This window comes from Pseudomonas sp. GW821-FHT01D09, assembly GCF_059422465.1.
Genome location: NZ_JBWKWY010000016.1, coordinates 57,672 through 115,342, shown reverse-complemented (window position 1 = coordinate 115,342; position 57,671 = coordinate 57,672). Strand labels below are relative to the sequence as shown.

The following is a 57,671-nucleotide window of genomic DNA, read 5'->3' as shown; positions in this document are numbered from 1 at the left end:
AGAGCTGCGCCTGCTGCCCGGTGACGGCAAGGCCATGCTGCCCCGCACCTACGTATTGCCGGGGGAAACCCTGAGTGTGCCGGCCACCGGCGGTCCCGCCAGCAAGGTCCGGCTGCAACCGGCGACGGTGTATGGCTTTGCCGTGGCCGCCTATGAAGCGCCTATCACCTGACAAACCACACGAAGTCCCCGGCCAGACACTGACCTGTGGTGAGGGGACGAGCCCCCTCGCCACAGATGCCCATCATTCGAGTGCCTTGCGTGAAAACAGTATTGAATGACCGTGACGGCGAAGCCGTACCCGATACACCCACCCGCTGCGCCTTGCTCGCGATACTGCTGGCGTGCGCCCTGCTGCCGGCCAAGACCTGGGCCGAAGAGCGGCCCGGCTTCGACGCCACCACCCTGCAGCAGCGTGGCATCGACCCGCAGTTGGCCAGCTTGCTGCTGGACGCCCCGCGCTATGCCGCCGGACGGCACGCGGTGAGCCTGCGGGTCAATGGTCAACGCCGGGGGCGGCTGGAGGTGGGGTTCGACCCACAAGGCCACCTGTGTTTTGACCAGGCATTACTGGACGCCGCCAACCTGGTGAGGCCCGAAGACAGCGGCCCCTGCCATGACTTTCTCGCGCAATACCCGCAAAGCCTGGTGGAGCCGGACCCCGCCAGCCTCACCGTGTCGCTGGTGGTGCCGACCGAGGCGTTACGCCCGTTGCCACAGGACATCTCGAGCTACGAGACCGGTGGGGTTGCCGGCCTGCTCAATTACGACCTCACCGGTTTCTACAACCGCTTCGGCGACGATAACAGTCGGTTCGGTTCGGCCAACACCGAGGTGGGTTTCAACGCCGGTGACTGGATCGTGCGCAGCCGCCAGGTACAGACCTGGCAGGATGGCCTGTCGCGCAGCACCCATCTGGAAGCCTACGCCCAACGCACCTTTGCCCGGCATCAGGCGGTGCTGCAGGCCGGGCAGATCAACCTCTATAACCCGGTGTTGTCCGGCGCGCAGATCACCGGGGTGCAGGTCCTGACCGAACAGGCCCTTCAAGAACAAGGCCAGGGCGCGACCATCGACGGTATCGCCAACAGCCCGGCCCAGGTCGAGGTGCGGCAGAACGGTGCGTTGATTCATTCCACCGTGGTGCCGGCCGGGCCGTTCTCCCTGACGGATGTGCGGCGCCTGAGCTCACGCTCGGACGTCGAAGTCACGGTCAAGGAAAGCAGCGGCGGCGAGCGCCGTTTCACCGTTCCCGCCGCCATGCTTGGCCTGGGGCTGGCGGCGCCGGGGTACTCGGTGGCGGCGGGCCGCGTGCGCAATATCGGCGATGCCCAGGGCGACGATCCGTGGGTGGTCAGCGCCGGTTGGACCGGTGCCGTGCACCCGCAATTGTCCCTGGGCAGCGGTGTGCTGGCGTCCAGTGAATACCGGGCGGCAGGGGTGAGCCTGGGTTGGCTGCCGTGGCTCGATAGCCAGGTGCAACTGGCCACCCAGGTCGCCGACACTCAGGCACGGGACAAGGTGCGTGGGGTGCAGACCGACCTGTCATGGTCCCAGCGCCTGAATGAGCAATGGTCGTTCAGCGTGGCCAACTCCTGGCGCACCCCAGGCTATCGGGAGCTGGAAGAAGCCACCTACGAACCCGAGACCACCCAGCAACGGCGCTCCCGCTATCGCGAGCAACAAAGCGCTACGTTGGGCTGGTCCCACCCATGGCTGGGAGCGTTCAGCGCCGGGGTGTCGCGCTCCAGCAGCTTTGATGGCGACAGCAGCAGCCGCGGCCTGGCGTCCTGGGGCACCAGCGTCGCAGGCGTGTCGTTGTCGGCCAGCGCCGAGTGGCAAATGGGCGGGCGCCAGCAACAGGACAACGCGGTGTACCTGAATGTCAGCCTGCCCCTGGGTGAGAGCCGGCGCATGCGCGCCTGGGTACGCAACTCGGGCGGGGAACATCGCACGGGGCTGGGGCTGAACGAACAGCTCGACGATCAACTGAGCTATCGCGTGAGTGCCGAACATGACACCCGCGACCAACAAGTAGAGACCACCCTCGGCCTATCGGCCCTGCCACGCTACAGCCAACTCGATGTCAGCTATAGCCGCTCCGATGCCGAGCACTCGAGCTATCAGGGCAGCGCCCGGGGCGGCGTGGTGGTGCACAGCGACGGTGTCACCTTCTCGCCCTACCCGGTGCGCGACACCTTCGCTGTGGTCTCGGTGGGTGATATGGGCGGCATCAAGCTGAGCACCCCCAGCGGCCCGGTGTGGACCGACTGGCAAGGCCAGGCCGTGGTGCCCCAGGTGAGTGCCTATGGCCGCAGCCCGGTGGAAGTGCAGACCCGTTCGCTGCCGCGCAATGCCGATATCAACAACGGCCTGGCGATGATCTCGGCCGGACGCGGGGCGGTGGATCGGGTCGAGTTCGGAGTGACGTTGACGCGCCGGGTCTTGCTCACCGCGCGCACCGAACAAGGCGCACTGCTGCCCCGTGGCGCCTCCGTCAGCACCGCCGACGGCGAGTTCGTGACCCTGGTGCAGGACGGCGGCCAGGTGTTTCTGCCCAATGTGCTGGAGCAGTCCGGGTTGTGGGTCAGCGCGCCAGGCCTGACCCGCTGCCGGCTGCAGTTCGAGCTGCCGGCCAAGGGCGATCCCCAGGTGTATTTCGAAACCACGCCCGCGCGCTGCAACCCCTTATGAGGAAAATCACCATGCCCCTTCTGCGCGCCCTGCGGTGCCTGATCGCTGGATTGCTTAGCATCGGCCTTGCCGGCAACGCCCTGGCCAATGACGAGTGCCAGTTGAATATCAGTGAGTCGCTGCTGGACTTCGGCCTGATGAGCCGCCTTGCACAAAACGACAGCGCCCCCCAGCGCCTGCTCGGCGAGCGCCGCTTGAGCCTGAACCTCAATTGCCCGCACCCGGCGGACATGAGCGTGTTCTACAGTGCCCTGGCGGCGAACGCGCATCGCCTGCAATTTACCGAGCACGGCAGCTATGCCCTGCACGTCAGCGATGGCGTGCTGGATGGCCAGGCCGTGGAGCTGGGGTTGTTGCCGGGCGCCGGCCAGCCACCCGCCAGCATCGGTACGACATTGAGTTGGCGTCCAGGCCATGGCGTCGCGCCGGTGCAAGGTGGCAGCGTGGTACAGGGCCGCCAGCTTTCCCTGCAACTGAGCCTCAGTGCCTGGGCCGACGTGGCCGCCACCCATGTGCGCGAGGCAACCACCTGGGAAGTATCCGGGCTATTCGACGCACGCCAGAGCGGCCGCTACCGGGAACTGACCCTACGCGCGCACTTCGCCCCCGCCGCCTGCACGCCGCAGTTGTCCAACGGCGGCCTGGTGGACTACGGCACCTTGCTGGCCAAGGACCTGAGCGCCACCCACGAAACGCCACTGCCCACCCGCACCTTGCAGTTCTCCGTGAGCTGCGATGCACCCGCGCACTTTGCCTTGCTGATGCATGACAACCGTTTCGGCTCGGCCACCGGCGGCACCGATGAAACCGCCTACGGCCTGGACCTGGACGCCAGCCGCAACAAGATCGGGCGCTACTACCTGAACATCGACCCGGCGGACTTCAGCGCCGATAGTTTCGGCACGCTTTATCGCACCGACTCCACCAGCAACGGCCGGGCGTGGAGCAGCTCCAGTGCCCGGCAGATCCCCATCGCCGCCAACAGCCTGATGGGCTTCACCAACAGCCTCGGCAACACCCAGGGCCCGATTGCCATCCAGCACCTGGCCGGCACCGTGCGCATCAAGGCCTACCTGGCCCCCACCCAGTCCCTGGACCTGCGCAATGTAGTGCAGATCAATGGTTCCGGCACCCTCGAAATCATCTACCTCTGACCTCAGGAACCCGTCTTATGAATCAGTACTGCCTGGTTTTTTCCTCCCTGCTGCTGTGCTCGGCCCTGCCGGCACTGGCGGCCTCGACCGTGGACCTGAGCGTCAGGGGCAAGATCACCCCCACGGCCTGCACCCCGCTGCTGTCCAGTGGCGGGCTGATCGACTACGGCAAGATTTCCCAACAGGACCTCAACCTTGACCGTGGCACGCGCCTGCCGGTCAAGCAGTTGCAAGTCAGTATCGACTGCAATGCCCCCAGCCGCTTCGCCCTGCGCATGCGCGACAATCGCGATGGCACGGCCACGGTCAACAGTGAGATCTACTACGGGCTGGGGCTGGACAACAGCGGCAATCGCCTGGGCCTCTACTCCATGACTTTCGACCCCCGCCACACCCTGGTGGACAGCACGGCCACGGTCTATGGCACCGAATCCACCACCGGCGGCACGGCCTGGCGCACGGCCAACCTCAACCCCATTGATATCGGCGCCAACAGTTACCTGGGGTTCACCGACACCCAAGGCAGCGTTGCCGGGCCGTCGGCGATCCAGGAGTTGATCAGCACGGTCAAGGTCGAGGCGGTGATCAATGCCCGACAGAACCTGGACCTGAGCAGCGACACCCTGCTCGACGGCTCGGCGACCCTGGAGGTGCTGTATCTCTAGAGTTTTTCGCTGGTGACCTGCGCATACCGCGCACGCCCCGCGCCCAGCCCGGCGACGATTGCCCCGAGGCCGAGCAGCGCGAAAATCCAGCCGATGGCCGTCCAGCCTCCGGTCCAGTCATGCACCAGGCCGACCGCGAGCGGGCCGAGGGACGCCAGGGTGTAGCCGATGCCCTGGGCCATGCCCGACAGGTTGGCGGCCACGTGGGCGTCACGCGAGCGCAGCACGATCAGGGTCAGCGCCAGGCTGAACGTACCGCCCTGCCCCAGGCCCAGCAGGATCGCCCAGCCCCACAAACCGTCCAGCGGTGCATACAGGCACCCGAACAGGCCGCCGAGGGTCAACAGCATCACCACCACAATGGCCAGGCGCTGGTCCTTGCCACGGGTGGCCAACCAGGGGGCGGCCAGGGAACTGGCCAACTGCACGATGATCGAGCCGGACAGGACCAGCCCGGCTTGCGTGGCACTCAGGCCACGGCCGATAAGGATCGACGGCAACCAGCCGAACACAATGTAGGCCAGGGACGATTGCAGGCCCATGTACAGGGTCACCTGCCAGGCCAGCGGATCACGCAGCAGCCCCTTGACCCGATAAGCGACCTGGTGCGCACCGTGCCGCTGCCCGACTTGCGGCAACCAGCACAGCGCCGCCACCAGCGCCGGCAACATCCAGAAGCCCAGGCCGATGTTCCAGCTGTGGGCAAAGGAGTGACTCAACGGCACAGTGGCGCCCGCCGCCAACGCCGCCCCCAGGCACAGGGCCATGGTGTAGACGCCGGTCATGGTCCCGGCCTGTTTGGCAAAGTCACGCTTGACGATACCCGGCAACAACACCCCGATAATGCCGATACTGGCCCCGGCCAGTAGGCTGCCGGCGAACAGGCCGACCTCACCCAGCAAGCTGCGCAGCATGATCCCGGCCGCCAGGGTCAGCAGGATGCCCAACACCACCCGTTCAGCGCCAAAACGCCGGGCCAGGATCGGCGCCATGGGCGCAAACAGGCCCAGGCACAGCACCGGCAAGGTGGTCAGCAGGCCGGCCCGGGCCGCCGACAACCCCAGGCTGGCGGACACGTCGCCGAGCAGCGGCGCCATGCTCGCCAGCGCCGGGCGCAGGTTCAACGCCACCAGGACCAGGCCCAGCAGCAACAACCACGGGCGATGCACCACGGGGGGGCTGTGCTGGACCACCTCGTCATCGACCTCGGCGTCGATCAGCAATTCTTCAAGGGCGTTTTCAGGGCGGGGCATGGTGTTCTCAGGTTCAAGGTTCATTGATCAACTGCCGGCACAGGGCTTTGGCGCGCTGCGGGTCCTGCTGTTCCACGGCAGCGAGCAGTGCGACATGCAGGTCGAATACCGCCTGGCGGCGTGGCTTGAGATTCAGGGCCAGGCGTAACTGGGCGCCGACGATGCTGGAAAAGTATTGGTACAGCTCGCTCAAGGCCGGATTGTGGGCGGCGTCCACCAGGCGTTTGTGGAACACCAGGTCGCACTGGATGTAGTGCTCCAGGTCGCCATGGTAGTGCTCGCCGCTGGCCTGCAACGCTTGGTGCAGGCGCTGCAGATCCTCAGGGGTGCGGCGCAAGGCCGCCAGGCCAATGGCCTCGACTTCGAGAATCTGCCGCGTCTCCTGCGCCTGCTCTAGGGTGCACTGGGACATGGCGTTCATCACCCCCAGCGGATCGGTCATCGAACGCAGGTAGCTGCCGTCGCCCTGGCGGATCTCGATCAACCCGGAAAACGCCAGCACCCGCATGGCCTCGCGCACGGTATTGCGGCTGATGCCCAGCTCGGCAGACAACTCCGGCTCGGTGGGCAGGCGTTCGCCAATCGCCCATTTGCCCTGGGCGATGCGCTGGCGCAGTTGGTCCAGGGCCTGGTCAACCAGGGAGCGTTTGATCAGCGGGGCGATGTCTGGCATGGGCTTGGTACTTTCGTCCAATCATAGGATGAATTTTCGTACAGCCTATTCGGAGTTGCCTACAGAAGCAACGCACGAGGTCATTCCAGCGGCTATCCCACAGGCAGTGCTCACTGATAGTGTTACCGCCCAGATAGTTCTGACATCGACCGACATAGCAAGACAGTCCGCCTTGCGACATCTTGTCAACTGAGCCACCTTGCACACACCGCCCCCGAAGCCTTCCCTCGGCGTGCACGCACATTTATGGAGCAAACATGAGCGAACCCTTGATTCTTCAGCCCGCCAAGCCCGCAGATGCCTGCGTAATCTGGTTGCATGGCCTGGGTGCCGATCGCTATGACTTCTTGCCCGTGGCCGAAGCCCTGCAGGAAACCTTGCTGTCCACCCGCTTTGTATTACCCCAGGCGCCGACCCGTGCGGTGAGCATCAATGGCGGCTACGAGATGCCAAGCTGGTACGACATATTGGCCATGACCCCGGCACGGGCCATCAGCCGCGAACAGCTGGATGAGTCAGCAAAACGGGTCACTGATTTGATCGAGCAACAAAAAGCCAACGGAATAGACGCCTCGCGCATTTTCCTCGCCGGCTTTTCCCAGGGGGGCGCCGTGGTCCTGCACGCTGCGTTTGTGCAATGGCAGGGCGCCCTGGGTGGCGTGCTTGCCCTCTCCACCTATGCGCCAACGTTCAGCGATGAACTGGAACTGTCCGCCAGCCAGCAGCGCATTCCGGCCCTGTGCCTGCATGGCCAGTACGATGAAGTGGTGCAGAACGCCATGGGCCGTAGCGCCTATGAGCATTTAAAGCAGCGCGGTGTCACCGTGGCATGGCAGGAATACCCAATGGGTCACGAAGTGTTGCCCGAAGAGATCCGCGACATCGGCGCCTGGTTGAGCGGCCGCCTGGGCGGAAAACCAGCCATTGTGTAGCCGCATGTCCAACGCACTACGCCGCGCCCGATTCTTGCATTACACTGGCCGGCGTACATTCCTTAACCAATTGATGAGATGACCGTGCTCAAAGCACTCAAGAAGATGTTCGGTAAAAGCGAGGCTGAACCACTCGCCCCTGTTCCCAGCGCCCCTGTCCACGCTTCCGGCAGCCGCAATGACGGTAAACAGCCTGGCCGAACCACGCCTGTTGCCTCGCCAAAACCGTCGCCCGCAACGCCTGCCGCCCCGGCTCCAGCCGCCCAGCCCGCAGAAGAACCACCGCGCGTGGAAAAACCGCGCCGCGAACGCGCGCCAAAACCTGTGGTAAAGCCGTGGAAACTGGAAGACTTCGTGGTCGAGCCCCAAGAGGGCAAGACCCGCTTTCACGACTTCAAGCTGGCCCCGGAACTGATGCACGCCATCCAGGACCTGGGCTTTCCGTACTGCACGCCGATCCAGGCCCAGGTCCTGGGCTTTACCCTGGCCGGCAAAGACGCCATCGGCCGCGCCCAGACCGGCACCGGCAAGACCGCTGCGTTCCTGATCTCGATCATTACCCAGCTGCTGCAAACCCCGCCGCCCAAAGAGCGCTACATGGGCGAGCCACGGGCCCTGATCATCGCCCCAACCCGGGAGCTGGTGGTGCAGATCGCCAAGGACGCCGCCGACCTGACCAAGTACACCGGCCTCAACGTCATGACGTTTGTGGGCGGCATGGACTTCGACAAACAGCTCAAGCACCTGGAAGCGCGGCACTGCGACATCCTGGTCGCCACGCCGGGCCGTTTGCTGGACTTCAACCAGCGCGGCGACGTGCACCTGGACATGGTTGAAGTGATGGTGCTGGACGAAGCCGACCGGATGCTCGACATGGGTTTTATCCCACAAGTGCGCCAGATCATTCGCCAGACCCCACCGAAAAACGAACGCCAGACCCTGCTGTTCTCCGCGACCTTCACCGAAGACGTGATGAACCTTGCCAAACAGTGGACCACCGACCCGTCCATCGTCGAGATCGAGGCGCTGAACGTCGCCAGCGAAAACGTCGAACAGCATATCTATGCAGTGGCCGGTGCCGACAAATACAAGCTGCTCTACAACCTGGTCAACGACAATGGCTGGGAGCGGGTCATGGTGTTTGCCAACCGCAAGGACGAAGTGCGGCGCATTGAAGAACGCCTGGTACGCGATGGCGTCAACGCCGCGCAACTGTCGGGCGATGTGCCGCAGCACAAGCGCATCAAGACCCTGGAAGGCTTTCGCGAAGGCAAGATCCGTGTGCTGGTGGCCACCGATGTGGCAGGCCGCGGGATTCATATCGACGGCATCAGCCACGTGATCAACTTCACCCTGCCGGAAGTGCCGGACGACTACGTACACCGCATCGGCCGTACCGGCCGGGCGGGCGCTGCCGGTGTGTCGATCAGCTTTGCCGGGGAAGACGACTCGTACCAGTTGCCGTCGATCGAAACCCTGCTGGGCCGCAAGATCAGCTGTGAAACGCCGCCGACGCACTTGCTGCGCCCCGTAGAGCGTAAACGCCCTTAAGCTGGAATGCGGTAAACCTGTGGGTGCCCGCTTGTGTGGGGCTTGTGTGGGAGCGAGCTTGCTCGCGAAAGCAGTGGGTCAGTCAACATCAATGTTTGCTGGGCCGACGTCATCGCGAGCAAGCCCGCTCCCACATTTGATCTTCGCTGCTTTGAGCATTGCGTTCGCTTAACTGAACGGCATTAGGGCAAGCCCGCTCCCACACAAGCCCACATTGGCTTTCAGCGCTTGCACATTCAAGGAGGAGCCCATGAACCAGGCCGACTACCTCATCATCGGCGGCGGCATTGCCGGTGCCTCCACCGGTTACTGGCTGTCCCGACACGCCCGCGTCATCGTGCTGGAGCGTGAGTCCATGCCGGGTTATCACTCCACCGGCCGTTCCGCCGCCCTGTATATCGCCGCCTATGGCACGCCACAAGTGCGCGCCCTGACCCTGGGCAGCCGCGACTTCTTCGACCACCCGCCCGCAGGCTTTACCGAACACCCCTTGCTCACGCCCCGTGGCGAATTGCTGGTGGACCTGGTGGGCGATCCTGACGAGTTGCAGCGCCAATACCTGAGTGCCAAGGCCCTGGTGCCCGAGACGCAGTTGCTGAGTGCCGAGGAGGCGCTGCACAGGCTGCCGATCCTGCGCGCGGAAAAAGTCCACGGGGCGATCTACGATCCGACCGTCTGCGATATCGATACCGACGCGCTGTACCAGGGCTACTTGCGCGGCATTCGGCGCAATGGCGGGGTAATCCACACCGACCATGAGGTGCAGAAACTGACCCGTGACGATCAGGGCCAATGGCAGGTTCGCACCGCGCAACAACGCTTCAGCGCCCCGGTGCTTATCAACGCCGCCGGAGCCTGGGCCGATGCCGTCGCGCAACTGGCCGGCGCAGAAAAAATCGGCCTGCAACCCAAGCGCCGCAGTGCCTTTATCTTCGCCCCGCCCGCCGATATGAATATCCACGCCTGGCCGGAACTGGCCGCCCTCGACGGCTCGTTCTATATGAAGCCCGACGCCGGTATGTTCCTCGGTTCACCGGCCAATGCCGACCCGGTGGAGCCCCACGATGTACAGCCCGAAGAGCTGGATATTGCCACGGGTATCTATCACATCGAACAGGCCACCACCCTGACCATCCGCCGCCCTACGCGCACCTGGGCCGGGCTGCGCAGTTTTGTCAGCGATGGCGACCTGGTGTGTGGCTTCGATCCCCAGGTAGAGGGCTTGTTCTGGGTTGCGGCCCAGGGTGGCTACGGCATCCAGACCTCACCCGCCATGGGCCATGCCAGCGCGGCGCTGGTGCGCGGGCTGGCGTTACCCGAGGCGCTGGTAGATGCGGGCTTGACCGAGGCGATGTTGTCGCCCCGGCGCCTGGGTTGAGGCGGCGTATGCCAGGGCTACCCTCGATACAATTCCCCCAGGATGGGTTGGCGAATGCGCGAGGCTTCGTCTCTGAATAACTGGTAGTAGCCGGTGCTGCTGCTGGGCATATCGGTCACTCGACTGACAATGGGTTGCGACTGAGGTTGGGCTGGAGTAGAACCGCCACCCTCCGGTCGGGGTATGGCGGGTGATTTGCTTCTGGCTTCGATTGAGCGGCCAAGGTTGGTAAATCTCAACACAGCCCGTGTAACTCCAAAAGCCTGGCTGTATGGGGTGATGCCCCATTTTTCCTTGAATTTATAGGTCAACCCCGCCATGCGTTTGGCCCCCGCGATTAGCCCCGCAGCGCCTGGGCTTTCCATCAGTTTTCCGGCCCCGGCAGCCTTGGAGACCGCAGAGGTGTAGGCCATATGCGCCGAGGTATAAGCCCCCCCAATACCCACTACTAACGAGGCAATTGAAAACCCGAGGGATGCCCACCCCAGACGACTGATAATGCGCGAACGGTCCCAGCCCATTGCTTTATCGACCTCGGCAATAGCCAGCCCCCCGACACTCAACGTTCCGCTTACAACACCGAGCCCCGCGCCGACGGTGATCGCTGCCTTGGAGGCAATGAGCCACGCTCCGGTGGCTGCGATAGTCGTAGCGACAGTCGCAGCCGCAGCGACTGCCGTGCTCGCCAACGCTCCCATAGCGGCTGGCACCGTCACCGCTGCCATCACCGCTACCGTCGTGGCTAGCCCCGCAGCAATTGTCGGAGCCGTCGCCCCGAGTGCTGCCGCAAGAGCGGGTGCCCCAAACCCAAACGTTACCACCGACAACACCAGTGCTACCCCGGTCAACGCCCACTTGAACCAGTTCGGCCACATCCCACTGGGGTCCGTCAGGTTGACCGGATTACCGGCACAATAGGCATAACTGTTGATCCCCCCCTTATCAAATGGGCTCAACGGATCAGCCTGCAAGAACATCCTCAGATAAGGACTGTAGGCCCGCAGACCGTTACCGAGGAAATACAGATTGCTCGCCACATCCAACCGCTCGCCATTGAACGCCGGCAGTTGCAGGTCGGCCATGCTGCGGACCTTGCCATCATCCAGGGGGATATGGGCATCGCCGTAGGGCGTGTAGTGCCGACGGACATGGGGCTGCCCGGGCGCCGATACACCGCGCACACTGCCGCTGGCATCGTTCATATGCAGTTGCGGGCCGTCCACCCCCCCACTGCGCGCCATCACCTCATCCCCACCGTCGGCGAAGCGGATCTTTTTACTGCCTTCAACCAGTAGCTCAAGACGCTCGCCGGTGTACGCCAGCATCACGGGCGGCTCATTGCCCCGGGATGCAAGGACCTGGCGCGCCTCGGCGTCATATTGGTAGCTGTACTTGAAGGGGCCGGCCTGCACCGTCGTCAACTGCTCAAAGCCATTGTACGTATAGGCGTGGCCCTCCGGGCTCGCCTGCAAATTGCCTGCCGCATCATAGGTGAGGGTGAAATTCTGCGCCGGGCGGGTGTGGGTCAGGCGGGTCAACTGGGTTGGGTCGGCGCCGGTGAAATAGCGCTTGCAGGTATCCTGGGAGCCATCGGCAAAGGTGGTGATGACCTGGGTAATGTTATTGAGGCTGTCGAAGGTGAACTCCTCCCCGGTAATACCCCGGCCCAGGTGATCCTTGGGGTGCTCAAGCCCGGTACAGCGGTAGGTTTTGAGCCGCAGGTAGGCGTCGTAGGTAAAGGTCTCGCCAATCACCACCTGTGAACCCGCATCCTTCAGCACCCGTGTCGCCAACATACCGTTGACGTGATACGTGCTGGCCAATACCTGAAACAGCGCACCGTTTTGCTCAAAGCGACGCTCGGCTTCCCGCCCCAGCGAATCGTAGGACACCTTGGTAATAACCCGCGTACTGTCGTAGGCCGTGGTCAAGTTCTGCGGCCGGCCCAAGGTATCGTAAGTCTGCTCGATAACCATGGAGCCGGTGGTCATCCTGGCAAACCGCCCATGGGTATCGTAGGCAAGTTCACTGCGCTGGCCATCGGCGGAGGTCTGGTGCAGCAGGCGCCCTGCCGGGGAGTAGCCATACTGCGTGGTCAGGGAAGTACCGTTGGCAGTTTGAACGTCCTTCATGGGATGGCCATTGGCATCCTGGAAAAACTCATGAATCAGGCCATTGGTCTCCGAGCGCGTCAATGCGCCGCCCAACGGGTCATGCCGATAGGTGCTCACCGGGAGCCCTGTCATCTCAATTCGGGTCGGCACATCGAGTTGTTTGTCATAGGTCATGACCTGGCGACCACCACTTGGGGAAACCATGGCAACCGGTTCCGCCCATTCTGCCTCGTACTCCCAGGTCGTGGCCGGCCCCGTCCCGCGCGCCTGGCTGGTCATCCGGCCCAGGCTGTCGTAAGTACGCGCGCCCAGCAGCTTGCTGTCGACCGTGATAGCACTGACCGACTCACTAGCGGTGCCAGGGGCATAGTCCGTTTTACTCAGCCGCTGTGGGGTACCGTCAACCGGTTTTTGAAGGGTCGTCACCAGCCGGTCAAACCCGTCGTAGGTAAACTCGGTGACGGTCTTATTGATATCCACTGCCGTCAGGCATCGGCCCAGACCATCGTACGTACGTGATTCCAGTTCAACCTTATTGTTGTTGTCGTCCAGGCGCTCCACCTTGATCGGCTGGTTATGCGCATTGAAATAGGTGATCAGCCGCTCCCCACCCACAACGCCTTCCTCCGTCAGATTGAGCAGCGGGTCGTACTCATTGATCTCGACACGACCATCGCCGTAGGTGACACGGCTAGGATTACCCCAGCGGCTGTAGGTATGGGTGCTTTTCAATAAGCGCTGCCCGTCGGTCACGTAGTCCATATTGACCACTTCCACGGTTTGCCCAAGCGCGTCATAACGCCAGGTACAGGTGGCTCGCTCCTGATTGGAGCCCAGACACTGTGCTTCGGACACCTGGCGTCCAGCGCCATCGTAGTAGGTAATGGCCTTGTTACCTTGCGCATCGGTAGTGATCAGATGGGCGCACTTGCCCTGTTCCGCAAAATGGTAGGCATATTGCCGCGTGGCTTTCTGCGGCGTGCCGGGAGCAGCCGTTTCCATGATTAACCGGCCATTGATATCAAATGCCAGATCCAGCGTGCTGCCGCCATCTCGCGTCATTGACAACAGGCGTCGATTGACCAGCGAAAGCGTGCGTTTGGCCTCAAGCCATTGCTTTCCTTGCTCTTCGCGCCCTTTCAGCCGCCGGGTTTCGATAAGGTTATCGCCCTGAATGACATAGCTGAAATCACTGGTCAACGCCTGCCCACCAACCGTACTGGTGGTGCTTTTCAACCGTCCAGCCAGTTCGATAGGGGTTTCGTAGTAAGTCTGCTGCACGGCCAACACACCGGCCTGGCTGCTCGATTGCTGTAGCACAAAATAACTGCTGCCCGTTTGCGGCACGCGGGTATGGGTATATTCCGTGAGTCGCGCGGCAGGTGTGCCTCCTGCGGGCACCAGTCGCTCTTGTTTGAGGTAGCGCGGGAACAACCCATGGGGGTCGGCCGGGCATTTGCCGCTTTCACCGGCAATCGGGTAATAGCTGTATTCGGTGCGGATACCGGAAGGCTCGGTGCGGCTGAGTTCGTTGCCATAGTCATCCGTTTCGATCTGCTGGACCTCTTCCCTCGGGGGGCCACCCGCCATCAGTTCATAACGTTTGGTGATGGTCTTGGGCAGTTGGAGGTTGGCCGGCTGGGCGGGGAACAGGCCAGGGACCGTGTTGTAGGTGATGCTCGTTTTAGTCAGCGTCCCCTCGCGCCGAACCAGTTCTTCGGTCAACAGGTGAAACTTGTTGTAGGTGGTTTTGGTGACGCTCAGCACCTCATTATTAGCGCCCCGGCTGGTTTCCTCGGTCCAGTAGTCATAATCGCTGCCTACCAGGTACAGGTTGTCTTCGCCTTCACGAAAACCGCCGGAGAACGGATAACCGGTAAAACTCTTGCCCGAACTGTAGGCATAAGTCCGGCTCATATCGGGCTGGCTGGCCCCCGGTGTCTGCACCCAGTTGATGACCCGTGGAATATATTGGTTGTTGCCGTACTGATGCCCATTCTCCGCATAAGTAATCAGTTCCTGCCCGCCCATCGGCGACCGCACTTGCATGAGCGCAACCAGCCCGTTGCGAAATGGCGGCCAGTACTCAAACACATAAGCCGCAGTGCCCGGCGGTTCACTACGATCGTAGGGGGCCGTCACCCCCGTCAGGCGGCCATTGCTGTAAGTAAACCGAACGCGGGCATAACGACCACCCTCGACCCGCGCATCAGCGGTCAGCAGCCGCTGACCCGAATAGGCCAACACCAGCAGTTCTTCCTGCTTGTGATTGAGGATACGATCCAAAAAACCTGTTTTCTCATAGTCGAAGGTCAGGCGCTCACCGTTCTCGAACAGCATGGCAACGATGCGGTATGGCACAGTACTGCCAGTGCGCTGTAACACTTCTATGGTGCCGTCTTTGTAGATCACATTCAGCGTAGTGGAATTAGGCCGCTCGACGACCAAATCCCTCAGTTTGCGGTCCCTGATGACCATCCTTCCGTTTACAGGAGGTAAGGCCTGGGCCTTAAACTGCTCACCGCTGATCAGCGTCAGGCGATTGGTACTGATATCAAACTCAGTATTGCTGAGGCGCCAGCCCAACCCATAGCCCGACGATAAGGTATTCATCATCGAGAACGCCAGAGTAATGTCCCTGCCCACCTCAAGGGCACCTTGCGGATATAGGGTTACCAACCGAATCTGGCTGGAATATTGGCCTGTACGTGCATCGACTGAACCGCTGAGGTAAGAGCTGAAATTGAATGCATTAGAGTAGACATTCATAAGGACCTCTCCTTGCCTTGATAAAAAATCAATAAGTATCGAGCTAGTCAGTCAATTTCAAATCAGACGTCCAATTCAGTTCCAAACGATACCTATGTTCGCATCCGAAGTTATCCAACAGAGTCCAATGCCCTGTGTCCCTGTCAGCCGTCGGGGGTACTCCGCCCTGAAGCATTATTGCGCGCATCACTGTAAAATGCCGCCGATACTCAATCTCTGGGCCATCCCCCTGATAAATCCCTTGTTGTACATCTGCCATGAACAGCGGTTGCTCAAAAGAATCCCTACCAACAAGAATCCCGGCTTTCCTGTCAACTCCACCTATCGAAATATCCGAAGTTTTAAAAAGCCGTCCCTCATTTTTTACACTCAACGGGTTAGTGATCCCTAAATTCTGAAAAAAAATTATTCCTTGTGGCGGCCTCCAATAATGGACATAAACAGAAATACGATTGACTTTATCTTCATAAGCTTTGGTATCAATGTAGCGAACAAGATCAGCCACCCTCAAGACATAAGGACGTTCTGGCTGAATTTCCACCCAGGAATGAAACGACGAATCTTCATCAGTGTAATTTGTCGTATACACCTTCCCTGCCACTTGGATACGAGCCATAAATCGTTGTATTTGAATAGGCTGAGTAGCATCAACCCGCATATACCGTTCCAACATTTCCAATGGGCGATTAGTTAAAGGAGGCTTCGCAGCTACCGAAAAAAAATCTACCTTTTCTCTCTTGCTTCCCCCTCTGCTCCAAAGCCCAGAATCATATATATTTTTCTCAGTATCACAGTACCATCCGGCGGGGAGGGGAACACCAGGGGTCGGTGAATATCGAGTCACAGTCAGACTATTACGCTCTGCCGCAGTCAACTCTTTAAACTGCGGGTTTCCTAATTCATCTTCTATAATCTTGGTAATCAGCACCACAAGCTTGCATTGATGGCGACCATTGGCATACAGCGCTTTGGTGGTCGCCCCTCCCGTTTCAGTCTGAATTTCAAAGTGCTCTAGCCGTACATTACCCGCTTTCATTTAGACTCTCCCTAAAAATAACAGTTCTACGTCTAGCAAGGCTCACCCAGTCAGCTCCAAACTGCCCACCAAAGGAAGAAAGGACAAACGATACCGATGTTCACATCCAAAGTTATCCCTCAAAGTCCAGTAACTAAATACTGATGCTGCCTCTCCGGGGACAGGCCCTACAAACTCTATAGCCCGCATAATCGTGCTGCGCTTATTAAATTCGATAAGCGGATTTTTGTTTGCATATACACCTCGCTGGACATCCCTCATATAAATCAACTGCCCGACTCCATCTCGCCCGACAACCACCCCAATTTTTACCCGACCAAACTCATGAGAAAAAACGGCAGTATTGAAATGCTCCCCCTCATTAATTATAGGAGTAGGATTACTCAGACCCAAGTTATCAAAAAATGAAAGCCCGATTGGAGGCATCCAATAATAAACACGCACATAAACACCAGCATCACTGTCATAATACGCCCTTCTCTCTAGGTGTCTTGTTAGCTCACTAACACCAAGAACATAAGGACGAACGGGTGAAACAGCTATCCAGGAAATAGGAGTACCAATACCCTCAACTGAATTAGTGGTATATATTTTGCCTCTTATCGTGATGCTGGCCATAAAGCGCTGCGTTTGTAAGGGGCCTGGAGCAACACGTAAAAAACGCGCCAGAACCTCTTGCTGAACCACCTCCGAAGCAACATCGTCGAAATCCGTCGTGACACCAGAGTTCCAGAGACCCAAGTCATACTTGTTTTTTTCCTGATCACAACTCCAACCAGCAGGAAGTGACTGCTGGGGATTAGCTGAAAACTTAGTCAAAGTAACGCTTTTTCTCTGAGTCGCAGTCAGCGGTACCCGCTCCCACTGCCCATCGATTTTTTTTGTTCAAGGATCACTTCAATATTGACTTGGCATTGATGATTATTATTAGCGTAAAGAGCATTAGTAAAATCCTGACCGTTAGGGAGATCTACAAAAAATCTCACAACCCGAAACTCTGGCTCAAGCTCGCCCCTGCTCTCTATTATGATACTTCCATTCCCTGCCAAACTTAAAAAATAACGATGCTCACTGCCAAAATTATCTACCAACCGCCATAAACCATCACCCTTGCTCGGGACCGGAAAGACCGTAGATATAAGCCTCACCGCTCGCATGAGCGTAGGCCTCTCATAAAATCTTATAACTGGGTTTGGCACCGATGTTGGAAGATTTTTATGGATATCATCCGTGCGCAGCAATAACCCAGGATTATCTTTATTAATCACAACACCTATCTTTAGGCCTAGATCCCCAAACCCATAATTAAAGACTTCGATAGTTTTAAAATTATCACCCTCATCGGGTATCGTAACGGGCTTATCAATCCCCTTATTTTCAACAATCCACATCCCCCTAGGCAGCACCCAATAATAAACAGCCACTAGCGTAAACCCATCTGCAAAGGCGCCTGTATCAGCATAAGCCTCAAGGCTCTCGACAGGCAGCCCGTAAGGGGCAACTGACTTGATGATGACAGACGACCCAGAACTTGACTTAGCATTCAACAAGGCCGTTGTGTAAGTCTCCCCCTCCAAACACATAACAGCCATAAATTCTACTTCGTCATGCACGCCCACCCCATCTACGCGCAAGTAGCGAACAATATTGTCTACATGGGGATCAAGATAACTGATTAATTTTTTAGCCCCTACCCCAGGCTGATAGAGTCCAACACTGTATATGTTTTTTTCATTATCACAGCTCCATCCTTCCGGCAGGCCCTGGATAGCCTGCTCTGAAAACTTACAGACCGTTACACTAGCGCATTCCTCGTCGGTCAGGGCTGCACGCTCCCACTGCCCAGATGCTGTAAAAACCTCTTTAACAACCTGAATAATGATCCCGCATTGGTGACGACCATTGGCATATAGCGAATCGTTTTTTGAATAAGAGTTGGCTAGCCCGATTTTAAAAAGTGCAAGCCGGCAACTACCAGTCTTCCGGGCCATAACGCTCTCCTTTGGACATTGAAATCAATCAATTAGAGAAGTCACAGGCACATCCCAGACATTTGTTATTTGCCTGTGCCTTAGAGAGCATTAGAAACACAATAAAGAAGGACAACAACTGTCAGAACTGACAGTTGTTCAAATCAAAACGAAATAACTTCAGGCTTTTAAATTCACTACTCACCTATGAAATGCACATCCTATGCATTTACACCTTCCACCGCCCCGCCGCCCGATGATCACTCTCCCGCCCCTCCACCCACCGCGCCCCTTCACTGGTATTTTCCTTCTTCCAGAACGGCGCCCGGGTCTTGAGGTAGTCCATCACAAACGCACACGCCTCAAACGCCGCCTGACGATGGGCGCTGGCGGCGGCGACGAATACGATGGGTTCGCCGGGCTCCAGGGTGCCGATGCGGTGCAGCACTTCGAGCTTGAGCAGCGGCCAGCGCTGTTCGGCTTCGGTGGCGATCTTGGCCAGGGCCTTTTCGGTCATGCCGGGGTAGTGTTCGAGGAACATCCCCGCCACATCGAGGCCGTCGTTGAAATCGCGTACATAACCGACAAAGCTCACCACCGCGCCCACGCCCACGTTGGCGGCGTGCATGGCGTTGACTTCGGCGCCGGGGTCAAAGGGTTGGGCTTGCACACGAATGGCCATGGTCAGCCTCCGGTCACGGGCGGGAAGAAGGCCACTTCATCACCGGCTTGCAACGGCTCGTCGAGGGCACACAGATCCTGGTTGCGCGCGCACATCAGGCTGGCTTCGTTAAGCACCTCGAAGCCCGGGTCAGCGGCCAGTGCCTGGCGCACGGCATCGACCGTGGCGAAGTCGCCTTCGACCTCCAGGGAGTCCAGGCCTACGGCCTCGCTGTAGCGTGCAAAAAACAGTACGTGGATGCTCATGCCTGGTCCGCCTTGAAATGCCCGCTTTTGCCGCCGAGCTTTTCCAGCAGGCGGATGTACTCGATGGTCATGCCGCGATCCACTGCCTTGCACATGTCGTAGATAGTCAACGCGGCGACGCTGGCGGCCGTCAGCGCTTCCATTTCCACGCCGGTCTGCCCGGACAGTTTGCAGCGGGCGATGATGTGCACGGTATTTTCCCCTTCGGCGGCCAGTTCAACCTTGACGCCCGTCAACATCAGCGGATGGCACAGGGGGATCAGGTCGCTGGTCTTCTTGGCCGCCTGGATCCCGGCGATGCGCGCCACGGCGAACACATCGCCCTTGGGGTGGGCGCCGTCGACGATCATTTGCAGGGTCTGGGGCAGCATGCGCACCCGTGCTTCGGCCACGGCTTCGCGGAACGTCACGGTTTTGTCGGTGACGTCGACCATATGGGCACGGCCCTGGGAATCGAGATGGGTCAGCACGGGGATACTCCTGATCAGAAGCCCCGATTGTAAACCCAACGCAGATCAAAAGGTGGGAGCGGGCTTGCCTGCGATAGCGGCGCGTCAGTCAACTTATCATCGACTGACCCACCGCTATCGCGGCGATGCGGCGACCCGACAAGCCCGCTCCCACACTGGGCGGTTATAGATGGGATTCGGCGTATTCGGCCAGAATCGAGCGAGGAACGCCCTGCAAGGCGATGTGCACGCCGTTCGGGAAGTCCTTGAAGCGTTCTGTCAGGTAGGTCAGCCCGGAGCTGGTCGCGGACAGGTAAGGGGTGTCGATCTGTGCCAGGTTGCCCAGGCACACCACTTTGGAACCGGCGCCGGCACGGGTGATGATGGTTTTCATCTGGTGCGGCGTAAGGTTCTGGCATTCATCGATCAGAATCAGACTCTGTTGGAAGCTGCGCCCCCGGATGTAGTTGAGGGATTTGAACTGCAACGGCACTTTGCTGAGGATGTAGTCGACGCTGCCATGGGTGTTTTCGTCATCCATGTGCAAGGCTTCGAGGTTGTCGGTGATCGCCCCCAGCCATGGCTCCATTTTTTCTGCTTCGGTGCCGGGCAAAAAGCCGATTTCCTGGTCCAGGCCCTGCACGCTGCGGGTGGCGATGATGCGCCGATAACGCTTGGTGACCATGGTCTGCTCGATGGCCGCCGCCAGGGCGAGGATGGTCTTGCCCGAACCCGCCGCGCCGGTCAGGTTGACCAGGTGGATGTCCGGGTCGAGCAGCGCGTACAGCGCCAGGCTCTGGTAGATATCACGCGGTTTCAGGCCCCAGGCTTCCTGGTGCAACAGGGGCTCCTGATGCAGGTCGAGGATCAGCAGCTTGTCGACCTGGATCTCTTTGATCCAGCCCACGAAGCCCTGCTCGTCGACGATGAATTCATTGATATGTACGGCCGGCAGGTTGTCGATCAGTTGCACCTGGTGCCAGGTGCGGCCATGGTCCTGGCGGGTCTCGACCTTGCTCACGCGGTCCCAGAACGAGCCGGTCATCATGTGATAACCACGGGACAGCATCGACACGTCGTCGACCAGTTGGTCGGTGCTGTAGTCCTCGGCAGCGATCCCACACGCTCGTGCCTTGAGGCGCATATTGATGTCTTTGGTCACCAGCACCAGGCGCAGGTCCTTGTCGCGCGCGTGCAGGTCGATCAGTTGGTTGATGATCTTGTTGTCGTTGAGGTTTTCCGGCAGCAGGCTGTTGGGTTCGCTGCGCTTGCTCATCAGGATCGACAGCAAGCCCTTGGGCCCGCTCTTGCCGCGCTGGATCGGTACGCCGACTTCCACATCCTCGGGCGAGGCTTCGCCCAGGGTCTTGTCGATCAGGCGGATCGCCTGGCGGCATTCGGCGGCCACGCTGTGGTGCCCGCTTTTGAGTTTGTCGAGCTCCTCAAGCACGATCATCGGGATGGCGACGTGGTGTTCTTCAAAATTGAGCAACGCGTTTGGATCGTGGATCAATACATTGGTATCAAGCACATAAAGGATTGGCTGGTCGGAAGAAGGGTTACGTCCATGATCATCCATACTCGGTCACCTTTGTGGGAGCCAGTCGACGCAATACCACAACAGTGCTGCGCCTCGATTCGACCACCGAATACACCACAAAGGGAGTCTGGGAAGACGCCACCTGTGTTGCAGGTTTCGGCGATCTGCCTTCGTAATACCGCAAAACCCATGACAGGAAAAAGCACTTTGACGCTTTTTTGAAGTTTATTTTTCAGGATGACGAATAGCACTGGCGGGCCGCCACGCACACCGCTAAAGTCGGAAGTCCGCCTGCATCGAAATGTCGCAGCAAATCACCCCGAAACCCCCTCATCCCCAACAGGGCCGGGCCTTTGCGCTTGTCAGCGAAACGCCTCCCGACAGTCCTGCCAACCCAGCCCACTTTGCGCCGTTGCCTGAAGCAATAAGGGCAATGCGACCCGCGCCTTATCCTGGGTGTCGTGGAACACAATCACCCCTTTGCGCCACAACAACATCAGCGTCAGCACGCGCTGGGCCGATTCGTCGGCCTTGAGCAGGCCGGGCTCATCCTGGGAGTCGATATCCCACAGCGCCACCTGCAGGCCCTGGCCCTGGAAGAAGCCCTGGCTGTCCGCCCGGCGCTGGCCATAGGGCGGGCGGAACAGCGGCACGTAGTTTTCCGGCAGCAGGTTCTGGGTCAGCGAGGCACTGCGGGTGATGGAGCTTTGCCAGTCGACCCAATGGCTGTGGGAGCGGTATTGCCAACCCTGGATGCCCACGCACTGGCCCTGGTACAAGGCCTGTACATCGGCGGCCGAGGTCTTTTCCAGACGGGTTTGCAGGCTGTTGCCCAAGGCAAAGAAGATTGCCGTCATTTTTTGCTTGCGCAGGTAGTCGGCCAGCCAGTCGGTGTTGCCGTTGAGCGGTGCCGGGCCGCCATCGAAGGTCAGTAAAAACAGGCGGTCGTTGAGCTCATCGCCATTGCGCTCGAAATCGCCATAACGCGCCACCTCGCTGCCGATCTGCGGGAACAGCGCGGCCTTGCGCAACAGCTCGTCCAGATAGCGCTGGTGAAACACGCGGCTGGGGCCGGCCCAGCCTATATAGAAGGACTGCTCGCTCACCTCGAACTTGCCGGCCTGCTCGCGCAGGTCGTCCATGTTGTCCACCAGGTAGCAGAATGAGGCGTCCTGTTCGCAGCTTTGCTGGGCGAATGTGTAGTTTTCCAGCAGCCGTTGCCAGAGGTGGCGGCGCAGGTCGTCAATGGCGCCCTGGTTGATGATCTTCAGCCCCAGGCGCTGCTTCAGCGCAGGTTCATCCAGGGCCTCGCTGGCCAGCAGGGTATTGGCGAACATAAGGATTTCGGCGCGTGATGCCACATCAAACAGCGCCGGGCTGCTGAGTTTTTCCGGCCAGGTGCCACGGTCCAGGGTCGCGACATCCACACTGGCCGCCTGGGCGCCCAGGCACGTCAGCCAGGCGCACACTAAAAGCGCAATTCGCACAACAGGTCTCCCCCTCCTGATTCGTCGGCCACTATAGCCGATCACTATCCTCCCACAGGGATAACCGTATGGCAGCTATTGGCGTGATAGGTGGAGTCCAACGCCCCAACCCCCTAGAATCCCCCGACGATTACAGGAGACGACTTCATGCTGACGGTGATTTCCCCCGCCAAAACCCTCGATTTCGAGACCCCGCCTGCGACCCAGCGCGTAACCCAGCCGCAATACCTCGACCACTCCCAGGTGTTGATCGAGCAACTGCGCGAGCTGAGCCCGGCGCAGATCAGCGAGCTGATGCATGTTTCCGACAAGATCGGCGGCCTCAACGCCGCACGTTTCGGCAGCTGGACCCCGGCCTTCACCCCGGCCAATGCCAAGCAGGCGCTGCTGGCCTTCAAGGGCGATGTCTACACCGGCCTCAATGCCCAGACCTTCAGCGACGCCGACTTTACCTACGCCCAAAACCACCTGCGCATGCTCTCGGGCCTGTACGGCCTGCTGCGCCCGCTGGACCTGATGATGCCGTACCGCCTGGAGATGGGCACCAAGCTGGCCAATGCCCGTGGCAAGGACCTGTACGCCTTCTGGGGCACGCGCATCAGCGAATGGCTCAACGAGGCCCTGGCCGAGCAAGGCGATGATGTGCTGCTGAACCTGGCGTCCAACGAGTACTTCTCGGCGGTCAAGCGCCCGGCCCTGAACGCACGGATCATCAACACCGAGTTCAAGGACCTGAAGAACGGCCAGTACAAGATCATCAGTTTCTACGCCAAGAAGGCCCGCGGCATGATGAGCCGCTTTGTCATCCAAGAGCGCATCAACGACCCGGCCAAGCTCAAGCAGTTCGATGTGCAGGGTTATCGCTTCAGTGCCGAGCAGTCCAAGCCGGATAAGCTGGTGTTTTTGCGCGATCACGCACCGGAGTAGGTCGACAGCACAGCGCGAGTCCAATGTGGGAGCTGGCTTGCCTGCGATAGCGGTGGGTCAGCAACACATTTGGCAACTGGCAGACCGCTATCGCAGGCAAGCCAGCTCCCACACTTCATCTGCATTTCCCCAATGAAATCGTCATTACTTTGACGCCAATAATATTTCTTCAGAATTACTAACGTTTCTTTCACTCGACATTCGTCAGTTTTTTTCGTAGTGGCACCACTTTTTTCAAACAGTAGTGGCATAAAACTATATCCCCGCGCCAACTCCCTATATCTACTAGCCCAATCCGCAAGTGCTATCAATATAGTACTAGTGCCATCTTTGCCAATATCTCAAGAAATTCCTAGAAACAGGATGAGCGGCCCGGAACTATGTCTCCCAGCGCCGCTCATACCACCGGTAACGATTATCTCTGTTCTTGTGCGATATGACTTACACAGTGACCAACGAAAGTAGCAAAGTTGTCATATATAACTTTGCCTCTTCGGTCTGATTATCAACTGTTTAGTTGAGGGCGGGCGATAAGGTTGCATAACCATCCCCTACAAGGCCAAGGCTGAGCCAGCCCAAGGCATTGATAGATAAGGGCTTAAAGCCCATATCAAGACCTTGCGGCACTGCCGCCAGCCCCTTCTTTGCGAAGGCTGGCTGCATTTCAGGGCAAGCCCCAACAACAAGGCCAAGTTGCGCACAACTTGAGTGCATTAGTTAGTCACTCGACTTTTAACATGCCTGTACGTGGCAGTGCTGTGTCTATTCACCGCATTCCCTAGTGCATGAGTGACGCTTGAAAACATGAACTCCGGCCATCTAATGGCGTGATAAAGATAGAGGTAAATGCGATGCGCATCAGCATATTTGGTTTGGGTTACGTGGGCGCAGTCTGTGCCGGTTGCCTGTCTGCACGGGGCCATGAAGTGGTCGGCGTAGACATTTCCAAGGATAAGATCGACCTGATCAACGCGGGCAAATCCCCCATTGTTGAACCGGGCCTGGGCGAACTGTTGAGCCAGGGCATTGCCAGCGGCCGGTTGCGCGGTACCACCGACTTCGCCGACGCCATCCGCGATACCGACCTGTCGATGATCTGTGTCGGCACGCCGAGCAAGAAGAACGGTGACCTGGAACTCAACTACATCGAGGCGGTATGCCGCGAGATCGGTTTTGTCCTGCGTGACAAGACCACCCGCCACACCATCGTGGTGCGCAGCACGGTGTTGCCCGGCACCGTGGCCAACGTGGTGATCCCGATCCTCGAAGACTGCTCCGGCAAAAAAGCCGGGGTCGACTTCGGTGTCGCGGTCAACCCGGAGTTCCTGCGCGAATCCACCGCCATCGCCGACTACGACCAGCCACCGATGACGGTGATCGGCGAGCTGGACAAAGCCTCGGGCGATGTCCTGCAGTCGCTGTACGAAGAGCTCGACGCACCGATCATCCGCAAGGACATCGCCGTTGCCGAGATGATCAAGTACACCTGCAACGTGTGGCACGCCACCAAAGTGACCTTCGCCAACGAAATCGGCAACATCGCCAAGGCCGTAGGCGTGGATGGTCGCGAAGTGATGGAAGTGGTCTGCCAGGACAAGACCCTCAACCTGTCCCAGTACTACATGCGCCCCGGCTTTGCCTTCGGCGGCTCGTGCCTGCCCAAGGACGTGCGCGCCCTGACCTACCGCGCCAGCGCCCTGGATGTGGAAGCGCCGCTGCTCAACTCGCTGATGCGCAGCAACGAGTCCCAGGTGCAGAACGCCTTCGACATCGTCTCCAGCCACGACAAGCGCAAGGTCGCCCTGTTGGGCCTGAGCTTCAAGGCCGGCACCGATGACCTGCGCGAAAGCCCGCTGGTGGAACTGGCGGAAATGCTGATCGGCAAGGGCTTTGACCTGAGCATCTACGACAGCAACGTCGAGTACGCCCGTGTGCATGGGGCGAACAAGGACTACATCGAAGGCAAGATCCCCCACGTGTCGTCCCTGCTCAACTCGGACTTCGACGATGTGATCAACAACAGCGACGTGATCATCCTCGGCAACCGCGACGAGAAATTCCGTGCCCTGGCCCAGCAAGCGCCGCACGGCAAGCAAGTGGTCGACCTGGTGGGCTTTATGGCCCAGGCCACCAGCGTCAGTGGCCGTACCGAAGGCATTTGCTGGTAACAGCAACGGCAAGTTTCAAGCTGCAAGTGTCCTGATCCCCAGCGCTTGCAGCTTGAAGCCTTCTTCACCTTCGGATGACGCTTATGTCCACGTTAAAACACGTACTACTGCAATCCACCGGCTGGCTGTTCTTTCTGAGCCTGCTGATGGGTCTCGCCCTGCTGCTGCCGGCGAGTACGTTCGACTCCGAGTCGAAGAATTTCATTTTCCTGATTGGCGCCGTAGGCATCTGGCGCTACTCGATGGGGGCTACGCATTTCTTTCGCGGCATGCTGTTTTTGTACGTGGTCTACCCGCACCTGCGGCGCAAAGTGCGCAAGCTGGGCAAGGCGGCGGACCCGTCCCACGTGTTCCTGATGGTCACCAGTTTTCGGATCGACGCGTTGACCACCGCCCAGGTTTACAGCTCGGTGATTCGCGAGGCCATCGAGTGTGGTTTCCCCACCACCGTGGTCTGCTCGCTGGTGGAAATGTCCGATGAGCTGCTGGTCAAGAGCCTCTGGGAAAAGATGAACCCACCGGCTCACGTCAAGCTCGACTTCGTGCGGATCGCCGGCACCGGCAAGCGCGACGGCCTGGCCTTCGGTTTCCGCGCGATATCCCGCCACCTGCCGGACGAGCGCGCCGTGGTGGCCGTGATCGATGGCGACACCGTGCTCGCCGAAGGCGTAGTGCGCAAGACCGTGCCGTGGTTCCAGCTGTTCGGCAATGTCGGCGGCCTGACCACCAACGAGTTCTGCGAAGTGCGCGGCGGCTACATCATGAGCGAGTGGCACAAACTGCGCTTCGCCCAGCGCCACATCAACATGTGTTCCATGGCCCTGTCCAAGCGCGTGCTGACCATGACCGGACGCATGTCGGTGTTCCGCGCCAGCGTGGTCACCGACCCCGGCTTTATCGCCGATGTGGAAAGCGACTCGCTGCAACACTGGCGCCTGGGCCGCTTCAAGTTCCTGACCGGCGATGACAAATCCAGCTGGTTCAGCCTGATGCGCCTGGGCTACGACACCTTCTACGTGCCGGATGCGGCGATCAACACCGTCGAGCACCCACCGGAAAAGAGCTTTATCAAGGCCAGCCGCAAGCTGATGTTCCGCTGGTACGGCAATAACCTGCGCCAGAACTCCCGGGCCCTGGGCCTGGGTATGCAGCGGCTGGGCCTGTTCACCAGCGTGGTGCTGTTCGACCAGCGCGTATCGATGTGGACCTCGCTGCTGGGCCTGACCGTGGCGATCATCGCCACCTTCAAGTACGGCGGGGCGTTCATCCTCGTTTACCTGCTGTGGATCGGCATCACCCGCCTGATCCTGACTCTGTTGCTGGCGTGCTCGGGGCACAAGATCGGCCCCGCCTACCCGATGATTCTCTATTACAACCAGATCATGGGCGCGCTGGTGAAGATCTACGTGTTCTTCCGCCTCGATCAACAATCCTGGACCCGCCAGGACACCAAACTGACCCGTGATTTGGAAAGCGCACAGCGTTGGTTCAACACCTGGTCGTCTCGGACCATGACCTTCTCCGCCGGCAGCATTTTCGTCGCCGTGTTGCTGATGATGGTCTGACCCTGCCAAGCCTGAATTAACTTAAGGAAATGCCCTGATGAACAGTCAAGTAAACGCCAATGTTGTCCACGAATCCGAAGCCCAGCGCCAACACGCCCGGGTGAAAATCCCGGCCAAGCTGCGCTTCTTCGGTGCCGACCGCACCCCCATGGAAGTACGGGTCATCGACCTGTCCGCCGGCGGCCTGGCCTTCAATGCCGCCCAACAACCGCTGAAGGTCGGCGAGGTGCACAAGGGCCGCCTGCAATTTGTCATCGACAACCTCGGCCTGGCGATGGACGTGGAGCTGATGGTGCGCTCCCACGACCGCCAGACCGGCCGCACCGGCTGCCAGTTCCAGAACCTGGATGCCCGGGATATTTCCACACTGCGTCACCTGATCACTTCGCACCTGTCCGGCGATATCGTGACCATGGGCGACGTGCTGGCGACCCTGCAGCGCGACAACTTCACCAAGGCACGCAAGGTCAAGGACAGCGGCAGCGGCATGAGCGCCTTTGGCCGCCTGCGCGCCGTGACCTTCAGCCTGGCGATCTTCCTGGTGGGCCTGGCGGCGTTCGGTTTTGTGTTCAAGTCGGTGTATGGCATGTACTTCGTCAGCCACGCCCAGGCCGGCCTGGTCAGCGTGCCGGGGATGAACGTGACCATGCCCCGCGACGGCACCGTGCAAAGCCTGATCAAGGACAACGGGGTTGCCGCCAAAGGCGCGCCACTGGCGACCTTCAGCACCAGCATGCTGGATGTGCTTAAGGGCCACCTGGACGAAGACCAACTGCAACCGGCCAAGGTCGAAGAGCTGTTCGGCAAGCAAATGACCGGCACCCTGACCTCGCCCTGCGACTGCATCGTCGCCCAGCAGTTGGTGGCCGACGGCCAATACGCGAGCAAGGGTGATGTGATCTTCCAACTGGTGCCGCGTGGCAGCCAGGCGAATGTCGAGGCGCGGTTCTCCTATCGCCAGTTCGCTGATGTGCGCCCTGGCACCCGCGTGAACTTCCAGGTGGCCGATGAGGAACAAGTGCGCACCGGCACCATCGTCAGCAGCACCAGCCTCAACAGCGCCGACCTGTCCTCGGATATCCGCGTGCAGATCAAGCCCGATACGCCGCTGGACAGCGCCTACGCCGGCCGCCCGGTAGAAGTGACCAGCGACCGCGGCCCATCCCTGAACTGGCTGATCGATAAAGCCATGGCTGCGGGTCTGTAACCATGACGACTCTAAAAACACTGCAATCGCTGTGGGAGCCCACTTCTGTGGGAGCCGGGCTTGCCCGCGATAGCATCGACTCGGTGCAGCAGGCAAACCGAGTCGCGCGCATCGCAGGCAAGCCAGCTCCCACAAAAGCTCGCCCGCACATGCGTCCTGTGGCGCTGCTGGCCTTGGCCGTCACACTGGCCGGTTGCGCCGGCCTGCCCGACCAGCGCCTGGCCAATGAAGCCCTCAAGCGTGGCGACACCGCCACCGCCGCGCAGAACTACCAGCAACTGGCCGAGCTGGGCTACAGCGAAGCCCAGGTCGGCCTGGCGGATATCCAGGTGGGCAGCCGCGACCCGGCGCAGATCAAGCAGGCCGAAGCCACCTACCGCGCAGCGGCTGATACATCGCCCCGCGCCCAGGCCCGTCTCGGTCGCCTGCTGGTGGCCAAGCCCGGCGCCACCGAAGCCGAGCATCGCGAAGCCGAAGGCCTGCTGAAAAAAGCCTTTGCCAATGGCGAAGGCAACACCCTGATCCCGCTGGCCATGCTGTACCTGCAATACCCCCATGATTTCCCCAGCGTCAACGCGCAGCAGCAGATCGATACCTGGCGCACCGCCGGCTACCCGGAAGCGGGCCTGGCGCAGGTGCTGCTGTATCGCACCCAGGGCACCTACGACCAGCACCTCGATGACGTGGAAAAAATCTGCCAGGCCGCGCTCAGCAGCACCGATATCTGCTACGTCGAACTCGCCACTGTCTACCAGAAGCGCGGGCAGCCGGAGCAACAGGCCGAACTGCTCAAGCAGCTGCAAGCCGACTACAGCCGTGGCACCGTCAGTGCCCAGCGGGTCGACAGTGTGGCCCGGGTGCTGGGCGATGCCTCACTGGGCAAGACCGACGAAAAGACCGCCCAGGCCCTGCTGGAAAAAATCGCCCCTGGCTACCCCGCGTCCTGGGTCAGCCTTGCGCAGTTGCTCTACGACTTCCCGGAACTGGGCGACGTCGAGCAGATGATGCAGTACCTGGACAACGGCCGCGCCGCCGACCAGCCCCGCGCCGAATTGCTGCTGGGCAAGCTGTACTACGAAGGCAAGTGGGTGCCGGCCGATGCCAAGGCCGCGCAAGCGCACTTCCAGAAAGCCCAGGGCCAGGAAGTGGCCGCCGATTACTACCTCGGGCAGATTTACCGCCGTGGCTACCTGGGCCAGGTCTACCCGCAAAAGGCCCTGGATCACTTGCTGACCGCCGCGCGCAACGGCCAGAACAGCGCCGACTTTGCTATCGCCCAACTGTTTTCCCAAGGCAAGGGCACCCAGCCCAACCCGCTCAACGCCTACGTGTTCAGCCAACTGGCGAAGATCCAAAACACCCCGCAAGCCAATGAACTGGCCGCGCAACTCGAACAACAACTGCCGCCTGCCCAACGCGCCGAAGGCCAGCGCCTGCTGCAACAAGAGCTGGCCGCCCGTGGCGCCTTGAGCCAAAGCACGCTGCAACTGCACGCCCTGCAAGAAGAAGACGGCGAGGAATCCCTATGAAACTCAATCCATTCGTCAAGGCCGGCATTGGCCTGTCCTTCGCCCTGCTGTGGTCATGCCCGACCCTGGCCGCGCTGACCGAAGACCAGAACTTCGGCCTGGAAGTGAAAATCACCGGCCAGTCCGAAGATGACCGCGACCTCGGCACCCAGCGCGGCGGCGACGTCAACGGTATCGGCCTGGATGTGCGCCCGTGGATCTACGGTGAACGCGGCGCCTGGAGCGCCTACGCCATGGGCCAGGCGGTGACGTCCAGCGACATCATCGAGACCGACACCCTGCAACAGTCCGATGGCGACACCACCGAGCAATCGAGCAACAACGACCGCAAGAGCAAAAAGAACTACCTGGCCCTGCGCGAGTTCTGGGTCGGCTACAGCGGCTTCACGCCCTACCCTGGCGAGATCCTCAAGTTGGGTCGCCAGCGCCTGCGCAATAACGACGGGCAATGGCGCGATACCAATATCGAAGCGCTGAACTGGACCTTCGACACCACCCTGCTCAAGGCCAATGTCGGCGTCGCCGAGCGTTTCAGCGAATACCGCACCGACCTCAAGGAGCTGTCCCCCGAAGACAAGGACCGCCGGCATTTCTACGCCGACGCGGCCTACCAGTGGACCCCGGGGCATTGGGTCGGCGTGCGCGGCCATCACACCCGTGATGACGGCAAGCTCGACTACCCGCAACCGGGCGTGGCCACCGACTCGCTGGACAAGCGCCAGAACGGCGACCTGACCTGGCTCGGCCTGGAAGCCAACAGCGACGCCTACAACTGGCGCAACACCAACACCGTCAACTACTGGGCCAGCGTCACCGGCATGCAGGGCGAGCGCAGCAATGTCAACGCCCTGAACGCCGACGGTAGCCGCCCGGCCAGCGCCAAGCGCAACACCGATGTCGATGGCTGGGCCACCGACCTCGGCGTGCGCCTGCGCCTCGACCCGCAGTGGCAAGTGGGGGCGGCCTATGCCCGCGCCAGCGCCGACTACGAACAGAACGGCCTGCAAAGCAACCGCTCGAACTTCACCGGCACGCAATCGCGGGTGCATCGTTTTGGCGAGGCGTTTCGCGGCGAAATGAACAATATGCAGTCCATGAGCCTGTTCGGTTCCTGGCAGTTGCGCGACGACTACGACGCCAGCCTGGTCTACCACAAGTTCTGGCGCGTGGACGGCAACCAGCCGGTGGGCAGCAATGGCATCGATGCGGTGCAGAACAACTACGACGATGTCACCGGCGCCGTGCTGTCCAGCGCCTCCCTGCCTCTGCAAGACGGTCAGAAAGACCTCGGCCAGGAGATGGACCTGGTGGTCACCAAGTACTTCAAGAAGGGCCTGCTGCCCGCCGCTCTCAGCCAGTCAATCGACGAACCGTCGGCCCTGGTGCGCTTTCGTGGTGGCGTGTTCAAGCCGGGCGATGCCTATGGCAAGCAAGTCGACTCGTACATGCACCGCGCCTTTGTCGACGTAGTCTGGCGCTTCTGATGGGAGCCTGCGCAATGAATCCTCACGCCCTCAAAGGCTCGGCCCTGCTCGCGGCGGCAATGCTGCTGGCGTGCGCCCCGGCCTTTGCCAATGTCGAGCCGCAGGTCAAGGCGCCCACCATCGCCAAGGAACTGCAACAGGCCAAGACCTACACCATCACCAGCCCGCCCACCGCGCCGCTGGAGCTGGCCAAGCCGGCGCTGCCGGACCTGTCGGGCTACACCGCACAAGCTGTGGCGAAAAAAATCGTACGCAACAAGGCCGGCAAGGTCAGCGTGCGCCGGATGATGCAGGAAAACGCCCTCAAGGACTTTATCGGCGGCGACAACAAGATGGCCGAATGGGTGGTGCGCCAGCACGGCATCCCCCAGGCGATCTTTATCGACGACGGCTACATGAACCTCAAGGACTTGCTCCAGAAGGTGCCCAAGCAGTACCTGAGCGAAACCTCGCCCGGCGTATTCCTGGCCAGGCTGCCGATTGTGGTCGGCGAAAAAGGCATCCTCGAAATCGACAGGCAGACCCAGGAATTGCGCCTGTCCCAGGAGGCCGGCGCGTTCCTGGTCAACGACGGCCAGCTGTTTGTGCGCGACACCAAGATCACCGGCTGGCGCGAGAAGAGCAACGGCCCGGCGACCTTCCGCTCACCCACGGAATTCCGCCCGTTCCTGCTGGCCTGGGGCGGCACCCAGACCTATATCGTCAACAGCAAGATGGCCAGCTTCGGCTATGCCAACAGCAAGTCCTACGGCGTGAGTATTTCCCAGTACACGCCGAACATGGCCAAGGTCCTCAAGCGCCCGGAGCCCACCGGCTGGATTGTCGATTCCGAGTTCTCGGACATGTGGTACGGCTTCTACTGCTACGAAACCACAGGTTTTGTGATCAAGGGCAGCACCTACAAAGACAATATCGTCTACGGCATCGACCCCCACGACCGTTCCCACGGCCTGATCATTGCCGACAATACCGTGTACGGCACCAAGAAGAAGCACGGCATCATCATTTCCCGTGAGGTCAACGACAGCTTCATCTTCAACAACCGCAGCTACGACAACAAGCTGTCGGGCCTGGTGATCGACCGTAACAGCGTGAACAACCTGATCGCCGACAACGAGATCTACCGCAACCACACCGACGGCATCACCCTCTATGAGAGCGGCGACAACCTGTTGTGGGGCAACAAAGTGATCAGCAACCGGCGCCACGGGATCCGCGTGCGCAACAGCGTGAATATCCGCCTGTACGAAAACATCGCCATGGCCAACGGCCTGACCGGGGTCTACGGGCACATCAAGGACTTGACCGACACCGACCGCGATATCGCCCTCGACCCGTTCGACGCCCAGGTCTCGCTGATCGTGGTCGGCGGCGAGCTGGCGGCCAATGGCAGCGGGCCTTTGTCCATCGACTCGCCCTTGAGCATCGAGCTGTTTCGCGTGTCGATGCTCGCCCCGACCAAATCCAGTGGCATCAGCTTCTCGGGGATTCTCGGCGAGCGCCAGGATGAAATTCTCGACCTGCTGGTGCGCCAACAGAAAGCCGTGCTGATCGACCCTGTCGAACGCCAGACCCAACTGCAGGACTGAGGATGACCTTTATGCACCCACACATGATCAAGCTGCTCAGCCTCTCGGGTTTGACCCTCGGCATCCTGGCCGCCAGCAGTGGCGCGCGCGCCGATGAAGCCAAGGCGCCGAGCTTTACCGCCGAGCCGTGCTGCAACCTGTGCCCCGCCGCTCACGACGCCAAGAACTACACCACCCGCTACCAGCAGAACTTCACCACCCTGGTACAGGCCCAGGGCGACTGGCTGTTCCGTACCCAGGAAGACCTGCGCACCGAATTCGACACCACCCCGGCCGGCTACAAACGCATGCAGCAACTGCACGATGCGTTCAAGAGCAAGGGCGTGGAACTGGTGCTGGTCTACCAGCCGACCCGTGGCCTGGTGAACCGCAACAAACTCAACCCGGCGGAAAAAGCCCGCTTTGACTTCGACAAGGCCCTGGGCAACTACAAGAACATGCTCGGGCGTTTTGCCAAGATGGGCTATGTGGTGCCGGACCTGTCGCCGCTGGCCAATGAGCAATTGCCCGACGAACTGCCGGCCCACGACTTCTACTTCCGTGGCGACCAGCACTGGACCCCATATGGCGCCCAACGCACCGCGAAAATCGTCGGCGCCAAGGTACGCGCCATGCCCGAGTTCGCCGGGATCCCCCAGCGCGAGTTCGAGACCAAGAAATCCGGGCGCATGGGCAAGACCGGCACCCTGCACAACATGGCCGGGCAGCTGTGTGGCACCAGCTACGCGATCCAGTACATGGACCAGTTCAGCACCGAGCCCAAGGGCGAAGCGGCGGATGGCGACCTGTTCGGCGATTCCGGCAACCCGCAGATCACCCTGGTGGGCACCAGCCACAGTGGCAAGAACTACAACTTCGCCGGGTTCCTGGAACAGGAAATCGGCGCCGATATCCTGAACGTCGCCTTCCCCGGCGGCGGCCTGGAAGGCTCGATGATCCAGTACCTGGGCAGCGAAGAGTTCCAGAAAAGCCCGCCGAAGATTCTGATCTGGGAATTCTCGCCGCTGTATCGCCTCGACCAGGAAACCACCTACCGCCAGATGATGGCCCTGCTCGACAACGGCTGCGAGGGCAAGCCGGCGCAGATGAGCGCCAGCACCACCCTCAAGCCGGGCAAGAACGAGTTGATGGTCAACAGCAAGAACATGGACCTGCGCAACAGCCGTCATCAGGTCGACATTCGCTTCGCCGATCCCTCGGTGAAAACCCTGCAAGCCACCCTCTGGTACATGAACGGGCGCCACGAGGACATCAAGATCGACAAGCCCGAAACAGCCGAGACCGACGGGCGTTTCGCCTTTGAACTGCGCACCGATGAAGACTGGGCCTCGCAGAACCTGCTGGCCGTGGAAGTGCAGGGCCCCGAAGCGGGTGCTGCGGCGCAGAAAGTCGAAGCGAAAATTTGCACACGCAACGTATTCCCAAGCGGCAGTCAGCAGACCGCGCAACTTGGGCAATGAGGTTACCTATGCAGAAGTTATTGATTCCCACGTTGCTGGGCCTGGCGATGTTTGCAGGTCACGTCAACGCCGCCGCGCCGCTGCGCCCGCCCCAGGGTTATTTCGCACCGATTGAAGCGTTCAAGACCGGCGACTTCAAGAATGACTGCGAAGCCATGCCGGCGCCCTATACCGGCTCGCTGCAGTTTCGCAGCAAGTACGAAGGCTCCGATAAAGCCCGTTCAACCCTGAATGTGCAGTCGGAAAAAGCCTTTCGCGACAGCACTGCCGATATCACCAAGCTGGAAAAAGACACCAGCAAGCGGGTGATGCAGTTCATGCGCGACGGGCGCCCAGAGCAATTGCAATGCACCCTGGACTGGCTGGCGAGCTGGGCCAAGGCCGATGCGTTGCTGTCCAAGGACTTCAACCACACCGGCAAGTCGATGCGCAAATGGGCGCTGGGCAGCATGGCGTCGGCCTATGTACGCCTGAAGTTTTCCGAGTCGCAACCGCTGGCCAAGTACCCGCAGCAATCGCAGCTGATCGAAGCCTGGTTCAACAAACTGGCCGAGCAAGTGGTCAGCGACTGGGACAACCTGCCCCTGGAAAAAACCAACAACCACTCGTACTGGGCCGCCTGGTCGGTGATGGCCACGTCCGTGGCCACCAACCGGCGCGATCTGTTCGATTGGGCAGTCAAGGAATACAAGGTCGGGGTCAACCAGGTGGATGACCAGGGCTACCTGCCCAACGAACTGAAGCGCCAGCAACGGGCCCTGGCCTATCACAACTACGCCCTGCCGCCACTGGCGATGATCGCCAGTTTCGCCCTGGTCAATGGTGTGGATGTGCGCGGTGAGAATAACGGCGCGCTCAAGCGCCTGGGCGACAAGGTGCTGGCCGGGGCCAAGGATCCAGAGCTCTTCGAGCAAAAGAACGGCCAGGAGCAGGACATGCAGGACCTGGAGCAGGACGCGAAATTCGCCTGGCTCGAACCGTTCTGCACCCTCTACACCTGCGCCCCGGACGTACTGGAGCGCAAGCATGAGATGCAGCCGTTCAAGACCTTCCGCCTGGGTGGCGACCTGACCAAGGTCTACGACCCGGCGTATGGCCGCTGATCGTTCCCACGCTCCGCGTGGGAATGCAGCACGGGACGCTCTGCGTCCCACAGCGTGACGCAGAGCGTCACAAGAGGCATTCCCACGCAGAGCGTGGGAACGATCGCCCTCCCCGTTTGTTCGTGGGGGGTTTGGGGGGGCCGTTGGCCCTTGACTGTTGGTTAAACATGGAGAGATCGGGATGGTTTTCTCGTCCAATGTGTTCCTGTTTCTGTTCTTGCCGATCTTTCTCGGCTTGTACTATTTGAGCGGGCAACGCTATCGCAATCTGCTGCTGCTGATTGCCAGCTATGTGTTCTACGCCTGGTGGCGGGTGGACTTCCTGGCGCTGTTCGCCGCCGTGACCCTGTGGAACTACTGGATCGGCCTCAAGGTCGGTGCCGCAGGCGTGCGCACCAAGCCGGCCCAGCGCTGGCTGCTGCTCGGCGTGGCGGTCGACCTGTGCATCCTCGGCTACTTCAAGTACGCCAACTTCGGCGTCGACAGCATCAACCTGATGATGAAATCGGCGGGCCTGGAGCCATTTATCCTGACCCACGTACTGTTGCCGATCGGGATCTCGTTCTACATCTTCGAGTCCATCAGCTACATCATCGATGTGTACCGCGGCGACACCCCGGCCACCCGCAACCTCATCGATTTTGCGGCGTTCGTGGCGATCTTCCCGCACCTGATTGCCGGCCCCGTGCTGCGCTTTCGCGACCTGGCCGACCAGTTCAACAACCGCACCCACACCCTGGATAAATTCTCCGAGGGCTGCACGCGGTTCATGCAGGGCTTTATCAAGAAGGTGTTTATCGCCGACACCCTGGCGGTGGTGGCCGATCATTGCTTTGCCCTGCAAAACCCCAGCACCGGTGATGCCTGGCTCGGCGCGCTGGCGTATACCGCACAGCTGTATTTCGACTTCTCCGGCTACAGCGACATGGCCATCGGCCTGGGCTTGATGATGGGTTTCCGCTTTATGGAAAACTTCAAGCAACCCTATATCAGCCAATCGATCACCGAGTTCTGGCGGCGCTGGCATATCAGCCTGTCCACCTGGCTGCGCGACTACCTGTACATCACCCTGGGCGGCAACCGCAAAGGCACGCTGACCACCTACCGCAACCTGTTCCTGACCATGCTGCTCGGTGGCCTGTGGCACGGTGCGAACATCACCTACATCCTCTGGGGCGCCTGGCATGGCATGTGGCTGGCGATTGAAAAAGCCATCGGCCTCAATACCTCGCCACGCAGCTTCAACCCGGTGCGCTGGGCCTTCACCTTCCTGCTGGTGGTGATGGGCTGGGTGATCTTCCGCGCCGAAAACCTGCACGTCGCCGGGCGCATGTACGGCGCGATGTTCAGCTTTGGCGAGTGGTCGCTGTCGGAACTCAACCGCGCCAACCTCACCGGCCTGCAAGTGGCAACCATGGTGGTGGCCTACGCCACGCTGGCGTTCTTCGGCCTGCGCGACTTCTACAGCAATCGCCCGGCCGACAAGGCCAAGCCGGCTGACCCGAGCCTGATCAAGGCCGTGCCTGGGGATAACCCCGGCAGTATCCAGGAGCCTGGTTTCAGCGTCGGCAGCAACGCCGCCGTGCAACCGGCCTACTGGACCGCCGACTGGCCACGCTACGCCATGCGCGCCCTGATCCTGCTGCTGTTCGTGGCGTCGATCCTGAAACTCTCGGCGCAAAGCTTCTCGCCGTTCCTTTACTTCCAGTTCTGAGGGAGCCGACCATGACCCGTTCATTCCGCATCCTCTACGCCGCGCTGTTCATGGCCCTGCTTGTGGTCCTGGGCGCGTGGTCGCTACGCAGTTTCTTCGGTTTCAGCACCCACGCCGACGCCACCGTGCTCAACGGGCGCTGGGCCAAGGCGGTCGAGACCCATTATGACGATGAGTTCCCGATCAAGCGCCTGGGCACCAACCTCTGGGCCGCCCTGGACTACAAGCTGTTCAACGAAGGCCGTCCCGGCGTGGTGCTGGGCCGCGACCACTGGTTGTACAGCGACGAGGAGTTCAACCCCGCCGTCAACCAGGAGCAGAACCTGCAAGACAACTACGCCCTGGTCGAAGGCGTGCGCCAGGCTCTCAAGGCCAAGGGCGTGCAGTTGGTGATGGCGATTGTCCCGGCCAAGGTGCGTCTGTACCCCGAGCACTTGGGCGACGTGCAGCCGGCGAGCATTCATGCCGGGCTCTACCAGGACTTTCATGCCCGGGTGGCCGCCGACCAGATCATCGCCCCTGACCTGCTGGGCCCGTTGCAACAGGCCAAGCTGCATGGCCAGCAGGTGTTCCTGCGCACCGACACCCACTGGACCCCGGAGGGCGCCGAAGTCGCCGCCAAACAACTGGCCCGTGTGATCAACGCCAAGACCCTGCTCAGTGGCGAGCCCCAGCATTTTGTCACCGACGCCGAGGGCATCGTCCCCCACAGCGGCGACCTGCGCCTGTTCCTGCCCCTGGACCCACTGTTTGAAAACCTGATGCCGCCCAAGGAGCCCCTGCAAAAACGCGTGACCCACGCCGTGCAAGCCCAGGCCGCAGGCGACGATGCGCTGTTTGCCGACAGCGAGATGCCGGTGGCCCTGGTGGGCACCAGCTACAGCGCCAACCCCAACTGGAACTTCGTCGGCGCCCTGAAGCAAGCCCTGGGCAGCGACGTGGTGAACTACTCCGAAGACGGCCACGGCCCGATCCTGCCGATGCTCAGCTACCTGAAAAGCGCTGACTTCAAGAACAGCCCGCCGCAAGTGCTGATCTGGGAGTTTCCGGAACGCTATCTGCCTGTGAACAACGAAATCGGCGAGGCCGACCCCAAGTGGGTCGCGCAACTCAAACAAGCCGGTACGCGCCAACAAAACATGGCCAGTAACCACCAAACATCCGAGACGCCCGACCGGGCGCAAAACTGAAAGAGAGGTAACTCATATGACTTTCACTACAACTGCGCGTCGTCTCGCCAAGCCCCTGGCCCTGGCCATCGGCATGAGCGTCGTATCAATGTCCGCCTCCGCCGGCGACGCCGCCCTCTACGGCCCTGTCGCGCCGAAAGGCTCCAGCTTCGTGCGCCTGTTCAACGCCAGCAACCAGGAAGTCAGCGCCAGCGTCGGCAACACCGCGCTGAGCGACGTCGCGCCGCTGGCCAGCAGTGACTTCAGCTTCCTGCCGGGCGGCGACTACAGCGCCAAGGTCGGCAGCCAGAACGTCACGGTCAAGCTGGCCGCCGATCACTACTACACCCTGGTCAACAGCGGCACTGGCCAGCCGCAGTTGATCGAAGAACCGCCGTTCAAGAACAAGCAAAAATCCCTGGTGCGCGTGCAGAACCTCAGCGACAAGGCCCTGACCCTGAAGACCGCCGACGGCAAGACCGACGTGGTCAAGGCCGTGGCCGCCAAGGGCCGTGGCGAGCGCGAGATCAACCCGGTGAAGGTCAGCCTGGCGCTGTACGACGGCGACAAGAAGGTCGGCGACGTGAAGCCGGTGGCGCTGGAGCGTGGTGAGGCGGCGGTGCTGTATGTCATGGGCTCCGGTTCGAGCCTGTCGCCGGTGTGGGTCAAGCGCCCGGTGTCGACCCGCTAACTAGATGTTGAATTGACGCATACCCCCTGTGGGAGCGGGCTTGCTCGCGATGCAGGCGACTCGGTGTCTCAGTTGCACCGAGGTGATGCCTTCGCGAGCAAGCCCGCTCCCACAGGCTCTGACCCAAATCGATTCAAGGAGAAACACCCATGATCCCAGTAATCCTTTCCGGTGGTAGCGGCTCACGTCTTTGGCCGCTTTCGCGTAAACAGTTCCCTAAGCAGTTCCTGGCTCTGACCGGCGAGCACACGCTGTTCCAGCAGACCCTGGAACGCCTGGTGTTTGAAGGCATGGACAGCCCGATCGTGGTCTGCAACAAGGACCATCGCTTTATCGTCAATGAGCAGTTGAGCGCCCGTAAGCTGGAAAGCCAGCGCATCCTGATGGAGCCGTTCGGGCGCAACACCGCGCCGGCCGTGGCCCTGACCGCGATGATGCTGGTCAACGAAGGCCGTGACGAGCTGATGCTGGTGCTGCCGGCCGACCATGTACTGGACGATCAGAAAGCCCTGCAACGCGCCCTGGCCCTGGCCACCGTGGCCGCCGAGCGTGGTGAGATGGTGCTGTTCGGCGTGCCGGCCACCCGCCCGGAAACCGGTTACGGCTACATCAAGTCCACCAACGATTCACTGCTGCCCGAAGGCGTCAGCCGGGTGCAGCAGTTCGTGGAAAAACCCGATGAAAAACGCGCCGTCGAGTTCGTCAAGAGCGGCGGTTACTTCTGGAACAGCGGCATGTTCCTGTTCCGCGCCAGCCGCTTCCTCGAAGAGCTGAAAAAGCACGACCCAGACATCTACGACACCTGCGTGCTGACCCTGGAGCGCAGCGAGCAGACCGCCGATACCGTGACCTTCGACGAAGCCACCTTCGCTTGCTGCCCGGACAATTCCATCGACTACGCGGTCATGGAAAAAACCCAGCGCGCCTGCGTGGTGCCGCTGAGCGCCGGCTGGAGCGACGTGGGTTGCTGGGCCTCGCTGTGGGCGGTCAACGACAAGGACGCCAACGGCAACGTGACCAAGGGCGACGTGGTGATCCAGGACAGCAAGAACTGCATGATCCACGGCAACGGCAAGCTGGTATCGGTGATCGGCCTGGAAAACATCGTGGTGGTGGAAACCAAGGACGCGATGATGATTGCCCACAAGGACAAGGTCCAGGGCGTCAAGCAGATGGTCAACACCCTCAACGAACAGGGGCGCAGCGAGACCCAGAACCACTGCGAGGTCTACCGCCCGTGGGGCTCCTACGACTCGGTGGACATGGGCGGGCGTTTCCAGGTCAAGCACATCTCGGTCAAGCCGGGCGCGTGCCTGTCACTGCAGATGCACCACCACCGCGCCGAACACTGGATCGTGGTCAGCGGCACCGCCGAAGTGACCTGCGACGAGAACGTGTTCCTGCTCTGCGAGAACCAGTCCACCTACATCCCGATTGCCTCGGTGCACCGCCTGCGCAACCCGGGCAAGATCCCGTTGGAAATCATCGAAGTGCAATCGGGCAGCTACCTGGGCGAGGACGATATCGAGCGCTTTGAAGATATCTACGGGCGCTCGACCCCGGTTGAGCGTGGTGTATCGGTGAAAACCATCGCGCAGTAACACCGCAGAACAAAAAGCCCTCGCCCAGCCCATTGCGTCCCCTATCCGCAGTGGGTTGGGTGGGGGCTTTTTCTATGGGTGCCACGGCACGCAACGGCAGCGATCACCCACATAGCGTTGCCCCTTTACTCGAAATAGTTCTTGAAGGTGTTCGGCCCCAAATACAAAAAATTCGATGGCGTCAGCTTGATTGCCTTGGCCATCTTGAGCTCACGGAACTGACTGCCCTGCGTGACCGCGCCTATCTCCACGGGCGCCTGGTCAGAGCTGAAGATCACCATATAGTCGCCACTGCCCACATAGCGTTCATTCCCTAAAAACAACAGGGTCTCAACGTTTTCACTGTTGAATTGCTGGCCTGGAGGGTTAACGTACACGCCGCCCTTTGAACCCGCGCGCCTTTCACCACGCGCCAAATCATTAATGCTGCGCTCGCGGGCAATCGCTTCGGCGCCTTCCTTGCTGGTGTAGTGAATGTAAACCGGCTTGCCGTTGTAAGTGCCCGAATCCACTATCGATTGCCAATCCTGATGATTGGCCAAGGGTTGATTCGCTGTTGAGCTTGATGCCAGCGCGCCTTGCCCGGCTGGGCGTTCTTGGCCCGCGCTCATGTTCTTACCGGTTTTTTTGTTGCCCCCCACTGTCCTGCTCGGGATCCATTCGTTATTGGCATCCGCCTCGACGGTCAAGACGGTTTTACGGGTCTGGGGATCTATAATCTCGACATAGTTGTCACTGAGTTTGAAATCGCTTCTGACCTCATACGTCTTGGCAACACCTGACTGATCGGTATACCGGATAAACCAACGATCGGTTCCCGTCTCGTCCTTGTATTGATAAATCCCTTTGGTATTGACCGTACTCTTGGCCAGCAATGACTCGCCATCCTCAACGGCGTAGGCGCTGATATTGCCCGCTTGTGACGGTTGCAGACGATTGGACGCCTCGGAACCAATGTCGCCAGGGCCAGATGCGGGTTCGGGTGCAGATTCGAGGGGTGGGTCAATACCTAATGGCTCTTCTTTGGGCAGGGCAAAGGGATCTTCGGCTGTTGAGCCGACACCGATAGAAGAGAACAAGGTATTGAGCAGCCCGTCGAATGTCTTCGATGCCCCGTCATGACGTTCGGCCTGGGTGTCGCCCGACGCCTCTTTTTCGCTGCCCAGCACGACTTCCGTGAGGCCTGTGAGGACAGCGGCAGCGGCGACCGGCGCCCCCAGCGGCGCCAGCTTAAGCAGCAATTGGGCACCGACCGAGATATCGTTGAGCCAGGTGTCACGCGTGACCTCGCTGTTGGATTTGATCGCGGTGTCTGCATCGTCTTTCATGCGCTGCTGGCCTAGATCCGCCATGTGACTGAACACATCACCCTTGATCGCGAAGTTGCCGCGATCAATGACGTTGCCCTCCTGATTGCTGACGCTTCCCGTACCGAGATACTCCAACGTTGCATCAAGGCCTTTTTTAGGACGGATATCAGGGGCCAGGGATATCAGCGGCACGATTGCCGTAAATAAGGCACCGCCAAACCCCCCGGTCTCTCTGTTCTGCCGATCCGCCAGCGAGAAGTGCGACTCCAGGGCTGTGAGCGACTGCGGTGTCTTGGCTTGATCGCTGACCCATTGATCCATTTTTTCCAGCGAGGCGAATTTGAGGAAGGCCGGCTGGGCGTCAGGTATATAGAGAATCTGCACGCCATCCGGGCGACCGTTGACATATTTTGCGGGCCCCTCGCTGGGCAGGGTAAAACGCACAATGTCACTGGACTGGAACCCATTGATATCGAATGCATGGGCCTGGACATCACCGGTTACCGGGGATTTCGCCTGCAATTTGTCGACCGTCAGGGGCTGCTCTTCAGTGATTTCCTCACCGGTAACCGCCTTCATCAGCCGTCTGTAGTCGCTTCTGGTGAACTCATGCTCGGGTGGCTGCAACGCTCGTTCGGCAGGTAACTTGGCTTCCTGGGACTTGAGTTGCGCGCTTGCCTTATAGAGGAATATGCCTTTCTGGACGGTGCGGTAATCCTCGGCGTGGCCTTTCCAGAAATTGTCGATTTTGCCCGACATGGTCGTCTGGAAATCGGACTCCCAGAGGGCCTTCATAAAGCTCGACGGCGCCAGGGGGATTTGGTTATGGGCGCCGTAGCCGCCTTTTGTACTTTGCCCGGGGCCGTCTTTATACAAACCCGCTTGCGAGTCCAGGCTGCCGGGAACTCCGTCGGACTCGGAAAAGTTCTTCAATACCGCATCGGTCAAACTGATTGAAGAAGAGGGTTCCTCATTCATGTGTTCCCAACCGGTAACGGTTGCCGCAGATTGCGAGCCGTTGAAACGATTCAAATAAGTCTTATCGGCGTCCACATGGGTTCCGGTCAACTGGAACACAATCTCTTCCGCCCGCTTTTTGGCTTCTTTGCGCACATCGGGAAATGCCGCAGCCGTCCCCAACGCCACCGTTTTGAATTTGGCTTTCTCGGCATTGGCCTTGGCAACTCGCTCGGTAATGACGGCGTAAGCATTCGAGGGGCTGGTAGGCGCCAGGGACGAGAGGGTCTGCCTGAGTTGGATAAGCTCCTCGCGGTTTTGCGGAAGGCTCCAACCATTGGCCGTGATGTATTGCGCAAGGCTGACTTGCAGTATCGGGCCCGAGTGTTGCGCATCGGGCGCCAGTTGTACCTTGGCGGCCTGCAGGGCCGGGAGGATATGCTCATTGGAGACACGCCCCGTGGTAATGCCTTCCTCCAGCCCTGCCAGTGTCAGGGTCAGCGTATTACGGTGGTCCAGGTCACTGCTGCCTGCACGGGGGGTTGATTGCCCAGTGGAGGTAGACGTTACTGGGCGGCTCTCGTCGGCAGGAGCGAAGGTCTGATAAGCAGGAAGAGAAAAGTTTTGTATGGATAAGCTCATGAGGTTTGCTCTCGGTATGTATAAAAAAACCGCAGAACAACGGAGGTCAGTCTGTGGCTGTATATACATCTGTGAGGCGAACAACAGCATTGATTCCCGCACCAAGGTAACGTGGAATGTCCATTTGCGGGCAATCGCAACCCGATAGGCAACTGCATGCCGTCAACGGTACGATGGCTCATCTCTCCACGAGGCTGCCCCCATGTTTTTCGGCGTTTTGCTGATCGTCACCTGGCTGATCCTGTTGCTGCGCTACCCGGCCAGGGCGTTGCCAGTCTCCCTCGCCGCCGCAGTGGGCCTGGGCTGCGTGGCGCTGTGGGTGGTCTGGCTGGACAACCGCGAAGCCGCGCAACTGGCGCGCCTGGAACTGCGCATCACCTACACCCCCGAACAGTGCCCCGCCGACCGCCCCCTGCAGCTCACGCTCAACAACGGCAATGACGTGCCCCTGACCGAACTGCGCTGGCGCGTCGCCGCCTACGCGCCGGGTGACACGGTGAACCTGGCCGATAACGTCTACGCCGCCCCACGCTATCGCGGCCCCGGCGAGTTGCAGGCCGGCGCCACCTGGGAAGACTGCCTGCCAGTGCCGCCATTGCGCCCTGGCTACCGCCCGCAAACCCTGGAGTTTCGCGCCGAGCACCTGCAAGGCAGCTTCTGCGACTAACAACCACAAAGGATTGATCCATGCCCAACGTACTTATCACCGGTTGCTCCAGCGGCATCGGCCGCGCCCTGGCCGATGCCTTCAAGGCCGCAGGCTACGACGTCTGGACCAGCGCCCGCCGCCCTGAAGATGTCGCGGCACTCCAGGCTGCCGGCTTCCAGGCCGTGCAACTGGATGTCAATGACGGGCCGGCCCTGGCACAACTGGCCGGGCACGTGGGGGAGCTGGATGTGCTGATCAACAACGCCGGCTACGGCGCCATGGGCCCACTGCTCGATGGCGGCACCGAGGCCCTGCAGCGCCAGTTCGAGACCAACGTGTTCGCCATTGTCGGCGTGACCCAGGCCCTGTTCCCCGCCCTGCGCGCGCGCAAGGGGCTGGTGGTGAATATCGGCAGCGTGTCCGGGGTGCTGGTCACGCCGTTTGCCGGTGCCTACTGCGCCTCCAAGGCCGCCGTGCATGCCTTGAGCGACGCATTGCGCATGGAGCTGGCGCCGTTTGGCGTGCGGGTGATGGAAGTGCAGCCGGGGGCTATCGATACAAGTTTTGCAAAAAACGCCGGCGCCCAAGCCGAGCTGTTGATCAACGAGAAGTCGCCATGGTGGCCATTGCGTGATGGCATTCGTGCGCGCTCCCAGGCCTCCCAGGACAAACCAACCCCGGCCAGCCTGTTTGCAGCGGATGTGCTCAAGGCAGTGCAACAGAGCCAACCACCGCGCCTGCTGCGTTCGGGCAATGGCAGCCGGGCGTTGCCGTTGATGGCCGCACTGCTGCCCAAGGGGGTGTTGGAGACGGTGTTGAAGAAGCGGTTTGGGCTGGGTGGGGCACTTTGATCACGGTGGCGAAGCTTGCCCCCTTTCCACAGGGTTTGCGCTATTTCATAAAATCAATAAACGCCCGCACCTTGAGCGGCAAATGCCGCGTGTCCGGGTACAGCGCATACACCCCTTGGGAGGCGAAGCGATGATCCGGCAACAGGCGCACCAATCGCCCCGCGTCCAGGTCCTCCTGCACCAACCACTGCGGCAGAATCGCCACGCCATGGCCGCGCACGGCAAATGCTTGAAGCACGGCGGCACTGTCAACCACCAGCGCACTGGGAGCCGAGCGATATTGATGCTCACAACCTGCCGGATCGGTCACGCTCAGTTCGGTCAAGCGGCCATGCCCCAGCCTGGGCAGTTGCTCAAGTTCATCCAGCGTATGAGCAGTACCCGTGCCGGGCGCCGCAACGGCAAATACCTGATAGGTGGATAACTGCACCGCCCGATGATTGGAGTCCAGCAGGCGCCCCAGCCGAATCGCCACGTCGAAGCGTTCGCAGATCAGGTCGGCATGGGTGGAGGATGTGGATAAGTGAATCTTGAGGTCCGGGTGCAGGCGGCGAAAGCCTTCCACTGCCGGGGCGACCACCGCCAGCGCATATTCGACGGTGGTGGTGATGCGCAGTGTGCCCTTGAGCTGGGCATGTTCAGAACGGGCCTCTTCCACCGCCAGCCGCGCCTCTTCGAGCATGCGTGTGCAGCGCAGGTAGAAACGCTCGCCGGCCTCGGTGAGCGCCAGTTGGCGGGTCGTGCGGGTCAGCAGGGTAACGCCCAGTTCGGCTTCCAGGCGCTTGAGATTGAAACTGACCACCGCACGGGTCTGGCCCAGCAGATCGGCAGCCGCGGTCAGCGAGCCGGCCTCGACCACGGCCTTGAAAGTGTCGAATCGGTCCAGGCTGACCATGGCGCAGGGCCCCGTTTGTCAAAATAATTTTGACAAACTAACAGGTAAAGCCGTGTATCCCAAGCCCTGCAACCGGCCTACCCTGCCCGCCTCAACTGCCGGATCGCCCTATGACCTATCCCTCGAAAGTCGCCTGGATCTTTTTACTGGGCTTGGCCCTGGACCTGGTGAACATGTTTGTCGCCACCGTTGCCTACCCGGATATCGCCCGGGAGCTGCACGCCTCTGTCACGCAATTGGCCTGGGTCAGCAATGCGTACCTGCTCGGCCTCACCGTGATTATCCCGCTGAGCGTATGGCTCGCCGCAGCAGTGGGCGAACGGCGGTTGATCGCCGCGAGCCTGGGGCTGTTTGGCATGGCGTCGGTGCTGGTGGGCCAGGCCGAGTCGATCCAGGCGCTGATCGGCTGGCGGCTGTTGCAAGGCTTGGGCGGCGGGTTGCTGATACCGGTGGGCCAGGCCCTGGCGTATCGACACATTGCCCCCGGGCAGCGCCACCAACTGACAGCCCGAGTGATGTCGGTGGCGCTGCTGGTCCCGGCGCTCTCCCCGGCGCTGGGCGGCTTGCTCGTCGACAGCGTGTCGTGGCGCTGGATCTTCTATGCCAACCTGCCATTGGTCCTCCTGACCCTGCTGCTGGCCTTGCTGTGGATAACACCCGATGTGCCCGCCACCGTGCGGCCGGCCCTGGCACTGGGGAGCCTGTTCAAACAACTCGGTAGCCCGATGCTGCGGGTAGCGATGTTGGTGTATCTATTCATCCCCGGTGTGTTTATCGGCACCAGCCTGGTCGCCATCCTCTACCTGCGAGGCCTTGGATACGACGCGACACGCACCGGGGCCTTGATGCTGCCGTGGGCACTGGCCTCAGCCCTGGCGATCTACCTGGGCAAGCAACTGTTCAGCCGTTGTGGGCCCAAGCCATTGCTGCTGGCCGGCATGGCCTTGCAAGGTGGCGGCATCCTGCTGCTCACGGCTGCCCAGCCCGCCCTGATTATCTGCGCCTATGCCCTGATGGGCCTGGGTGGCAGCCTGTGCAGCAGCACCGCGCAGACCCTGGCGTTCCTGGATATCCCCACCGAACGCATGGGCCACGCCAGCGCGTTGTGGAATATCAATCGACAATTGAGTTTTTGCCTCGGTGCGGCGGCACTCAGCGCCGTGCTCTCGGCCTCGGATTCCTTCACCATGACCTTCACGATCGCGGCAGCCCTGACACTGCTGCCGCTCTTGGCAGTGCTACGCCTGGATGCCTCCAGGGTACGGGCACTGCTTCACCCAGCCAGCGAGCCTGCGCAATGATTGACTACAGCGATTTTTTTGCAGAAGTGATCCAGACCCACATCGAGATCGAGCAATGGTTTGCAGGCACAGCCCCTGAAGGCACGTTGCACACTCTACTGGCGCGCTTCTCCCCCGAGTTCAGCATGATCGCCCCCACTACCGGCGCACGGGTCAATACCGCCGGGGTCCATGCCCTGTTCACTCGCCTGGGCGGCATGCGGCCCGGGTTGAAAATCACCTTGAGTGAACTGGCAGGCATCGACCGCCATGCGCACGGTGCCACGCTGACTTATCGTGAGCATCAGGTTGATCACAGCGGCACCCAGACAGACCGCCGGGCCACCGTGGTGTTCGAGCAACAGGCCAGTGGCTCGCTGCTGTGGCGGCATCTGCATGAGACCTATATCCAGGGCCAATAACCCTCCCTTGTAGAGGCCGGCTCCTACGGCAATCCGCGAACTAGCTGACATCATTCGCCGGGCTCAGTCTTCAGGCTCTTTCCCCTCTGCCCAGGGGAAGGTGAATGGATGCTCACGGATGTTCTCAACAGCGGCGTGCCCGGCGCCCACACCGCAACCCGCCAAAGACTGACCAGCCTGCTGGACTTGCCAAAACTCTATCGAACCATTGACGCCAACCCCGCTATCGTCGGGGCTGGGGTGGTGCATATCGGCAGTGATTATCAGGTGACGGTACTGCGCGAGTTTGTGCCGTTGTGCAGTATCACGCCCAAGCGGGTGATTTTGCGGGAAGTAACCGGACCAATAATGACTGCCGATGAATATGCGCACTTGGCTGTGAACTCGTCTCGTGAATCACAGCTGTGGCAGGAGGCATCGGGGATGGCATTTTCCTGTGTAGGCGCTGTGATTGGAGTCGTTGTTGCAAAATTAGGTATTGCAGCAGCGCCCTTCAGTGCAGGAGCAAGCCTTGCACTAACCTCCATCGCGTATACAGGTACTGCTGCCAGCGGCGCACAGTGCTTGAATGGTGTATGGCGGACCCGCAACGAGTTGGATAACCCAGCCAAAAATGATCAATACGACAAGCTAAGTTGGTACCAGACAATGACCGTTGCCTTGGACGGTATTTCATTAGTAGGCGCAGGCACCACTATGTTTGCTAGCGTCAAAACAGTGATGACAATCAAGGGGGCAACCGGCCGCAACATGACGGATATTCTGCGGCGTATGAGCCGTCAAGAACGAGCAAAATTGACCGATGAAGTCCTACGACTGAAGAACCCTCGCCACCCCCGCGAGATAATCCGTCTGAAGCAGTTAGCCGGGCAATTACCCAAACGCTACAGCAACCCCCAGTTGCGTCTGGACATACTCACCCAAATTACCGATCAGGTTGGAGCAGCCTTGGCAGTAACAGGTAGTGCGACATCTGGAAACATCAATCATATAGTCATAGGGCTATATGAGGAGCTCGACAACAATGACTTATAGCGTCGACCCGTTACGTGAACATCTGATCTGGCGCCGTTACGCCTATCGCTTTCTACCATCATTTGGCGGTGCCATGCTGCTTAGTCTATTCAGCATTGGAAGTAACACAGCGACAAGTCTTTCTTATTTCGCAAAAATTTCACACCTCCCGGATGAAATTGCTTTCGCGGCCGGAATAACCTTGTACTTATTTTTTCACGTTGGGCAAGTAATGTTATCCGAGGGGATTCGTTACGCCCCTCGAATACTAATACCCACGGCGGTTGTAAATATATTGCTCGCCGCAGGTTATTTGAGCAGCCATCCAGCTACGCTATTTAATTTAATGACTCTGTTCACCTCTCTGCTTTATCTCCTGGTGCTCAACTCGAAAAACCACCGCCGCTACACCAGCATGCTAAGGGTCAAACGTCGGCGTAAAACCACAGCAAAAATGCCAACCGCTCTTTAGTCTTGCGCCGGGTTGACGATCACGGTGCACGTAATCCCCGCCGCCAACAACACCCCCGGCGGCACTTCATCAATATGAATGCGCACCGGCACCCGCTGGGCCAGGCGTACCCAGTTGAACGTCGGGTTCACGTCGGCGATCAGTTCGCGGCTCTCGGGGTTGTCGCGGTCGTAGATGCCGCGGGAGATGCTTTCCACATGGCCCTTGAGGGTCTCGCCGCTCATCAGTTGCATGTCGGCTTTATCACCGACTTTCACATGGGGCAGTTTGGTTTCTTCAAAGAAGCCGTAGACCCAGAACGAGTGCCTATCGACTACCGCCATCTTCGCCTCGCCAATGCGCGCATAGTCACCGCGATGCACGTTGAGGTTGGTGACATAGCCGTCGACGGCGGACACGACTTGCGTGCGTTTCAAGTTCAGCTCGGCCGCCTCCAGTTGCGCCAGGGCATGTTGGTAGTCGGCCAGGGCCGAGTCGGCGATGTTGCTGGCGTCGTCGCGGTTCTCTTTGGAGATCACCAGGGCATCGAGGTCGGCGCGGCGGTGGGCGTTGACCTTGCGCATCTCCCAGGTGGCCTTGCGTGAGGCGACCACAGACTGCGCCTGCTTGACCGCAATGCGGTAGTGCTCGGGGTCGATCTGCATCAGCAGGTCGCCCTTTTTCACCAACTGGTTGTCACGCACCGGCACGTCCACCACTTCACCGGTGACGTCAGCGGCCACGTTGATGATGTCGGCGCGCACCCGGCCATCGCGGGTCCATGGGGTCTGCATGTAATGGACCCACAAGGTGCGGCCAATCCAGATCGCCAGGGCCAGAACCAGCAGGGTTGCGAGCAGGCTGAAAAACTTTTTCATCGGGGCATTCTCAACGGTAGACGGTCAGCGCCATGGCGCCGAAAAGACAGGTGAACAGGCTCAGGCGCAGCAGCGCCGGGTGCCAGAAAAAACGGTACAGGTCATAACCCGCCAGGCAGCGATCCAGGGCCCAGGCCAGTGCGGCGGCGATAAAAAACATCAGGGTCATGGTCGGCATGTAGATGCCGTGGAACGCGATTTCACGAGGCATGGGCGACTCCGGAAGGCTTGAAGGCAGCCAGGGGCGATTGCGGGTCCAGCAGGGAGGTGCGGATAAAGTGCAGGTAGCTTTTCACCCGGCGCAGGGCCGAAGTGTCGAAGTGCGGGGCGAAGGGTTCGTCGGTGGCCTGCACGCGGCTGATGGCGTGATCGACCGCCACCAGCGCGCGCTCCAGGTTGCTCTGGCTCGGCTGCAAGAACAGCCGCACCAGCGAGCGCCCCATCACCCGGATCGCCTGGCGCCAGGGCTGGGATTGGGCATAGGCCGGGTGCACCGGCAGGATCGCCTGTTCCTTGCGCAATTCGATGATCGCGTGGCCGACCTCCAGCACCACGAACATCCAGCGCAGCAGGTTGCGTTGCACCTGCGGCTGGCCGGCGGCCAGGCCATAGGCCTGGTGCAGCAGGTCGCGGGTGCGGCTTTCAAACCCCGAGGCCAGGCCCTTGAGCTTGCCACTGATGGCATACACCACTTGCTCGCGCAGGTCGCGCTCCAGGCGACGCCATAGCCAGGGGCTGTTGGGCGGCAGGATGATCGCCCCCGCCGCGGCACACACGAGCATGCCGATGATCATGGCGATGTAGTCGTTGATAAAGGTGTAGGGGTTGTAGATCGTCAGGTTATCCGGCACCGAACCGGTGCTGAAAAAAATCAACAGGCCCAGGCCGACCCCGGCGTATTGCGGGCGCGACGAGAGGAATGCGCCAAGCACGATCACCGGGGCGAGCATCACGCAGAGCAAAGGGAAGCCGTCGATCCAGGGAAACACGAAGAACATTTCCACAAACCCCACCAGCGCGCCGATCAAAGTCCCGCAGGCCATCTGGAAGGCCATGCGCTTGGGGTTTGGCGTGGCGGCCGACAAGCCGACAGTGGCCGCCGCGATCAGGGTCATGGTCGCGCCGCTGGGCCAGGCCGTGGCCACCCAGTAACTGCCCAGTACCAGCAGAATGAATGAGGCGCGAATCCCCGACGCGGCGCAGGCCAGCCAGTTGGTTTTCGGCGTGTAGGACTCGTCCCAGTGCTCCCGTGCGTGACTGTGCTCGGCCAGGGAGGCATGGGTCTGTGCATAGTTGTGCAGGTCGTCGACAAAGCGGTACAGCAGCTCATAAGCGGTGTGGAAATCCAACTGCTCGGCATCGCTGGGGCCGCTCTCCTGGAACAACGCCCGCAGGCTGCGGACCTTGGCGGGCAGGCTCTCCTTATAGGCCGCCAGTTGGCTCACCAGGCGCGCGGCATCGGGGCTGGTCAGGGCGCGCCCGCTGAAGCCATCGAGCAACTCGGCCAAGTCCTGCAGGCCGGGCTTGATCGCGGCCACCACGTGGTCGGCGGCATCGCTGCGCAGGCGTTCGAGCAACTGGTGCAGGGCGTTGAAGCGCGTGGTGATGCCCATGAACTCGCTGTTCAAGCGGCTGAGCCGGCCATTGCGCCGACGCATATGCGGGTCTTCAAAGACGGTGACGCTGCGCAGCCCCTCCAGGCCCACGGCTTCGGCGATAAAGCGCACGTTGCTGCTTTCAAACCCTTCACGCTGGCTACGACCACGCAGGCCATCGGTCACGAACAGGGCAAAGGTGCCGAAGCGCTGGTACAAGGCGTTGCGCATGGCCGCACTGCTGGTTTGCGGCAGGATCGCGGCGCTGACCAGGGTCGCACACAGAATCCCCAGGGAGATTTCCAGCACCCGCCACACCGCCGCCATAAACGCGCCGTCCGGGTGGGCCAGCGCCGGCAGGCCGACCATCGCCGCCGTATAACCGGCCAGCACAAAACCATAGGCGCGAAAGTTACGGTTGCGGGTCGCACCAGCCGTACACACGCCAACCCAGATCGCCAGCGCGCCCAGGAACAGCTCGGTGTTTTGCGCAAACAGGGCAATCAGCAACACCATCACCGCCGAGCCCGCCAGGGTGCCGAGGAAGCGGTAGAAACTCTTGGCGAACACCTGGCCGCTTTGCGGTTGCATCACGATAAACACGGTGATCATCGCGGTACGCGGTTGTGGCAATTCCAGGCGCATGGCCAGCCACAGGGTGAGAAAGGCGGCGATCAGTACTTTGAAGATATACACCCAGGTCACGCCGTCACTGCGTGCCCAGTCGAAAAAGCCACGGCGCCATTCCAGGGAATGCAGCCAACGCAGCGGTGCAGGCAAGGGAGTCATGGGCAACCTGATCAGTGATCGAACACGGCCAAGGCCGCCGGGGTCTTGCTGGGGAGTGTCTGGCCTGCAGCCGGCGCATCGTTGCCCGCGCCCAGGCCGCCGCCCAGGGCGGTGACCAGTTCGGCATGGGCGCTCAGGCGCGCAGCCTGGACCTGTTGCTCGACCTGTTGCTGGCGAAACAGCAGGGTTTGGGCATTAAGCACGTTGAGGTAATCGGTCAGGCCGCGCTGGTAGGCGATCATTGCGATGTCATAGGTTTTCTGCGCCGAGGCCACCGACTCGGCAGCGAAGGTCTGCTGCTTGGCCATGGATTCGCGGCGGATCAGTTGGTCGCTGATGCCTTTGAGCGCATTGACCAGGGTCTGGTTGTAGCGGGCCACGGCAATGTCGTAGCCGGCGCTGGCCTCGCCCAATTGCGCGCGCAGGCGGCCACCGTCGAAGATCGGCAGGGTGATCGCCGGGCCGACGCTGTAGTTGAGCTTCTTGCCGGTAAGAAACTCCAACATGCCGCCGCCGGTGGCGACGTAGCCGAGGCTGCCCACCAGGTCGACGTTGGGGTAGAAACCGGCGTGGGCCACGTCAATCCCCCGGGCCTGGGCCGCGATCTGCCAACGGCTGGCGACCACGTCCGGGCGCTGGCCGAGCAATTGCGCGGGCAGTGCCGAGGGCAATTTCAGCGGTGCGCCAAGGGCCAGGGTCGGCCGCTGCAAGCTTGCGCCCGCCCCCGGGCCCTTGCCGGCCAGGGCGGCCAGTTGGTTGCGGGTCAGGGCGATTGCTTCGTCGAGGGCGTCCAGTTGCCGGTGGGTTTCCGGTAACGGGGTCTGGGCCTGGCTGACTTCAAAGTGCGTGCCGATGCCACCGTCCAGGCGTTTTTGCGCCAGGTCGAGGATCTGCTGTTGCTGGGCCAGGGTGGCGGCGACGATATCGCGCTGGGCGTAATGCAACGACAGCTGGATATAGGCGCGCACCACGTTGTTCTGCAGTTCCAGCTGGGCCTGGCGCGCCTGGGCGACACTCATATGCGCCAGGTCCACAGCGCGCTCGCTGGCATTGCGCTCGCGGCCCCACAGGTCGAGGGCGTAGCTCAGGCCCAGGGCGGCGTTGTTGTCCCAGGTGGTGGAGTTGTCCAGCTTACCAGGGCCGTAAAACTGATCGCTGGGCCAGTTGTGGCGCTTGAGGCTGGCGTCGCCGTTGATCTGCACGGCCTCGGCGGACTCGGCCAACCCGGCCATGGCCCGCGCTTCACGCACCCGGGCGGCGGCTTCGGCCATGCTTGGGCTGCCGTATACGGCGAGGTCGATCCAACGATTGAGCTGCGGGTCGCCATAGGCCTGCCACCACTGGGTGGTCGGCCAGTGGGCATCCCGGGCGGCGCTCTGGATCGCGTCGTCGGTGGCCAGGGTATTGGCGGCGAGGTGCTTGCCTTGGGGGGCAATCCCTCCGGTTCCGATGCAGCCGCTGATTGCTAACGATAAAGCCCAAACACTGAGAGTCTTCAGCTCTCTGCTGATGCGACGCGGCACTGCGGCGAATTCCTGAGGTGGTGTGGCGGGGACGGTGCGGCAATTCTAGGGGGCGCGGGGAATGGCGATAAGGTGGGATTCCTGTGAATCTTTGTTACCGTTCAGGCGATAATCCATTGGTAGGGATCACTGGTAGTCGTAACTTTCTGTCACAATTTGTCATCTCCCTTGAGAGCACCCCATGGACACTTTGCAAAATATGCGCGCCTTCAGTTGTGTCGCCGAAGCCGGCAGCTTCACCGCCGCCGCGGGACAACTGGACACCACCACGGCCAACGTCTCGCGCGCGGTCTCCAATCTGGAGGCCCATCTGCAAACCCGCTTGCTCAACCGCACCACTCGCCGCATCGCCCTGACCGAGGCCGGCAAGCGCTATTTATTGCGCTGCGAGCAGATCCTCGCCTATGTCGAGGAGGCCGAGGCCGAAGCCAGCGACGCCCATGCGCGCCCCGCCGGGCAGCTCAAAGTGCACACCATGACCGGCATCGGCCAGCATTTCGTGATCGATGCGATTGCCCGCTACCGCCGCACCCACCCCGATGTGACCTTCGACCTGACCCTGGCCAACCGCGTGCCCGACCTGCTGGACGAGGGCTACGACGTGTCCATCGTGCTCGCCAGCGAGTTGCCGGACTCGGGGTTTGTCTCCCAGCGCCTGGGGATCACCTACAGCATCGTCTGTGCCTCGCCGGCCTACGTTAAAGCCAACGGCTGCGCGCAGCGGCCCAGCGATCTGCTCAACCATGCCTGCCTGCGCCTGGTCAGCCCGGTGATCCAGCTGGACAAATGGGCCTTCAACGGCCCGGATGGCCAGGAAAGCGTGAGCATCAACAGCTCGCCGTTCCTGGTGAACTCCGCCGACGCGATGAAGACGGCGATCATCAGCGGCATGGGCGTCGGCCTGCTGCCGGTGTACGCGGCCATCGAAGGCCTGCGCAACGGCACCCTGGTGCGGATGATGCCGACGTACCGCTCCCAGGAGCTGAACCTGTACGCCATCTACCCATCGCGCCAGTACCTGGATGCGAAGATCAAGACCTGGGTGGAGTACCTGCGCGGCTCGCTGCCGGAGATCCTCGCGGCGCACCAGGCGGAGCTGGTGGCGTATGAGTTAAGTGGCAGTTTGGGTGCGGTGCGCCTTACAACCTGATTTGGAACACGGCCCCCAAATATAGAAAGTCCCCTGTGGGAGCGACCCGACAAGCCCGCTCCCACATTGGTGATGCGGTGTCCTGACAAGTGTGGGCAGGAATGTTAGCGTGCTTGGCATTCTTCCCCGTCGATGAGCCTCACTTGCGATGAAAAAGACTGTCCTCGCCTTCAGCCGTATCACTCCCGAAATGATCGAACGCCTGCAACAGGACTTCGAGGTCATCGTGCCCAACCCCAAGCAGGGCGATATCAACGCGCAGTTCAATGAAGCCCTGCCCCACGCCCACGGCCTGATCGGCGTCGGCCGCAAGCTCGGGCGGGCGCAGCTCGACGGTGCGGGCAAGCTTGAGGTCGTGTCCAGTGTCTCGGTGGGTTATGACAACTACGACGTGGACTACTTCAACGAACGCGGGATCATGCTCACCAACACCCCCGACGTGCTGACCGAAAGCACTGCCGACCTGGCCTTTGCCCTGCTGATGAGCAGCGCCCGCCGCGTGGCCGAGCTGGACGCCTGGACCAAGGCCGGGCAGTGGAAAGCCAGCGTCGGCGCGCCGTTGTTTGGTTGTGATGTGCACGGCAAGACCCTGGGCATCGTCGGCCTGGGCAATATCGGCGCGGCCATCGCCCGCCGTGGGCGCCTGGGCTTCAATATGCCGATTATCTACAGCGGCAACAGCCGCAAGACCGCACTGGAACAGGAGCTGGGCGCGCAGTTGCGCAGCCTGGACCAACTGCTGGCCGAGGCGGATTTCGTGTGCCTGGTGGTGCCCTTGAGCGAAAAGACCAGGCACCTGATCAGCCATCGTGAGCTAGGCTTGATGAAATCCAGCGCGATCCTGGTGAATATTTCCCGGGGCCCGGTGGTGGACGAGCCGGCACTGATCGAGGCCCTGCAAACCCAGCGTATTCGCGGTGCCGGGCTGGATGTGTATGAGCGCGAGCCCCTGGCCGAGTCGCCGCTGTTCCAACTGAGCAATGCGGTGACCTTGCCCCATATCGGCTCGGCCACCCATGAAACCCGTGAAGCCATGGCCAACCGCGCCCTGGACAACCTGCGCAGCGCCCTGTTGGGCCAGCGCCCGCAGGATCTGGTGAACCCGCAGGTGTGGAAGGGTTGACCTGTTAGTGTGTGTGGCTTGCCAGCCCCTACAGTTTTTGGCGTGAACGTCGATAACCCGCTATAGCTTGTTATCCCTGATCCACAGAAGGTTTTTATGTCCACCACCAAAGCCCGCGCAGATTCACTCTCGCTTCTGCTCTTTACCTTGCGCAGCGGCAAGCTGATGGCCATCAACCTGCTGAAAGTCAGCGAAATCATTCCCTGCCCGCCACTGACCAAGCTGCCGGAGTCCCACCCGCACGTCAAAGGCATCGCCACCCTGCGCGGCACGGCCTTGTCGGTGATCGACCTCAGCCGGGCGCTGGGCGAGATGCCCCTGCAAGACCCCGACGGCGGCTGCCTGATCGTCACCGATGTCAGCCGCTCCAAACAGGGCCTGCATGTGCAGGCGGTGAGCCGGATCGTGCATTGCCTGACCACCGATATCCGCCCGCCGCCCTTTGGCTCCGGCGGCAATCGCTCGTTTATCACCGGCGTAACCCAGGTGGACGGGGTGCTGGTGCAGGTGCTGGACATCGAAAAAGTCATCCACGCCATCGCCCCCGCGCAGATCGAAGTGGCACCGACCGACTTGACCATGGCAGAAGCCGAAGTGCTCGGCCATGCGCGCATCCTGGTGGTGGACGACAGCCAGGTGGCCCTGCAGCAATCGGTACACACCCTGCGCAACCTTGGCCTGACCTGCCACACCGCACGCAGCGCCAAGGAAGCCATCGATGTGCTGCTGGAGCTGCAAGGCACCGCCGGACAGATCAATGTGGTGGTGTCTGACATCGAAATGTCGGAAATGGACGGTTACGCCCTCACCCGCACCCTGCGCGAAACCCCGGATTTCCAGGACCTCTACGTGCTGTTGCACACCTCCCTGGACAGCGCGATGAACAGCGAAAAAGCCCGCCTGGCCGGTGCCAACTCGGTCTTGACCAAGTTCTCGTCGCCCGAGCTGACCAAATGCCTGGTGATCGCGGCCCAGACAGTGGCACAACAAGGCCGGTAATAAATAGTGACCGCGTATTACCAGTTGCTACGCCGCGACCTCACCCGCAGCCTGCCCGCGCCGCAGTGGCCGGTCGACACCCGCCTGGACCATTACCGCGACGAACTGGCCCCGGCGATTCATGCCGTGTTGCGCATGACCCAGGAACAGGGCGGTGGCCGGGTGGCCAACCTGGACACCTGGCGACAACAGTTCATCAGCGATGCCGAATTCGACCCCAGGCTGTGCCTGGTGGCCAGTAACGGCGATGGCATTCTCGGCGTGGCCCAGTGCTGGACCAGCGCCTTTATCAAGCACCTCAGTGTCCACCCCTGCGCCCAGGGCCAGGGGCTGGGGCGCGCCTT

General features: G+C 60.9%; 47 protein-coding genes (2 of these 47 cut by a window edge). 30 read left to right on the top strand and 17 right to left on the bottom strand.

Features of this window, described 5'->3' with window-relative positions; genetic code table 11:
• From AC07W7_RS16040 to AC07W7_RS16025, 4 genes are all read left to right on the top strand, one after another.
• Positions 1–172: the 3' end of a fimbria/pilus chaperone family protein gene (locus AC07W7_RS16040; RefSeq protein WP_099167675.1), read on the top strand. The gene continues 530 nt to the left of window position 1, outside the view; the window shows 172 of its 702 coding nt (coding positions 531–702); its start codon lies off the left edge, out of view; the stop codon is at positions 170–172.
• Positions 173–273: 101 nt separating this feature from the next.
• A complete protein-coding gene (locus AC07W7_RS16035) occupies positions 274–2,694 on the top strand; it encodes a fimbria/pilus outer membrane usher protein (RefSeq protein WP_495039686.1) in 2,421 nt (806 codons plus the stop codon).
• A gap of 11 nt (positions 2,695–2,705) precedes the next feature.
• A complete protein-coding gene (locus AC07W7_RS16030; protein ID WP_495039681.1) occupies positions 2,706–3,848 on the top strand; it encodes a DUF1120 domain-containing protein in 1,143 nt (380 codons plus the stop codon).
• A gap of 17 nt (positions 3,849–3,865) precedes the next feature.
• Positions 3,866–4,513 (top strand): DUF1120 domain-containing protein, encoded by a 648-nt coding sequence (locus AC07W7_RS16025; protein WP_495039680.1) that lies wholly within the window; start codon positions 3,866–3,868, stop codon positions 4,511–4,513.
• Here the strand turns inward: AC07W7_RS16025 and AC07W7_RS16020 are convergent.
• Positions 4,510–5,790: a CynX/NimT family MFS transporter gene (locus AC07W7_RS16020; RefSeq protein WP_495039679.1), complete on the bottom strand. Its 1,281-nt coding sequence runs from the start codon at positions 5,788–5,790 to the stop codon at positions 4,510–4,512. The two genes, AC07W7_RS16025 and AC07W7_RS16020, sit on opposite strands and share 4 nt — an antisense overlap.
• On the bottom strand, positions 5,780–6,439 hold the full coding sequence (locus AC07W7_RS16015) for a FadR/GntR family transcriptional regulator (RefSeq protein ID WP_076962342.1): 660 nt from the start codon (positions 6,437–6,439) through the stop codon (positions 5,780–5,782). The genes AC07W7_RS16020 and AC07W7_RS16015 overlap by 11 nt, the downstream gene beginning before the upstream one ends.
• A 257-nt stretch (positions 6,440–6,696) precedes the next feature.
• Between AC07W7_RS16015 and AC07W7_RS16010 the strand changes: the two genes are divergently transcribed.
• The 3 genes from AC07W7_RS16010 to AC07W7_RS16000 all read left to right on the top strand — a co-directional run bounded on the left by AC07W7_RS16010 (position 6,697) and on the right by AC07W7_RS16000 (position 10,300).
• Entirely contained in the window at positions 6,697–7,371 is a 675-nt protein-coding gene (locus AC07W7_RS16010) for an alpha/beta hydrolase (protein ID WP_495039678.1), read from the top strand.
• 78 nt (positions 7,372–7,449) lie between these two features.
• A complete protein-coding gene (rhlB, locus tag AC07W7_RS16005) occupies positions 7,450–8,922 on the top strand; it encodes an ATP-dependent RNA helicase RhlB (protein WP_076962340.1) in 1,473 nt (490 codons plus the stop codon).
• 250 nt (positions 8,923–9,172) lie between these two features.
• A complete protein-coding gene (locus AC07W7_RS16000; protein ID WP_495039677.1) occupies positions 9,173–10,300 on the top strand; it encodes an NAD(P)/FAD-dependent oxidoreductase in 1,128 nt (375 codons plus the stop codon).
• Positions 10,301–10,317: 17 nt separating this feature from the next.
• Here AC07W7_RS16000 and AC07W7_RS15995 read toward each other — a convergent pair whose 3' ends face one another.
• From AC07W7_RS15995 to AC07W7_RS15955, 9 genes are all read right to left on the bottom strand, one after another.
• Positions 10,318–15,183: an RHS repeat domain-containing protein gene (locus AC07W7_RS15995; RefSeq protein ID WP_495039676.1), complete on the bottom strand. Its 4,866-nt coding sequence runs from the start codon at positions 15,181–15,183 to the stop codon at positions 10,318–10,320.
• Between the two features lie 43 nt (positions 15,184–15,226).
• Positions 15,227–16,219, bottom strand: coding sequence for a hypothetical protein (locus AC07W7_RS15990; RefSeq protein WP_495039675.1), 993 nt, complete (start codon positions 16,217–16,219; stop codon positions 15,227–15,229).
• Between the two features lie 42 nt (positions 16,220–16,261).
• Positions 16,262–17,038 (bottom strand): hypothetical protein, encoded by a 777-nt coding sequence (locus AC07W7_RS15985; protein WP_495039674.1) that lies wholly within the window; start codon positions 17,036–17,038, stop codon positions 16,262–16,264.
• 26 nt (positions 17,039–17,064) lie between these two features.
• The gene (locus AC07W7_RS15980) at positions 17,065–18,210 is read right to left on the bottom strand and encodes a hypothetical protein (protein ID WP_495039673.1); all 1,146 of its coding nucleotides are present in this window, start codon (positions 18,208–18,210) and stop codon (positions 17,065–17,067) included.
• Positions 18,211–18,418: 208 nt separating this feature from the next.
• Positions 18,419–18,871 carry a molybdopterin synthase catalytic subunit MoaE gene (moaE, locus tag AC07W7_RS15975; RefSeq protein ID WP_495039672.1) on the bottom strand — a complete coding sequence of 151 codons (453 nt, stop codon included), beginning with the start codon at positions 18,869–18,871 and terminating at the stop codon, positions 18,419–18,421.
• A 2-nt stretch (positions 18,872–18,873) separates the two neighbouring features.
• On the bottom strand, positions 18,874–19,116 hold the full coding sequence (gene moaD, locus AC07W7_RS15970) for a molybdopterin converting factor subunit 1 (RefSeq protein ID WP_495039671.1): 243 nt from the start codon (positions 19,114–19,116) through the stop codon (positions 18,874–18,876).
• On the bottom strand, positions 19,113–19,586 hold the full coding sequence (gene moaC / locus AC07W7_RS15965; protein WP_495039670.1) for a cyclic pyranopterin monophosphate synthase MoaC: 474 nt from the start codon (positions 19,584–19,586) through the stop codon (positions 19,113–19,115). Before moaC ends, moaD begins: the two co-directional genes overlap by 4 nt.
• 163 nt (positions 19,587–19,749) lie before the next feature.
• Positions 19,750–21,144 carry a PhoH family protein gene (locus tag AC07W7_RS15960; RefSeq protein ID WP_076962333.1) on the bottom strand — a complete coding sequence of 465 codons (1,395 nt, stop codon included), beginning with the start codon at positions 21,142–21,144 and terminating at the stop codon, positions 19,750–19,752.
• A gap of 323 nt (positions 21,145–21,467) precedes the next feature.
• Complete coding sequence (locus tag AC07W7_RS15955; RefSeq protein ID WP_495039669.1) at positions 21,468–22,592, bottom strand: polysaccharide deacetylase family protein; 1,125 nt, start codon at positions 22,590–22,592, stop codon at positions 21,468–21,470.
• 147 nt (positions 22,593–22,739) lie between these two features.
• Here AC07W7_RS15955 and yaaA point away from each other — a divergent pair, with 147 nt between their 5' ends.
• From yaaA to AC07W7_RS15890, 13 genes are all read left to right on the top strand, one after another.
• Entirely contained in the window at positions 22,740–23,519 is a 780-nt protein-coding gene (yaaA, locus tag AC07W7_RS15950) for a peroxide stress protein YaaA (RefSeq protein WP_099167668.1), read from the top strand.
• Between the two features lie 851 nt (positions 23,520–24,370).
• A complete protein-coding gene (locus tag AC07W7_RS15945) occupies positions 24,371–25,687 on the top strand; it encodes a nucleotide sugar dehydrogenase (protein WP_236309051.1) in 1,317 nt (438 codons plus the stop codon).
• 74 nt (positions 25,688–25,761) lie between these two features.
• Positions 25,762–27,252 carry a mannuronan synthase gene (gene alg8, locus AC07W7_RS15940; protein WP_197883339.1) on the top strand — a complete coding sequence of 497 codons (1,491 nt, stop codon included), beginning with the start codon at positions 25,762–25,764 and terminating at the stop codon, positions 27,250–27,252.
• 37 nt (positions 27,253–27,289) lie between these two features.
• The gene (locus AC07W7_RS15935; protein ID WP_197883337.1) at positions 27,290–28,459 is read left to right on the top strand and encodes an alginate biosynthesis protein Alg44; all 1,170 of its coding nucleotides are present in this window, start codon (positions 27,290–27,292) and stop codon (positions 28,457–28,459) included.
• Between the two features lie 149 nt (positions 28,460–28,608).
• On the top strand, positions 28,609–29,988 hold the full coding sequence (gene algK, locus AC07W7_RS15930) for an alginate biosynthesis TPR repeat lipoprotein AlgK (protein ID WP_495039668.1): 1,380 nt from the start codon (positions 28,609–28,611) through the stop codon (positions 29,986–29,988).
• Complete coding sequence (locus AC07W7_RS15925; protein WP_495039667.1) at positions 29,985–31,472, top strand: alginate export family protein; 1,488 nt, start codon at positions 29,985–29,987, stop codon at positions 31,470–31,472. Before algK ends, AC07W7_RS15925 begins: the two co-directional genes overlap by 4 nt.
• A complete protein-coding gene (algG, locus tag AC07W7_RS15920) occupies positions 31,472–33,061 on the top strand; it encodes a mannuronan 5-epimerase AlgG (protein WP_099167662.1) in 1,590 nt (529 codons plus the stop codon). Before AC07W7_RS15925 ends, algG begins: the two co-directional genes overlap by 1 nt.
• Positions 33,062–33,072: 11 nt before the next feature.
• The gene (locus tag AC07W7_RS15915) at positions 33,073–34,521 is read left to right on the top strand and encodes an alginate O-acetyltransferase (RefSeq protein ID WP_495039666.1); all 1,449 of its coding nucleotides are present in this window, start codon (positions 33,073–33,075) and stop codon (positions 34,519–34,521) included.
• Between the two features lie 8 nt (positions 34,522–34,529).
• A complete protein-coding gene (locus AC07W7_RS15910; RefSeq protein ID WP_495039665.1) occupies positions 34,530–35,624 on the top strand; it encodes a mannuronate-specific alginate lyase in 1,095 nt (364 codons plus the stop codon).
• Between the two features lie 181 nt (positions 35,625–35,805).
• Positions 35,806–37,338 carry an MBOAT family O-acyltransferase gene (locus AC07W7_RS15905; protein ID WP_076965131.1) on the top strand — a complete coding sequence of 511 codons (1,533 nt, stop codon included), beginning with the start codon at positions 35,806–35,808 and terminating at the stop codon, positions 37,336–37,338.
• A gap of 11 nt (positions 37,339–37,349) precedes the next feature.
• Positions 37,350–38,528, top strand: coding sequence for an alginate O-acetyltransferase (locus AC07W7_RS15900; RefSeq protein ID WP_495039664.1), 1,179 nt, complete (start codon positions 37,350–37,352; stop codon positions 38,526–38,528).
• A 16-nt stretch (positions 38,529–38,544) separates the two neighbouring features.
• The gene (locus AC07W7_RS15895; RefSeq protein ID WP_495039663.1) at positions 38,545–39,198 is read left to right on the top strand and encodes an alginate O-acetyltransferase AlgF; all 654 of its coding nucleotides are present in this window, start codon (positions 38,545–38,547) and stop codon (positions 39,196–39,198) included.
• A gap of 149 nt (positions 39,199–39,347) precedes the next feature.
• Positions 39,348–40,799 carry a mannose-1-phosphate guanylyltransferase/mannose-6-phosphate isomerase gene (locus AC07W7_RS15890; protein ID WP_076965128.1) on the top strand — a complete coding sequence of 484 codons (1,452 nt, stop codon included), beginning with the start codon at positions 39,348–39,350 and terminating at the stop codon, positions 40,797–40,799.
• A gap of 125 nt (positions 40,800–40,924) precedes the next feature.
• Here AC07W7_RS15890 and AC07W7_RS15885 read toward each other — a convergent pair whose 3' ends face one another.
• Positions 40,925–43,708: a dermonecrotic toxin domain-containing protein gene (locus AC07W7_RS15885; RefSeq protein WP_495039662.1), complete on the bottom strand. Its 2,784-nt coding sequence runs from the start codon at positions 43,706–43,708 to the stop codon at positions 40,925–40,927.
• Between the two features lie 202 nt (positions 43,709–43,910).
• Here AC07W7_RS15885 and AC07W7_RS15880 point away from each other — a divergent pair, with 202 nt between their 5' ends.
• Both AC07W7_RS15880 and AC07W7_RS15875 read left to right on the top strand, forming a co-directional pair.
• On the top strand, positions 43,911–44,375 hold the full coding sequence (locus AC07W7_RS15880; protein ID WP_495039661.1) for a multidrug transporter: 465 nt from the start codon (positions 43,911–43,913) through the stop codon (positions 44,373–44,375).
• A gap of 20 nt (positions 44,376–44,395) precedes the next feature.
• Positions 44,396–45,208 (top strand): SDR family oxidoreductase, encoded by an 813-nt coding sequence (locus AC07W7_RS15875; RefSeq protein ID WP_495039660.1) that lies wholly within the window; start codon positions 44,396–44,398, stop codon positions 45,206–45,208.
• Between the two features lie 40 nt (positions 45,209–45,248).
• On the opposite strand, the gene AC07W7_RS15870 is transcribed toward AC07W7_RS15875, so the two are convergent.
• Positions 45,249–46,103 carry a LysR family transcriptional regulator gene (locus AC07W7_RS15870; protein ID WP_495039659.1) on the bottom strand — a complete coding sequence of 285 codons (855 nt, stop codon included), beginning with the start codon at positions 46,101–46,103 and terminating at the stop codon, positions 45,249–45,251.
• Positions 46,104–46,213: 110 nt separating this feature from the next.
• On the opposite strand from AC07W7_RS15870, the gene AC07W7_RS15865 reads away from it, so the two are divergent.
• The 4 genes from AC07W7_RS15865 to AC07W7_RS15850 all read left to right on the top strand — a co-directional run bounded on the left by AC07W7_RS15865 (position 46,214) and on the right by AC07W7_RS15850 (position 49,291).
• Positions 46,214–47,404: an MFS transporter gene (locus AC07W7_RS15865; protein ID WP_495039658.1), complete on the top strand. Its 1,191-nt coding sequence runs from the start codon at positions 46,214–46,216 to the stop codon at positions 47,402–47,404.
• Positions 47,401–47,805 (top strand): DUF4440 domain-containing protein, encoded by a 405-nt coding sequence (locus tag AC07W7_RS15860; RefSeq protein WP_495039657.1) that lies wholly within the window; start codon positions 47,401–47,403, stop codon positions 47,803–47,805. The genes AC07W7_RS15865 and AC07W7_RS15860 overlap by 4 nt, the downstream gene beginning before the upstream one ends.
• A 108-nt stretch (positions 47,806–47,913) precedes the next feature.
• Positions 47,914–48,840, top strand: coding sequence for an Ssp4 family T6SS effector (gene ssp4, locus AC07W7_RS15855; RefSeq protein WP_495039656.1), 927 nt, complete (start codon positions 47,914–47,916; stop codon positions 48,838–48,840).
• Entirely contained in the window at positions 48,830–49,291 is a 462-nt protein-coding gene (locus tag AC07W7_RS15850) for a hypothetical protein (RefSeq protein ID WP_495039655.1), read from the top strand. Before ssp4 ends, AC07W7_RS15850 begins: the two co-directional genes overlap by 11 nt.
• Here AC07W7_RS15850 and AC07W7_RS15845 read toward each other — a convergent pair.
• Genes AC07W7_RS15845 through AC07W7_RS15830 form a run of 4 tightly spaced genes read right to left on the bottom strand, consistent with a single transcriptional unit; the run spans position 49,288 to position 54,055 of the window.
• Entirely contained in the window at positions 49,288–50,148 is an 861-nt protein-coding gene (locus AC07W7_RS15845) for an efflux RND transporter periplasmic adaptor subunit (RefSeq protein ID WP_169900054.1), read from the bottom strand. The genes AC07W7_RS15850 and AC07W7_RS15845 overlap by 4 nt on opposite strands.
• Before the next feature lie 10 nt (positions 50,149–50,158).
• On the bottom strand, positions 50,159–50,359 hold the full coding sequence (locus AC07W7_RS15840; RefSeq protein ID WP_076963481.1) for a DUF1656 domain-containing protein: 201 nt from the start codon (positions 50,357–50,359) through the stop codon (positions 50,159–50,161).
• Entirely contained in the window at positions 50,349–52,532 is a 2,184-nt protein-coding gene (locus tag AC07W7_RS15835) for an FUSC family protein (protein ID WP_076963482.1), read from the bottom strand. Before AC07W7_RS15835 ends, AC07W7_RS15840 begins: the two co-directional genes overlap by 11 nt.
• Before the next feature lie 11 nt (positions 52,533–52,543).
• Positions 52,544–54,055 carry an efflux transporter outer membrane subunit gene (locus AC07W7_RS15830; protein ID WP_495039654.1) on the bottom strand — a complete coding sequence of 504 codons (1,512 nt, stop codon included), beginning with the start codon at positions 54,053–54,055 and terminating at the stop codon, positions 52,544–52,546.
• A 181-nt stretch (positions 54,056–54,236) separates the two neighbouring features.
• Here AC07W7_RS15830 and AC07W7_RS15825 point away from each other — a divergent pair, with 181 nt between their 5' ends.
• From AC07W7_RS15825 to AC07W7_RS15810, 4 genes are all read left to right on the top strand, one after another.
• Positions 54,237–55,205 carry a LysR family transcriptional regulator gene (locus AC07W7_RS15825; RefSeq protein WP_076963484.1) on the top strand — a complete coding sequence of 323 codons (969 nt, stop codon included), beginning with the start codon at positions 54,237–54,239 and terminating at the stop codon, positions 55,203–55,205.
• Positions 55,206–55,353: 148 nt separating this feature from the next.
• Positions 55,354–56,328, top strand: coding sequence for a 2-hydroxyacid dehydrogenase (locus tag AC07W7_RS15820; RefSeq protein ID WP_495039653.1), 975 nt, complete (start codon positions 55,354–55,356; stop codon positions 56,326–56,328).
• Between the two features lie 96 nt (positions 56,329–56,424).
• Positions 56,425–57,327: a chemotaxis protein CheV gene (locus AC07W7_RS15815; protein WP_076963486.1), complete on the top strand. Its 903-nt coding sequence runs from the start codon at positions 56,425–56,427 to the stop codon at positions 57,325–57,327.
• 6 nt (positions 57,328–57,333) lie between these two features.
• Positions 57,334–57,671, top strand: partial view of a GNAT family N-acetyltransferase gene (locus AC07W7_RS15810; protein WP_495039652.1) — the 5' portion only. The gene runs 145 nt beyond the window's last position; 338 of the gene's 483 nt are visible here — the first part of the coding sequence; the start codon lies at positions 57,334–57,336; the stop codon falls past the right edge of the window.

Bases quoted from the DNA above. Each gene is read 5' to 3' on its own strand.
- AC07W7_RS16030 (WP_495039681.1), top strand. From the start codon at position 2,706: ATGCCCCTTCTGCGCGCCCTGCGGTGCCTGATCGCTGGATTGCTTAGC.
- AC07W7_RS16025 (WP_495039680.1), top strand. From the start codon at position 3,866: ATGAATCAGTACTGCCTGGTTTTTTCCTCCCTGCTGCTGTGCTCGGCC.
- AC07W7_RS16020 (WP_495039679.1), bottom strand. From the start codon at position 5,790: ATGAACCTTGAACCTGAGAACACCATGCCCCGCCCTGAAAACGCCCTT.
- AC07W7_RS16015 (WP_076962342.1), bottom strand. From the start codon at position 6,439: ATGCCAGACATCGCCCCGCTGATCAAACGCTCCCTGGTTGACCAGGCC.
- AC07W7_RS16010 (WP_495039678.1), top strand. From the start codon at position 6,697: ATGAGCGAACCCTTGATTCTTCAGCCCGCCAAGCCCGCAGATGCCTGC.
- rhlB (WP_076962340.1), top strand. From the start codon at position 7,450: ATGACCGTGCTCAAAGCACTCAAGAAGATGTTCGGTAAAAGCGAGGCT.
- AC07W7_RS16000 (WP_495039677.1), top strand. From the start codon at position 9,173: ATGAACCAGGCCGACTACCTCATCATCGGCGGCGGCATTGCCGGTGCC.
- AC07W7_RS15995 (WP_495039676.1), bottom strand. From the start codon at position 15,183: ATGAATGTCTACTCTAATGCATTCAATTTCAGCTCTTACCTCAGCGGT.
- AC07W7_RS15990 (WP_495039675.1), bottom strand. From the start codon at position 16,219: ATGAAAGCGGGTAATGTACGGCTAGAGCACTTTGAAATTCAGACTGAA.
- AC07W7_RS15980 (WP_495039673.1), bottom strand. From the start codon at position 18,210: ATGGCCCGGAAGACTGGTAGTTGCCGGCTTGCACTTTTTAAAATCGGG.
- moaE (WP_495039672.1), bottom strand. From the start codon at position 18,871: ATGGCCATTCGTGTGCAAGCCCAACCCTTTGACCCCGGCGCCGAAGTC.
- moaD (WP_495039671.1), bottom strand. From the start codon at position 19,116: ATGAGCATCCACGTACTGTTTTTTGCACGCTACAGCGAGGCCGTAGGC.
- AC07W7_RS15960 (WP_076962333.1), bottom strand. From the start codon at position 21,144: ATGGATGATCATGGACGTAACCCTTCTTCCGACCAGCCAATCCTTTAT.
- yaaA (WP_099167668.1), top strand. From the start codon at position 22,740: ATGCTGACGGTGATTTCCCCCGCCAAAACCCTCGATTTCGAGACCCCG.
- AC07W7_RS15945 (WP_236309051.1), top strand. From the start codon at position 24,371: ATGCGCATCAGCATATTTGGTTTGGGTTACGTGGGCGCAGTCTGTGCC.
- alg8 (WP_197883339.1), top strand. From the start codon at position 25,762: ATGACGCTTATGTCCACGTTAAAACACGTACTACTGCAATCCACCGGC.
- AC07W7_RS15935 (WP_197883337.1), top strand. From the start codon at position 27,290: ATGAACAGTCAAGTAAACGCCAATGTTGTCCACGAATCCGAAGCCCAG.
- algK (WP_495039668.1), top strand. From the start codon at position 28,609: ATGCGTCCTGTGGCGCTGCTGGCCTTGGCCGTCACACTGGCCGGTTGC.
- AC07W7_RS15925 (WP_495039667.1), top strand. From the start codon at position 29,985: ATGAAACTCAATCCATTCGTCAAGGCCGGCATTGGCCTGTCCTTCGCC.
- algG (WP_099167662.1), top strand. From the start codon at position 31,472: ATGGGAGCCTGCGCAATGAATCCTCACGCCCTCAAAGGCTCGGCCCTG.
- AC07W7_RS15915 (WP_495039666.1), top strand. From the start codon at position 33,073: ATGCACCCACACATGATCAAGCTGCTCAGCCTCTCGGGTTTGACCCTC.
- AC07W7_RS15910 (WP_495039665.1), top strand. From the start codon at position 34,530: ATGCAGAAGTTATTGATTCCCACGTTGCTGGGCCTGGCGATGTTTGCA.
- AC07W7_RS15905 (WP_076965131.1), top strand. From the start codon at position 35,806: ATGGTTTTCTCGTCCAATGTGTTCCTGTTTCTGTTCTTGCCGATCTTT.
- AC07W7_RS15900 (WP_495039664.1), top strand. From the start codon at position 37,350: ATGACCCGTTCATTCCGCATCCTCTACGCCGCGCTGTTCATGGCCCTG.
- AC07W7_RS15895 (WP_495039663.1), top strand. From the start codon at position 38,545: ATGACTTTCACTACAACTGCGCGTCGTCTCGCCAAGCCCCTGGCCCTG.
- AC07W7_RS15890 (WP_076965128.1), top strand. From the start codon at position 39,348: ATGATCCCAGTAATCCTTTCCGGTGGTAGCGGCTCACGTCTTTGGCCG.
- AC07W7_RS15885 (WP_495039662.1), bottom strand. From the start codon at position 43,708: ATGAGCTTATCCATACAAAACTTTTCTCTTCCTGCTTATCAGACCTTC.
- AC07W7_RS15880 (WP_495039661.1), top strand. From the start codon at position 43,911: ATGTTTTTCGGCGTTTTGCTGATCGTCACCTGGCTGATCCTGTTGCTG.
- AC07W7_RS15875 (WP_495039660.1), top strand. From the start codon at position 44,396: ATGCCCAACGTACTTATCACCGGTTGCTCCAGCGGCATCGGCCGCGCC.
- AC07W7_RS15870 (WP_495039659.1), bottom strand. From the start codon at position 46,103: ATGGTCAGCCTGGACCGATTCGACACTTTCAAGGCCGTGGTCGAGGCC.
- AC07W7_RS15865 (WP_495039658.1), top strand. From the start codon at position 46,214: ATGACCTATCCCTCGAAAGTCGCCTGGATCTTTTTACTGGGCTTGGCC.
- AC07W7_RS15860 (WP_495039657.1), top strand. From the start codon at position 47,401: ATGATTGACTACAGCGATTTTTTTGCAGAAGTGATCCAGACCCACATC.
- ssp4 (WP_495039656.1), top strand. From the start codon at position 47,914: ATGCTCACGGATGTTCTCAACAGCGGCGTGCCCGGCGCCCACACCGCA.
- AC07W7_RS15850 (WP_495039655.1), top strand. From the start codon at position 48,830: ATGACTTATAGCGTCGACCCGTTACGTGAACATCTGATCTGGCGCCGT.
- AC07W7_RS15845 (WP_169900054.1), bottom strand. From the start codon at position 50,148: ATGAAAAAGTTTTTCAGCCTGCTCGCAACCCTGCTGGTTCTGGCCCTG.
- AC07W7_RS15840 (WP_076963481.1), bottom strand. From the start codon at position 50,359: ATGCCTCGTGAAATCGCGTTCCACGGCATCTACATGCCGACCATGACC.
- AC07W7_RS15835 (WP_076963482.1), bottom strand. From the start codon at position 52,532: ATGACTCCCTTGCCTGCACCGCTGCGTTGGCTGCATTCCCTGGAATGG.
- AC07W7_RS15825 (WP_076963484.1), top strand. From the start codon at position 54,237: ATGGACACTTTGCAAAATATGCGCGCCTTCAGTTGTGTCGCCGAAGCC.
- AC07W7_RS15820 (WP_495039653.1), top strand. From the start codon at position 55,354: ATGAAAAAGACTGTCCTCGCCTTCAGCCGTATCACTCCCGAAATGATC.
- AC07W7_RS15815 (WP_076963486.1), top strand. From the start codon at position 56,425: ATGTCCACCACCAAAGCCCGCGCAGATTCACTCTCGCTTCTGCTCTTT.